The organism is uncultured Gemella sp. (assembly GCF_963537375.1).
Classification (GTDB): Bacteria; Bacillota; Bacilli; order Staphylococcales; family Gemellaceae; genus Gemella.
Genome location: NZ_CAUTDQ010000015.1, coordinates 1 through 42,790 on the forward strand (window position 1 = coordinate 1; position 42,790 = coordinate 42,790).

At 29.2% G+C, this 42,790-nt stretch carries 43 protein-coding genes and 1 tRNA gene; 4 read left to right on the forward strand and 40 right to left on the reverse strand.

The genetic code is table 11. The annotated features are described in order from the left end of the window. Positions 1–206: 206 nt before the first annotated feature. The 11 genes from RYK99_RS04095 to RYK99_RS04145 form a co-directional block, all read right to left on the reverse strand. Complete coding sequence (locus RYK99_RS04095; protein WP_003144982.1) at positions 207–437, reverse strand: acyl carrier protein; 231 nt, start codon at positions 435–437, stop codon at positions 207–209. Positions 438–442: 5 nt separating this feature from the next. Next, a complete protein-coding gene (gene plsX, locus RYK99_RS04100) occupies positions 443–1,429 on the reverse strand; it encodes a phosphate acyltransferase PlsX (RefSeq protein ID WP_314990369.1) in 987 nt (328 codons plus the stop codon). Beyond that, a complete protein-coding gene (locus RYK99_RS04105) occupies positions 1,422–2,057 on the reverse strand; it encodes a class A sortase (RefSeq protein WP_314990371.1) in 636 nt (211 codons plus the stop codon). The genes plsX and RYK99_RS04105 overlap by 8 nt, the downstream gene beginning before the upstream one ends. A gap of 9 nt (positions 2,058–2,066) precedes the next feature. Next, positions 2,067–4,076 (reverse strand): ATP-dependent DNA helicase RecG, encoded by a 2,010-nt coding sequence (gene recG, locus RYK99_RS04110; protein ID WP_314990373.1) that lies wholly within the window; start codon positions 4,074–4,076, stop codon positions 2,067–2,069. Next, positions 4,069–4,941, reverse strand: coding sequence for an L-serine ammonia-lyase, iron-sulfur-dependent, subunit alpha (gene sdaAA / locus RYK99_RS04115; RefSeq protein WP_314990377.1), 873 nt, complete (start codon positions 4,939–4,941; stop codon positions 4,069–4,071). Before sdaAA ends, recG begins: the two co-directional genes overlap by 8 nt. 11 nt (positions 4,942–4,952) lie before the next feature. Continuing rightward, complete coding sequence (gene sdaAB / locus RYK99_RS04120; RefSeq protein WP_314990378.1) at positions 4,953–5,621, reverse strand: L-serine ammonia-lyase, iron-sulfur-dependent subunit beta; 669 nt, start codon at positions 5,619–5,621, stop codon at positions 4,953–4,955. A 2-nt stretch (positions 5,622–5,623) separates the two neighbouring features. After that, positions 5,624–7,294: a ribonuclease J1 gene (rnjA, locus tag RYK99_RS04125; protein ID WP_172497835.1), complete on the reverse strand. Its 1,671-nt coding sequence runs from the start codon at positions 7,292–7,294 to the stop codon at positions 5,624–5,626. Beyond that, positions 7,287–7,505, reverse strand: coding sequence for a DNA-dependent RNA polymerase subunit epsilon (locus tag RYK99_RS04130; protein WP_003144942.1), 219 nt, complete (start codon positions 7,503–7,505; stop codon positions 7,287–7,289). Before RYK99_RS04130 ends, rnjA begins: the two co-directional genes overlap by 8 nt. Next, positions 7,505–9,079 carry an aminotransferase class V-fold PLP-dependent enzyme gene (locus tag RYK99_RS04135; RefSeq protein WP_314990381.1) on the reverse strand — a complete coding sequence of 525 codons (1,575 nt, stop codon included), beginning with the start codon at positions 9,077–9,079 and terminating at the stop codon, positions 7,505–7,507. The genes RYK99_RS04130 and RYK99_RS04135 overlap by 1 nt, the downstream gene beginning before the upstream one ends. 207 nt (positions 9,080–9,286) lie before the next feature. Then, the gene (locus tag RYK99_RS04140; RefSeq protein WP_314990383.1) at positions 9,287–10,477 is read right to left on the reverse strand and encodes an NAD(P)/FAD-dependent oxidoreductase; all 1,191 of its coding nucleotides are present in this window, start codon (positions 10,475–10,477) and stop codon (positions 9,287–9,289) included. Between the two features lie 36 nt (positions 10,478–10,513). After that, positions 10,514–10,876, reverse strand: coding sequence for an iron-sulfur cluster assembly accessory protein (locus tag RYK99_RS04145; protein ID WP_314990385.1), 363 nt, complete (start codon positions 10,874–10,876; stop codon positions 10,514–10,516). A 495-nt stretch (positions 10,877–11,371) separates the two neighbouring features. On the opposite strand from RYK99_RS04145, the gene RYK99_RS04150 reads away from it, so the two are divergent. Further along, entirely contained in the window at positions 11,372–11,626 is a 255-nt protein-coding gene (locus RYK99_RS04150) for a NifU family protein (protein WP_314990387.1), read from the forward strand. A gap of 57 nt (positions 11,627–11,683) precedes the next feature. On the opposite strand, the gene RYK99_RS04155 is transcribed toward RYK99_RS04150, so the two are convergent. From RYK99_RS04155 to RYK99_RS04215, 13 genes are all read right to left on the reverse strand, one after another. Beyond that, positions 11,684–11,757, reverse strand: a tRNA-Arg gene (locus RYK99_RS04155). 522 nt (positions 11,758–12,279) lie between these two features. After that, the gene (locus RYK99_RS04160) at positions 12,280–12,480 is read right to left on the reverse strand and encodes a hypothetical protein (protein WP_314990389.1); all 201 of its coding nucleotides are present in this window, start codon (positions 12,478–12,480) and stop codon (positions 12,280–12,282) included. Positions 12,481–12,545: 65 nt separating this feature from the next. Continuing rightward, positions 12,546–12,746, reverse strand: coding sequence for a hypothetical protein (locus RYK99_RS04165; RefSeq protein ID WP_314990390.1), 201 nt, complete (start codon positions 12,744–12,746; stop codon positions 12,546–12,548). A 616-nt stretch (positions 12,747–13,362) separates the two neighbouring features. Then, the gene (locus RYK99_RS04170) at positions 13,363–14,121 is read right to left on the reverse strand and encodes a hypothetical protein (protein WP_314990391.1); all 759 of its coding nucleotides are present in this window, start codon (positions 14,119–14,121) and stop codon (positions 13,363–13,365) included. Then, positions 14,114–14,530: a type II toxin-antitoxin system antitoxin SocA domain-containing protein gene (locus RYK99_RS04175; protein ID WP_314990392.1), complete on the reverse strand. Its 417-nt coding sequence runs from the start codon at positions 14,528–14,530 to the stop codon at positions 14,114–14,116. Before RYK99_RS04175 ends, RYK99_RS04170 begins: the two co-directional genes overlap by 8 nt. Positions 14,531–14,756: 226 nt before the next feature. Further along, positions 14,757–14,969, reverse strand: a complete 213-nt coding sequence (locus RYK99_RS04180) for an SH3 domain-containing protein (protein ID WP_314990450.1) — start codon at positions 14,967–14,969, stop codon at positions 14,757–14,759. Between the two features lie 1,351 nt (positions 14,970–16,320). Continuing rightward, positions 16,321–17,025, reverse strand: a complete 705-nt coding sequence (locus RYK99_RS04185; RefSeq protein WP_314990393.1) for a hypothetical protein — start codon at positions 17,023–17,025, stop codon at positions 16,321–16,323. Positions 17,026–17,054: 29 nt separating this feature from the next. After that, the gene (locus tag RYK99_RS04190) at positions 17,055–17,525 is read right to left on the reverse strand and encodes a hypothetical protein (RefSeq protein ID WP_314160297.1); all 471 of its coding nucleotides are present in this window, start codon (positions 17,523–17,525) and stop codon (positions 17,055–17,057) included. 635 nt (positions 17,526–18,160) lie between these two features. Continuing rightward, positions 18,161–18,685 carry a hypothetical protein gene (locus RYK99_RS04195; RefSeq protein WP_314990409.1) on the reverse strand — a complete coding sequence of 175 codons (525 nt, stop codon included), beginning with the start codon at positions 18,683–18,685 and terminating at the stop codon, positions 18,161–18,163. Between the two features lie 3 nt (positions 18,686–18,688). Then, entirely contained in the window at positions 18,689–19,372 is a 684-nt protein-coding gene (locus RYK99_RS04200) for an AAA family ATPase (RefSeq protein ID WP_314990411.1), read from the reverse strand. Between the two features lie 48 nt (positions 19,373–19,420). After that, positions 19,421–19,876 (reverse strand): hypothetical protein, encoded by a 456-nt coding sequence (locus tag RYK99_RS04205; protein WP_314990413.1) that lies wholly within the window; start codon positions 19,874–19,876, stop codon positions 19,421–19,423. A gap of 77 nt (positions 19,877–19,953) precedes the next feature. Continuing rightward, positions 19,954–20,199 (reverse strand): helix-turn-helix domain-containing protein, encoded by a 246-nt coding sequence (locus tag RYK99_RS04210; RefSeq protein ID WP_314990415.1) that lies wholly within the window; start codon positions 20,197–20,199, stop codon positions 19,954–19,956. A 254-nt stretch (positions 20,200–20,453) separates the two neighbouring features. Further along, positions 20,454–20,666, reverse strand: coding sequence for a hypothetical protein (locus RYK99_RS04215; protein ID WP_314990417.1), 213 nt, complete (start codon positions 20,664–20,666; stop codon positions 20,454–20,456). Between the two features lie 161 nt (positions 20,667–20,827). On the opposite strand from RYK99_RS04215, the gene RYK99_RS04220 reads away from it, so the two are divergent. The 3 genes from RYK99_RS04220 (at position 20,828) to RYK99_RS04230 (ending at position 24,394) form a co-directional block, all read left to right on the forward strand. After that, on the forward strand, positions 20,828–21,445 hold the full coding sequence (locus RYK99_RS04220) for a helix-turn-helix transcriptional regulator (RefSeq protein WP_314990419.1): 618 nt from the start codon (positions 20,828–20,830) through the stop codon (positions 21,443–21,445). 501 nt (positions 21,446–21,946) lie between these two features. Beyond that, a complete protein-coding gene (locus RYK99_RS04225; protein ID WP_314990421.1) occupies positions 21,947–22,930 on the forward strand; it encodes an Abi family protein in 984 nt (327 codons plus the stop codon). A 327-nt stretch (positions 22,931–23,257) separates the two neighbouring features. Continuing rightward, complete coding sequence (locus RYK99_RS04230) at positions 23,258–24,394, forward strand: tyrosine-type recombinase/integrase (RefSeq protein ID WP_314990423.1); 1,137 nt, start codon at positions 23,258–23,260, stop codon at positions 24,392–24,394. An 85-nt stretch (positions 24,395–24,479) separates the two neighbouring features. Here RYK99_RS04230 and rpsO read toward each other — a convergent pair whose 3' ends face one another. The 16 genes from rpsO to RYK99_RS04310 form a co-directional block, all read right to left on the reverse strand. Beyond that, complete coding sequence (rpsO, locus tag RYK99_RS04235) at positions 24,480–24,752, reverse strand: 30S ribosomal protein S15 (protein ID WP_003146386.1); 273 nt, start codon at positions 24,750–24,752, stop codon at positions 24,480–24,482. A 155-nt stretch (positions 24,753–24,907) separates the two neighbouring features. Beyond that, complete coding sequence (locus tag RYK99_RS04240) at positions 24,908–25,825, reverse strand: bifunctional riboflavin kinase/FAD synthetase (RefSeq protein WP_314990425.1); 918 nt, start codon at positions 25,823–25,825, stop codon at positions 24,908–24,910. A 10-nt stretch (positions 25,826–25,835) separates the two neighbouring features. Next, positions 25,836–26,759, reverse strand: a complete 924-nt coding sequence (truB, locus tag RYK99_RS04245; protein WP_314990427.1) for a tRNA pseudouridine(55) synthase TruB — start codon at positions 26,757–26,759, stop codon at positions 25,836–25,838. Beyond that, entirely contained in the window at positions 26,759–27,208 is a 450-nt protein-coding gene (locus RYK99_RS04250) for a Fur family transcriptional regulator (RefSeq protein ID WP_314990428.1), read from the reverse strand. Before RYK99_RS04250 ends, truB begins: the two co-directional genes overlap by 1 nt. Positions 27,209–27,227: 19 nt before the next feature. Continuing rightward, on the reverse strand, positions 27,228–28,103 hold the full coding sequence (locus RYK99_RS04255) for a deoxyribonuclease IV (protein ID WP_314990430.1): 876 nt from the start codon (positions 28,101–28,103) through the stop codon (positions 27,228–27,230). Continuing rightward, positions 28,103–29,434, reverse strand: a complete 1,332-nt coding sequence (locus RYK99_RS04260; RefSeq protein WP_048803064.1) for a DEAD/DEAH box helicase — start codon at positions 29,432–29,434, stop codon at positions 28,103–28,105. The genes RYK99_RS04255 and RYK99_RS04260 overlap by 1 nt, the downstream gene beginning before the upstream one ends. A gap of 324 nt (positions 29,435–29,758) precedes the next feature. Further along, complete coding sequence (locus RYK99_RS04265; protein WP_314990433.1) at positions 29,759–35,923, reverse strand: ZmpA/ZmpB/ZmpC family metallo-endopeptidase; 6,165 nt, start codon at positions 35,921–35,923, stop codon at positions 29,759–29,761. A 455-nt stretch (positions 35,924–36,378) separates the two neighbouring features. Next, positions 36,379–37,017, reverse strand: a complete 639-nt coding sequence (gene deoC / locus RYK99_RS04270; protein ID WP_314990435.1) for a deoxyribose-phosphate aldolase — start codon at positions 37,015–37,017, stop codon at positions 36,379–36,381. Between the two features lie 9 nt (positions 37,018–37,026). Then, a complete protein-coding gene (locus tag RYK99_RS04275; RefSeq protein ID WP_314990437.1) occupies positions 37,027–38,331 on the reverse strand; it encodes a thymidine phosphorylase in 1,305 nt (434 codons plus the stop codon). A 68-nt stretch (positions 38,332–38,399) separates the two neighbouring features. Next, a complete protein-coding gene (locus RYK99_RS04280; protein WP_314990439.1) occupies positions 38,400–38,948 on the reverse strand; it encodes a hypothetical protein in 549 nt (182 codons plus the stop codon). 17 nt (positions 38,949–38,965) lie between these two features. Continuing rightward, positions 38,966–39,298 (reverse strand): hypothetical protein, encoded by a 333-nt coding sequence (locus tag RYK99_RS04285; RefSeq protein WP_314990440.1) that lies wholly within the window; start codon positions 39,296–39,298, stop codon positions 38,966–38,968. Then, a complete protein-coding gene (locus RYK99_RS04290) occupies positions 39,295–39,774 on the reverse strand; it encodes a crotonobetainyl-CoA--carnitine CoA-transferase (protein ID WP_314990442.1) in 480 nt (159 codons plus the stop codon). The genes RYK99_RS04285 and RYK99_RS04290 overlap by 4 nt, the downstream gene beginning before the upstream one ends. Positions 39,775–39,797: 23 nt before the next feature. Next, positions 39,798–40,787, reverse strand: a complete 990-nt coding sequence (floA, locus tag RYK99_RS04295) for a flotillin-like protein FloA (RefSeq protein ID WP_204644281.1) — start codon at positions 40,785–40,787, stop codon at positions 39,798–39,800. 21 nt (positions 40,788–40,808) lie between these two features. Continuing rightward, positions 40,809–41,432 carry an NfeD family protein gene (locus RYK99_RS04300; protein WP_003146404.1) on the reverse strand — a complete coding sequence of 208 codons (624 nt, stop codon included), beginning with the start codon at positions 41,430–41,432 and terminating at the stop codon, positions 40,809–40,811. A 6-nt stretch (positions 41,433–41,438) separates the two neighbouring features. Beyond that, positions 41,439–42,158, reverse strand: a complete 720-nt coding sequence (locus RYK99_RS04305; RefSeq protein ID WP_314990446.1) for an MBL fold metallo-hydrolase — start codon at positions 42,156–42,158, stop codon at positions 41,439–41,441. Positions 42,159–42,400: 242 nt separating this feature from the next. After that, positions 42,401–42,790: LPXTG cell wall anchor domain-containing protein (locus tag RYK99_RS04310; RefSeq protein WP_314990448.1), on the reverse strand; the 390-nt coding region annotated here is incomplete at its 5' end.

Consider the following 42,790-nt stretch of genomic DNA (forward strand, 5'->3'; position numbering starts at 1 on the left):
TCAGGTATTTATTTTTAACTTTTTTTGTCTCACATCATTTACAAATATACAAAAAGATAAATTCTATATGATATAAATAATATTGAAAATTATCTTATCACATAAAACTTACAATTAGTTTAAATAATATGTTTTATAATTCTAATAAAACAACTTTATAAAAAACTAGAGTCATACTTAAAGTAAAACTCTAGCTATTATTTATATTATTTTCTTTCTTCAATAACTCTTACTAAGTCTTTGATTTCTACAATGTTTTCTGCATCTTCATCTGAAAATTCAAAACCATATTTTTCTTCAATATCCATTACTACATCTGCAACATCAATTGAATCAGCATCTAGATCTTCGTTTAATCTTGATTCTAATGTAATTTTATCTGCATCAACTTTAATATATTTTGTAATAATTTCTTTTACTTCTTCAAAAATTGCCATTGCTTCTATTCTCCTTTTTCCATCATTTTTATCATTATATCATAAAGTTTTGTTTTGTGTATTTGTTTTGCTTGTTGAACTGCATAATATAATGCATTTTCATCAGCTGAACCATGAACTTTTATACTTGGTTTCTTAATTCCTAGTAGGAATGCTCCACCATATTCACTATAATCAAATTTCTTTTTAAATTTCGTAATTCCACTTTTTACAAGTAATGCTGAAATTTTAGTTTTAATGTTTTCCATAAAGATTCCTTTAATCATAGAACCTAATGTACTAGCAACACCTTCTATAGTTTTTAATAACACATTTCCTGCAAAACCATCTGCAATAACAATGTCATATTTATGCTCAAGAATCTCTCTAGCTTCAATATTTCCTTTGAAGTTATTAATATCTTCTTTAAGTAACTTATGCACTTCCTTATAGACTTTGTTTCCTTTTGATTCTTCTACACCTACATTTAGTAATGCTACAGATGGTGTTTCTATATTATAAATATATTTCATATACAATTGACCTAGTTTAGCATAATTTACTAAATCATCTGGCTTAGCTTCTACATTAGCTCCTAAATCTGTAAGTAAAAACTTATGTTCGCTTTTTGTAGGTAATAGTGACGCTAATCCTGGTTTCGAAATTCCCTCTATACGACCTAACATAAATAGTGAACTCGCCATGAAAGCACCTGTACTTCCACCAGAAATTGCTACATCAATAACACCATTATTCAAATCAGATAACATTCTAATCATTGAGGCATCTTTTTTCTTTCTGTGAACACGTGCTGCGTCATCAGACATTAACACTTCTTCAGTACAAACATTCTTAATAATATTTTCTGTTTTAGTTATTTGTTTTAAGTTTTCTTCAAGTCCATAAACATAAAGTTCTACTTCTTCATCTTTATAACTATTTACAAAGTTAACAATTCTACTAGGTTCATCAACACCTAATATATCAATACCTATTTTCATAATATTATGCACTTTCTTCTCCTATTAATTTTGCTTCGACTACAAATCTACTTTCCCATACACCTGTTTGCGGATTGAAATTATCACATGTAAATAATTTTAATATCTTCGGTTCATTTTCATGCTGTTCTAAAATTTCAACTTGTGTTGGCACTACATCATAAAGTTTATTTACTTCATATGTACGTAATTTATCTTTTGAAATAATTTGAATCTTAGCTCCATTTTTTATTTTGTTAAGGTTATTGAATCTTATTCCAACTCCTTGCACACTGTGACCAGCGATAACTACGTTTTGCGCATCTAAAGTTGATGGTTCTTGTGATGTTGCTACTCCATTAATTAAGTTAATTTCAGTAACATCTTGGAAAATTGGTTCTTCTATTTGTACACTATCAATTTTTAAAATTCCTAACATTGAATCTGTTAGTTTAATTTTTGATTCGTTATCCGTAAACATTTTTTGCCACCATGGTATGTCTACTTCGCCCTTACCATTTTTATAAGCTGTTATTATCTTATCGTTAGCATTTCCTGTTAAATATTCTCTAATTTGATTTTTGAATATTAACACTACTGACGTACATAGCAATACTACGATAAGAATATTTAATATTGTATTTTTAAATTTTTTATTCATCTAGTCCTCCTAAATTATTGTTTCCTCTAATCCTACATACTGTAATAGCCGTTGCTTATTATCTGTTACTTCTATAATTTTCACAGCCAATTTTTTGGCTAGATACATTAAGTCTACATCATTTATTAAATCAGCAACTTTAAAACTAGGAACACCACTTTGTTTCGTACCGAAGAAATCACCAGGTCCTCGTTGTTTTAAGTCAAATTCTGCAATTTTAAAACCATCATTTTCTAAACACATAATATCAATACGCTCACTCTTAGAATCAGTTACTAAGATACAGTACGATTGATACTTACTTCTTCCTACACGTCCTCTAAGTTGATGTAATGTAGCAAGTCCAAATCTATGAGCATCCACAATTATCATAAATGTAGCATTAGGTACATTTACACCAACTTCGATAACAGTTGTAGAGATTAATATATGTATTTCTTTAGCTAAAAATTTTTCAACAATTGCATCTTTTTCCTTATTACTCATTTTACCATGAAGTATTGCAATTTTATAATCATCTGGTAGATAATTCTTAATATTTTCATAGGTTTCTTCTACATTTTGAAGATCCATCTTCTCAGATTCTTCAATCAATGGACAGACCACATAACCTTGTCTACCATTATCAAGTTCCATCCGAATATTATCAAGTACTTTATAAAAACTCTTATTATTTGCTTTATAAGTTTGAACTTTTTTTCTACCCGCTGGCAACTCGTCTATTGTTGATACCTTAATATCTGTGATTAAAGTGATTGCTAAACTTCTTGGTATTGGCGTTGCTGTCATCATCAATGAATTAACAGCTTCACCTTTATTACTTAATAATTGTCGCTGTCTTACTCCGAAACGATGTTGTTCGTCTGTAATTACATATTTCAAATTATTAAACTTAACGTCTTCTTGTATTAAAGAATGTGTTCCAATTAATAATTCTATCTCACCTACTTCAAGTAGACTTAAAATTGTATTCCTTTCTTTTTTAGGAGTACTACTTGTCAACAATGCTACAGAAATATTCAAATCTTTAAAAAACTCAAAGAATGTTTCAAAGTGCTGATTTGCTAAAATCTCTGTCGGTGCCATAATAGCTGTTTGATATCCTGCTTTAATAGTTGCATATAAAGTTGCAGCTGCAACCGCAGTTTTACCACTACCAACATCACCTTGGAGAAGTCTATCCATTTTATAAGGTTCATTTAAATCCGCAACTATTTCGTCAATAACTCTACTTTGAGCTCCTGTTAATTTAAAAGGTAAACTATCTTTAAATTCTTTAATATCTTTATTGTTCACTCCTGCAGTATATCTAGTATCTTCAATTCTACTATTAATGTTTTGAAGTTGCAATTTTAACTGATAATTAAACAATTCGTGAAAAGCAAACATCTTTCTTGCCTTATCAAACTCTTCTGAATTTTTTGGGTAATGTAAAGTGTAAAGTATTCTTTCTAACTTCCAAATTCCTTTAAAATTTTCAGGAACCAAATCTAATATTACATTTTCACCATCTATCATTTTAAATGATTCTTCAACAAGTTTTATGAACTTTTTTTGTGTAATTCCTTGTTTCAGATGATAAAAAACTTCGATAGTATCACCTTTAGTTTTTTCTTCAGTTATATTGAAACTTACGCTAGAAGCAGTAATTGTGTTATTAGTAGCATTGTATATTCCTTTAACTACTACATCTCTACCTTCAACAAGATTCTTTTTTAAATAATGTTGATTAAAAAATACTATTTTAATACTTCCCGATGAAGTTGATAATGTAAAAAAAGATCTACTTCTTCTATTTCCATAAAACTGTGTACTTACTCTAGTTTCTACTTTTCCTGTAGTTATTACTTTCTCATTATCTTTTACAGAAGAAGAAAAATCAGTAGAACTAGATACTCTGTAAGGAATATTGTACAGAATATCACGAATTGTATATATTTCTAATTCATTTAAAGTCTGTAAATATTTCTTTCCAACACCTTTTATAGTTTCTACCGATTTTTCTAAAATATTAATCATTACCGAATAATAAACTCCTATATTTTTCTCCAGTTTTTGTGATTGCTAAACCACCTTTAGCAGTTTCTTTTAATGTAGTAGACATTTCAAGTCCTATCTTATACATTGCTTCTAACACTTCATCAGCTGGAATACGACTTTTTATTCCTGCTAGAGCTAAATCAGCTGCCATAAGTGCTGTAGAAGCTCCAGCCGCATTTCTTTTTACACAAGGTACCTCTACTAATCCTGCTACTGGATCACAAACAAGTCCTAACATATTTTTTAAAGCAATGGCAAATGCATGAGCACTCATCTCTGCATCTCCTCCCATGGCTTCTACTATAGCTGCCGCTGCCATTGCACTTGCTGAACCAATTTCAGCTTGGCATCCACCTTCTGCTCCTGAACATGAAGCATTATTAGCTACTACGAATCCGAAAGCTCCAGCTGTAAATAACATTCTTAACTGCGTTTCTTCATCAATATTGAATTTTTCCTTTAACGCATGAATACAACCTGGAAGTACTCCAGCCGATCCAGCAGTCGGAGTTGCACAAATTAATCCTAAAGATGCATTAACTTCATTTGTTGCAATTGCTGCTGCAACTCCGTTTAAAAAATCACTACCAGTAATTGATTTACCACTATTAATATATTCCTGTAGTTTTTTAGCGTCTCCACCTGTGAGTCCTGTTTTTGAACTTACTCCTGCTAATCCTTCTTCAACAGCTTGCATCATGACAGCTAAATTTCTTTTCATCAATTTTTCTACTGCAGCACGAGTTACACCATTCACTTCAATTTCTTGTTCTATCATCAACTCAGAAACAGGTTTTTGTTCTAATTTTGATTTTTCTACGATTTCTTCTAAACTAGTAAACATTTCTGTGCCCTCTACAATTTATCTGCAAATTTTACTTCATTAACAAATTCTAGTTCAGTTATTTTTTGAATGCTTTCTTCATTTAATTTCTCTAGAGACTCAACTACAAGTAAATTAGTTCCTTCTAAAATAGAACTAGAATATTTCTCACTTACTTTTTTATCACCAAACAATTCTTCAATTTTAAGTGATAATTCTTCTTTATTTTTATCATTAAACTTATAAAAAATGAAATAAGTGGGGAAGTCACCTGATAAATTCACATCAAAGCCTAGCAGTTCAAAGATAACCATCTTTCCTCCTCCTATTGATTTCCCAATAAGATCGAGGCTATGTCGACCAGCTTGAACTTCTATTTTTGCTGTATTTGGATGAATATGTTCAATTCCACTCTCTATGAACTCAAACTCCATCCCTGCTGCTTTTGCATCTTCCATACTAGTTCTTATACGCTTATCAGACGTATTATACCCTAATAATCCACCGATAAGAGCAATGTCTGTTCCGTGTCCTTTATAAGTTTCTTTGAACGAACCATATAATGTTATTTTTACATCTTCTGGTTGCATTCCAAAAATATATCTTGTAAATAAACCGATACGAACTGCTCCTGCTGTATGTGAACTTGACGGTCCTACCATTACCGGACCTATAATATCAAATACACTTCTGTATTTCATATTTACACCTCCAATATTGTTGGTAAAATAACAGGCTTTCTTCCTATTTCACTTTCTAAAAATTCCCCTAAAGATTCTAAAATTTGTTGTCTAACTTGATATACTCCGCACTCCTCATTCGATAGTACAGATAAAACAGCATCTTTAACAACTGCTTTAGATTGTCCGAATAATTCTGTTGATTCATTTACATTAACGAATCCACGACTTATTATATCGGGATTATTCATTAATTTTTTATTTTCAAAGTCAATTGCAATTGAAACTACGATAACACCTTCTTCAGATAGTTCTTTTCTATCTTTTATTACAACACTACCAATATCTCCAATTCCAAGTCCATCTACATAGACATCTGATGCATCAAACTTACCAGCAATTCTTGCACTATCGCTAGTTAATGCTAATACTTCTCCATTTTCCATAATAAATGAATTTTCTAATGGAATGTCACATTCTGCTGCTGTTTGAGCATGTATAACCTGCATTCTATATTCACCGTGAATAGGCATGAAATATTTAGGTTTGATTAATCTAAACATTAGTTTTTGTTCTTCTTTCGAACCGTGCCCAGATGTATGAACATTATTAACACTAGAAGTAATAACATTTGCTCCAAGTTTTGATAATAAATCTATGTTTTTATTAATAGACAGAGTGTTCCCTGGAATTGCCGAACTAGCAAAAATTACAGTATCCGTTGGCATTATTGTAATTTTCTTATGTGTTCCATTTGCTATTCTACTTAACGCTGCTAATTCTTCTCCTTGAGTTCCAGTACATAAAATAAGTAGTTTATTAGGATCTACTTGATTTAAGTACTTACTATTTACAAATGTTTCCTTAGGTGCTTTAATATATCCTAATTCTGTACCAATTTTAATAGCTTTCTCCATAGAACGACCGAATACAACAATCTTTCTACCATGTTCAATACAAGCCTCTACAACTTGTTTTACACGATATACGTTTGAAGCGAAAGTTGCAAATATAACTCTATGTTTCTCTTTACGAAGAATATTAGAAATAGTTTTACCTACTTCTTTTTCACTTTGAGTAAATTCTGTTCTTTCTGAGTTTGTTGAATCAGAAAGTAAACATAATACTCCTTTTTCTCCTATTGCTGCCATTTTGTGTAAATTTGATCCTTGACCTACTGGAGTAAAGTCAAATTTAAAATCACCTGTATGAACAATATTCCCTTGTGGAGTATTTACAATAACTCCAAACGAATCTGGAATAGAGTGAGTTGTGTTATGGAATGATACTTTTAAATATTTAAAACTTAACACTGTATCTTCATCTATAACATTAAGCTCAGCTTTAGCCAGTAAGTTGTGTTCTTCTAATTTTGATCTAATCAATCCAATTGCTAATGGTCCACCATATATTGGTAAATTAACTTTTCTAAGTAAGAATGGCAATCCACCAATATGATCTTCGTGACCATGAGTAATAATCAACGCTTTGATTTTATCAATATTTTTTTCAATATATGAGTAATCAGGTATTACATAGTCAATTCCCAGAATATTATCTCCAGGGAACTTAACTCCAGCGTCGATTATTATAATCTCATCGCGGTATTGAATAGCATAGGTGTTTTTACCGATTTCTCCTAAACCACCAATAGCAGCTACTCCTACTTCATTTTTTTTAATGATTTTATCCATTAACTTTCTCCACTTTAAAGTCTTCAGATTGTTTTTCAAACTCTAAATATGCTTCGCTTAATTCTTGAACAAGTTCTACATTATAGTTTCTGTCGTCTAAATACTTTCTTACTGCTGGTACTCCATCAGCTTCTACATATAACACTTGTGTGTTTTCTCTTACTGGAATTTCCTTTGAATTTTCTTGGTAAAATACTTTAAATACTGCCATTAATAATCTCCTATCATTTCTTTTAATATATTTAATGTGTAATCTAATTCATTTTTTGTTGTATTAATATTTATAAATGAAAACTGAATAATATTTCTTTCTTGAAGATATGAACTCTTATAATGAATAAAAATATTATTTATTGCAAGTGAAGCTCCAACGTTAAGTGAACTAATATTTTCAGGTAATTCTACAGTTACAATCACCGGTGAAACTTCTTTTTCTTTTATCTTCATAATTGGAAGACCTAAGTCTTTAAGGCCTGCCTTCATGTACGAATATTTCTCCTGAACCTTTTCATATCTTTCATCTGTTTTAAAGGCATCTAAAGCTGTATTCAGTGCTTCCATTAAAATAGATGGTTGAGTGAATGGTATCGATGTCATTTTATTAGCATAATGTAAATCTAAGTATAACGGTGTGTTTTCTAGTGGAACTAATTCACAATTAGTTCCTACAATTGCTAATCCAGCTACAGAACAAAAGGCTTTACCTGATGAACATGCCACATAATCAACATCTTTATAACTATATTTAATAGCACCTACTGCAGAAACTGCGTCAACCGCAAGTACTAAATTGTTTTGTTTAACGATTTTTGTAATTTCTTCTAAATCATTCAATATTCCAACACTAGTTTCGTTATGAACTAAATAGACAAAATCATAATTTCCTGATTTTAATTTTTCAGCTACAACTTCTAAGTCAAAGCTTTCTCCAAAACCTACAGAATAACAATCGATATTTAAGCCGTGACGTTTTGTTTCACGAACTAATCTATTTCCGAATTCACCATTTGCTAAAACAAGACCATTGTTAAGATTTCTACCTTTCAATTGCGCCATTATAGCTTCATTAGCTAATGTAGCTGATCCATGTAAAATAGTCGCTGTTTCTACATCTAAAATTCTCTCTATTTTTGAAAGTGTATTTTTAGTTAAACTAACGAATTCATTACTTCTATGTGAGTACAATTGCTTAGATAATTTATCAATAACATCTTGAGATAAATCTACTGGTCCCGGTAAAAAGTTAATTCTTTGAGCTTTTGCCATTCTATCAAGAACCTTATTTTCACTCTTAAGTGAAAGATACATCGGCATATATTCAGCATCTTTAGTTCCAACATTTTCATGAAATTTTGTAAAACCTAAATGCTTGTATAGTTTTTCTTGCCTAGTTGTTCCTGATATAAACACAATATCATAGGCATTCTGAATAATATAATTAAATGTTCTTTGCAATAATTCTGTAAAAACTTTAGTTTTTCTATATTTTTCTTTTATCGATAATAATCTTATTTCTACAGGTTTTTTATAACTACCTTTATAATATTTATCTATATCATTAAGTTTTAAGTCTAAAGAAAACGGACGCTGATCTGATAATGCAATCATACCAACTACATCATTTTTCTTTTTGGCTATTATATATATGTTTTTATCATGAAATTTATCTTTTAATTTTTTAGTTTCATTTTTTTCGTGTTGAGGAATTTCTTCGACAAATGTTTCATAGTTCAACTTGAAAATTTGTTCATATTCTTCCGCTGTATTTGCTATTTTATATATCATAATTTTTCCCCATAACTTTATTTGGTTAAATTTTCTCTACACTATATCTTACCATAATTACAATTTTTTTTCAAATTAACATGGCTAAAAATACTATAATTATAAAAAAAATTAATACTAAATTAACATTATCTTTTTAATAAAATTCAAAAATAAAAGGGCCCAAAATTAATTGGGCCTTCATAAATAATTTTTATTAAAATTGTATTAAAAAATACGTTGGTTTTTAAGTGCAGTAACGAAGTCTGTTAATTCATAAATTGCTTTAGCTTCGATAATTTTTTTAAGTTTAGCTGCTTTGAATCCTTTAGCTTTTTTACCACCCATAACATCAGCGATACCATCTTTGTGACCTAATGAACATACAACACCACGGTTGATGTATTTGAAGTCTCCAACTTGTTTACCACTAATTCTAGCACCTACATATGCTCCCATTTGGTTAGCGATTTGAGCTGTTGTTGGGTAAGGTCTTTCTTGACCAGTTTCGATGAATGCAGCACAGTCACCTACGATATAAATCTCGTCGTGTCCAGGTACTGTTAATTGTTGTGTAGTCACAAGACGTCCACGTTTAGCAAGTTCTGGGAATGCTTCGTCCATAAGTTTGTTACCACGAACTCCAGCTGTCCATACTAAAGTAGAAGCGTATAATTCTTTTCTTTCACCATCAATTTCAATAGTGAAACTATCTTTAGTAGCACCTTTAATACCAGCACCTAAGATAATTTCGATTCCGTTATCCTCTAAGTATTTTTTAGCGTAATCACTATATTCTTTAGTGAACATTGGTAATAATGTTGGACATGCATCTAATCCATAAATTTTAACTAATTTTTCATCAATTCCGTATTTAGAGCATAATTCTTTTTTACGGTGAACTAATTCACCTAAGAATTCCATACCTGCTAATCCAGTTCCACCTACGATAACTGAAATATCTTTTACATCTTTTTCTTCGCTTGTAGCATATTTTCTGAAGTTGTCTTCTAATGTAGCAGCAATTTTTTCTGCAGCATTAACGTCAGCGATTGGTAATGCATTTTCAGCCATACCTTCAATTCCAAATGTTTCAGGTTGGAATCCTAAACCAACTACTAATACATCATAATCTAATTCATGTTTTTTAGTTAGAACTAATTTTTTCTCTACATCAATTTTGATTACTTCATCTTGAACAAATTCTACACCTGGTGATACTAAATCTTTAATATCGATACAAATATCTTTTGCTGGGATGTTCCCTGCAGAAACTTCGTGTAAGTTTACTGTATCATAGTGATAAGAATTTTTGTTTACTAAAGTAACCTTAACCTCTCCAGCTTTAGCAGCTTTTTTTAATCCTTTTAAAGTTGTAAGTCCTGCATAACCAGCACCTAAAATAACTACGTTTTTCATAGTATCAATTTCTCCTTTTATCTGTTATTTTGTATTTTAACCGCAGCAGCAGCCGTTTCCACAGCAACCGCCATCTTCATCATCATAGATTTCAATCATATTTGGATTGTGTAGTGTAAACTCACTACCAAATTCATCTTGAACATAATCAATTTCAAGACCTTTTAAAAGAAGCTCATCTTCTTCATTAACAAGAACTTTAAGATCACCAAAGTTAAGCACTTTGTCTCCGTTTTCTAATTCGTCCTTAATATCAATAGCATAGTGCATTTGCGTTCCTTCTAAAGCGATAGAGATTTTTAAATAACTATCACGTTTATCTGCGTCAAATAACATCTCTTGGAATTTTCCAACTGCTACATCTGTTATCAAGATTAGTTGATTATCTGTATTAGCCATAAAATGTTTCCCTCTTTATTTTTTATTTTCTATTTAATATTATAACCGTTTTTCTAACAAAATAACAGTATCTTGCTTATATTTTATAAAATAATTTGTGAATATTTTATGAATTTTTTAAAAGCGTTTAAATTTACATAATATTGTTTTATTAGTATAGTTGCTTATATAATTTTAAAGGCTTCTATTAATATTAATCTCGAAACACTATAATATTAATAAAATTTACATGTGTAAACATTTTTTTGAAAAATTATTTTGATTTAAGCAAATGTTTAAATATTTATTTTTGTCGTTGATTTTCTTTCTAATTTTATTATATATTCTATCTATAAACGATTCTTCTTCATCCTATTCAATAAAACTTTATCTTTATTTAATATTTATATGTAAACTTTTTTAAATTGCCCGTAACAGCAATTATTTATGTCTTCTTGCTTTATTGACTTTTCTTTTACTGAACAGTATAATATTTTATAGAGAGGTGGATTCGTTTTGAATAAAGAGTATTATGAAACTGTTGATAAAATTAAATTTGAATTAGAAAAAATACGACCTAAGCTTATTAATGATGGTGGAAATATAGAATTTATTAATTTTAAAAATGGAATTTTAAAAATTAGATTTTTAGGTGAATGTGCACATTGCGAACTATCACACATTACATTAAAATATGCAATTGAGAAAACTATTGTTGAAAAAATACCAGAAGTGAACAAAGTAATAGAAGTAAAAATGAGCGTTGTTTAGACGTTCTTTTTTTCATTTAAATAAAAAAAAGAGTAGACAAAAATCTACTCTTAGTGACGTCCCAGAAGGGATTCGAACCCCTGACCGACGGCTTAGAAGGCCGTTGCTCTATCCTGCTGAGCTACTGAGACATATTAAATACTTACCTCTCTCTGAAGTACTTTAATAGTATATCAATTTTTTCATATTATGTCAATACTTTTTTAAATTATTTTTTATATTCGCGATTTTCAGAGTATGTTACCTATTATAGTCAAATTAAAAATATATCGGAAACTTAATAGGAATTTCGTTACATTAATAGAAAAAGGAAAGCCGAAGTCTCTCAAACAGCTTTCCTTTAAGCATTTTAAAAATTATCTTCTTAATCCTAGAGAATATCTACCATATTATATAGAAGAAACTGGAATTTACTAAACTTGATTTTATAGTATTTTTACTTGATGTTATTTACTTTTATATCCTATAAATTACTATATATCGTTACCAGTTCGTCACCAAAACAAAAAATATCTAGCACATATCAAAGTAATTAAGTAGGTTTAAAATTTATAGTATAGGTATGTGCATTTTTTGCACTAACCACTTTTAAGGGCGGTTTTCTAACTGTCTTTTTTTTATAAATCAAAACACCTAGTAAAATACTAAGTGCTTTAATCTGCTATTAAATAATCTTTTATTTTAAAATCTAATTTATCCTTTATATTTTCAAATAAAGTTATTATATTACTCGGAGTGCTTTTTTCGAAAAATAAAATTACTCCATTATCCGTTACTTCTTCCGAATAAATCCAATCATCTATTTCATTGAAATAAATTAGTGTTTCTTTACTAGGTAATGCCATTATTTCCATTTCAATACTCCTTTCACAAGGATAAACCTCTTATAAGGCAAATAAACGCTTATATAATACTAATTCTAATCTTCTAGTATATAATCATTAACTTTATATCTTAGCTTATCTTTTATTTTATTAAATAATTCTAATATTTCTTTTGGAGTATTTTTTGAAAAAATATAAGTTATTACTCCGTTCTCTCGCTTTCCATCCACTATCCACGGATATATTTCATTATATAATATCAACGTTTCTTTACTAGGTAACGTCATTATGTCCATCTCAATACTCCTTTCACTTTATTTAAATTAATTATACCATTTTCAAATTATAAAAGCACCTAACAAATATAATTAAATATTTAAAATACATAGTTTAGCATTTTTTTAGGGTCTTAGAAATGTTAGGATACTTTTTTAAGAGGTCAGAAATGTCGGTATGTTCTTTTTATGGTCTCTAAAATCTCCATATTGTTATGATTATTTAAAATATACACGTTATATTTTACGTTTTAAGCGTTCTGATTATACTTTCCTTTGTAATTACACTGCCTAAACTCATACAAGGCTTATATTTGATTTTACAAGGTGTACAGCTAATTTTTCACGCTTCATTACTGCATTGTTATTACCGCTTCTTTTTTGCTGTGCATTTCAAGGTAGTATCTTCTTATCACTAACTATTCAAATAAATTGTACAGTTACTTTCCTATCACTCTATTTTATTCTTATACAGAAGCGGTACAGTAGTTTTTGGTTTTACTTTCCTATACAGCTAATTTCTTCTTATCAAAAACTAAAGAAAAAGTTAAAAAGTACAGGAAAAAAAGCGTACTAACAAAATTTCTCATTTGTTAATACGCTTTTATCCAATTTAATATTTTAGTTTTAGCCGTTATTAATTTCTATTATTTATGAAATCCATATAATATTTTTTAGAAAACTTCATTATACAACATATCATTAAAGCCAATGTTCCATTGCCAAAAACAAATAAACCTATCATTTTACATATGTTCAGATCTTTTATAGTAGCTATCGCTGCTATTATTGAAGCATTAACTCCTAAAACGGTAAATATAGTAAATACAACGCTCATAAGTGCTATTAAGTCAAATTTATGAGAACTTACCGAATTTTTTAAAGTAGTTATTTCCTGTTTACTTGAATCTAAGTCCCCAGTTAAACTAGTAATTTCTTCTTTACTTGAATCTAATTCCTTAGTTAGTTCATCTATTAACTCTTTTTGTTTTGTATATAAATTATTCTTTTGACTTAAAGCTAATTCTGTATGTTCTATTATCTTAGCCATTATTCTAGCTTGCTTTCTTTCTACATCATATACTCCATTACTATTCTTTAATTTTTCAATTTTTCTAGTTAAACATTCTTTTAGCTCAGTTGTAAAATTGCTTAAATCAATATCTTCTCCAACCACAAAAATAAATCTAGTAAATGTAGAGTAAGGTAAATTATATTGTTTATATGTATTAGTAAAAGAAAAAAGTTCATCAAAATCTACTTCATCTATCATAGTTGTCTCAATATATTTACTCAATACGTCTTTATATTTAGTTTCAAACTGAGTTTGTTCATTTTTAATCTCTTTTAATAATTCTAATATATCATTATCACTCAAAGGGGGTTTTTTAGCCATTTATTACATCCTCTAAAGAATATTTTACATCACTAGTTCCATGATATATTTTATTAGCATTAGATTTCCAAAAGATATGTCTATGACTCTCTTCCACTAAAGAGAATGGATCTTTCTCTAAAAGAATTAATATGCTATTATTAAAGATATTTAAATCATTATCCTTTTTTCCACTATCTATAATAGCTCTTGAACCATATCCTCTATATTTTCTATATATTGAAGGAACTACCGGTCCATAACGCCAAACATAAAACGGTTCGTCATACATTTGAGATAATAACTCATGATTATCTTTCTGCTCTCTCATTGCGAAGTACATTACTTTTTGCAATTGAAGATTGCTTACTGATAAATTATTTTCATAAGCTACTGCCAATATATGATTTGCAAAATTTAACATACTCATGATAAATCTCCTCCTTTATAGATGTATCACTTTTTCATTGTGTTACATCCTCTATTTATATTGTACAATATTATAAACACTCTATCAACTTTTTTTATTGACAGTTTTAATAACCGGGAAATAGAGAGTAAACTAGCATTGTTATATCAATAATTCTTTAAATAAAAAAATTTCAAACAAAAAAGTCTATCCTAAATTTTTCTAAGATAGGATAAAATAAAGGAGACTATTCAAAACTTCCAAATGTACAGTTATTTACTCCATCAATAAACTCACCAGTTGCTACATAGTTTCTAATACCACTAGCCCCAATGTAGCTAATCCATACATACCCTTCAGCTATGCAGTAACTATAATAGTTTATCACTTCATCGTTACCATAAACTGCAACTACTTCTCCACTTAAACTTGGACTTCTTCTAACATTTAAAGCATCTATACCTACTGTAAAATGCCAATCTTGTTCTGTTAAATTGAACTAACTAAAATTCATATCTGAATTTACAGAATTAGAATTATTATCGTATGGAAATCTGAACCAGTCAATTACTCCAATAAAATCTCTACTTATATACCTCTCTGGACCACCTACATATAATGCATCCAAATTACCATCAATATTTTGTTCTATAGTTTCCGTAGTTCACTTTATTCCTATAACGTTTTCTATCATTTACCTATATATAAATTAATCTGAGGTTTTCTGAGGTTTTTAATGCTCTATATAGGTTCTCAATGTAGTATTTTGTAGTAATTATATATATAGATTTCCACACTCACATTTTCCAACATTTTTACCTATATAGGATTTTATTCCAACATTTTCCAACAATTTAACTTTCGCACGAAAAAATATGTACAGTGACGGCGTGAAGGACGAACAACATAGTAGAGAGGTACTATCCCCCCTTTTAAAACTTCTTTTTGATCTATATAGGATTTTATATAAGGTTTTTTAAGGTTTTTGAAAACTCCTTTAAGACTGCCGAAACTGCCGATTTTAAAGCTATATAGATTTTTATGCCTACATTTGCCAACATTTATAGGTTTTATTTGTCAAGTTTTGACAAGTTTTTTTATCTATATATGCTTTTATACCAACATTTACCAACATTTTATAAAACATGAATTACACTCATATTTCTTAAATTTTATCTATATATAGAGTTTTATTCCCGTATTTTCCAGTATTTTACACTATACCTTATAGGATTTTATGCCACTAAAAGCCACTATCTTAACATTTACTATATAGGTTTTTACACTCTCATTTTCCAACATTTTATGTAAAATAACGTTATTTTCACCTCTAAAAATGGTGGTTTTTGTTAGTAAAAAGTAGTTTTTCCTTACTGCTGTTTAAAAGCTGTTTAACGTGTTTCAACTCAATTTAGTGTAATTATATCTATTTCCACACAGAAGCGGTCTAATAACTGCATATTACCTCTTCTAAGGGAAAAGAAATAGTCACTGTTCATTATTATTGTTTTTTCTCTATATACATTTCAAACCTTAGCATTTCTTAGCATTCTACCTTAGTAATTTATACCTTTTACCGCTTCTAAAAATAGTGTATTTTATGAATTTTTTCACGCTTCGTTCACGCTTCAATATAATTTCATCTAAAAAAAGACACCTAATAAATAGATGTCTTAATTGTGTATACCATACATTTTTTCTTTTTTTTGGTCGCTTGCTTTTATTTAGTTCTTTTCAAATTTATTGCAGTAAACTGAAAAGATATATTGTTTATACCATACATTTTTACTTTTTTTATCGGTGTTTTAGATTTAAATATCTAGTTCTTCTAAGTACTCATTATGTAACTTCATACAGTAACGTTCACTTTTTAAACCTACCATTCTTGCTACCTTTTTCCATTCTTCAACCATTAAATACCGCCACCAGTATATATGTCTAACTCTTAAATCAGATATATTTCTAATAACACTTGATAGATACTCTTTTTCTTTCAGTGTTATTATTTTTAATTCTTCAATATATTTTTCTGTATCTTCTATTTCAGATAATAAACTGACTGCTTTAAAATCATATTCCTGTTTACTGTATTTGATTTTTTCTTTTGAATAGTCAGTAGCTTGTATATTTGATAGATATTTTTGTTTTTCGTTCAGTTCGTCTAATGTATTATATAATTGGTATAATTGTTCTCTTAAATCTCTATACCTATTTAATTTTTGCTTTTTATCATTGTTCAATCTTTGTTCAACTCTTGGCGGGGTCTTAACTTTTATATATCCTTTATCAGATAGTAGACTGAATAACTTCACTTTATGTTCATCAATAATCTTGTTTTCTTCATCAGTTGCCTTACGTGAAAGATTAAAGTATACAGCTATCAATAATTCACGTTCTAAGCTGTCTATTTTGTTTAGGTAGGTTTCTATTACCTCCGCTTCTTTAGAGGTCGTATCGTCCGTATAACGTTCTATTATAAGGTCTAGTTTAGATAGTTCTTCTCTTGATAACTGCATTATTTAAATTCCTTTCTTTCGTTTTATATTTACCATAAATCGCCTACAATGTATCCATTATCTTTTTTTAGATATCCACAATATAAAGCTTGTAACACTAAATACTCCAGTATCTTGTATTTCTCTAGTAAATACCATGAAATTTCATTATCTTCTATTCTATATTCTTCAGTATCTTTTTTCTTCTTAAGTGGCTTCATAATATCTATTTCTTCATCAAAACAGATATTCAATAATTCAATAGTTATATTATGTTTATTGTTTCTTGGTACTAGTCTTATATCGCTACCATAATTTAAGCCTTTGTAAATTTTATCTTCTTTACTGTATACAAGAAGTCCAACTTTTGTTAGTCTACCTTGAATATATTCTAAAGGTTGCATATTCTGCTTTAACCAATTTCTAACCTCTAATATATCTTTACATGGGTGCATAACTCTAAATTTTTGAAAATTTTTATCTGTTATCTTCTTGAATTTTCTTCTTGATCTCTTTTTCATTGTTTCACCTCCTACTTTTAGAAAATCAATTCTTAAATAAAAAAAATAGAAATACCATAAATTTTTAAAGCGACAAGTTTTTATTTTTTTTCTTTTTTTCGCTTTCCCTATCCGTGGGGTAAGGACGGTACAAGGGGGCTAGCTTTAAAGCCCCTTGTCCGTATTACCCACATAGGGGGTTATTGCCACCTACCAGACTATATACATCGTAGATAGTATATAGTGGGGTGTCTGACAAAAATACTTGTCGTTTCATGTCGTTTAGCAATTCTTAAATGCTATTAATCGTTGATTTGATAACTTTTATATGCGACAAGTATTTTAATTTGTCATATTTGTCGTAAAAAAACGACAAGTATATATTAAAAAACGCTTTTTGTCGCATTGTCTCATAGCGTCATTTGTCGTTTTTGTCGTTTTTGTCGTGGATAAAATAAATATATTTATTTTTTTAATCATGGTTTTCACAAGTGAAATATCAAATATAAATATTTTACTTTATATATTTTGTGGTTATATGTCGTTTATTTATTTTGGCATGTATTTTAAAACTAATAAATAAACTTTTCCGTTAATACGACAACTATTTATAACTTTAAAATGTCTGTGTCGTTTTATTAAATATTATTTTATTTTTAATACAAATCATCAATTAAAGTATAAGTATTATCTATTTTTATAATTTCACCATCGCAGTCTTTAATTTTTCGTTGTAACGTCCTTTTACTTATACCTAAATATTCCTGTAAATCTTTTGAGGTTGGATATTCTCCTTCTAGTTGTCTAAACTTCTGAATACTTTCAATAATCTGTTTTTTATTAGAAGCTTTATTAATATCTTTTGTTTTACGCTTATCTTTTTTAGGTAGAGTATCAACAGCCTTTTTTCCTACTTCTAGATTTTCAATATATTCTGATGTTACATTGTATAAATATGGAAAATTAAAATAATAGAAATAATCTTCTGATCCATTTTCTTTGGACACTATCTTCAGTTTATAAAATTTCCTTTGATTAACCATTTTTATGAGTTCATCAATTACTGTAACAATCTTTTCTTTTTCATAGTCTTCTAAGAAATTAAGGGTATTTATTCTTTCTTTTAGTTCAATTATCTCATTTTCTAAACCTTGGCTAATATCAAATTTAAAAGTAGTCAAGATTTATGGAATGGTATTTTTTAAATATCCTATTACTTCATCACATTTAATAGTATCTAAATAATAATCAGAAGGATATAATTCTAAAAATTCAATATATACATCACAAAATAAATGTAATTTAGTATATTTAATTTGATTATCTGTTTCTATATTCCCAATTCGTGGGGTAAAATTATCATGTGTAAATACAATAGCAGTATTTAAATTGAAAGCTAATCTAGATAATGTGGTTTTAACTGGAATACTATTATAATTTTGATTTTCTAATTGTGTACATGTATCAATAGTATCAATTATAATTAAATCATATTTTTCAAAACTAGCATTATTTATAAAATTACACAATTCATCAATTTTATTAAAACTTTCGTTTCTAACATCTAAAATTTCTAAATTTTCATTAACCGCTTCATTTCTTCCTAATTTCTCTATTGTTTCCACAACATAACTAAATTTACTACTTGTATTAACAAATAAAACTTTCTTACCACTTACTTTAAATCTATCTAACCAATAACCATTGTTAATTATACTAATAGCTAAACTTATTACAACACTTGTTTTACAACTATTAGGACTACCAACTAAAGCCATTACTTCATGTTTATTTAATAAACTAGTTACTATTTCATCATTATTATTAAATTTTACTTCTTTTAATTTAAATGGTTTTACATCTACCATATTTTCACCCTTTCTATGTATATAGTATTCATAATCACATCACCTCTTTTACATTTCAATTTTTAAAGTATCTTCATCTTTACTGTAGGTATCTTTTAGCTTTTCTAGTACTTTAATCCTTATTTCTAAAGTACTTTTAATTTGTATTTTTAAAATTTGTAAGTCAGTAGGTTTTCCAGTAATTTTCCCAACGTCCAACATTTCGATATATCCTGTTAACACTTTTACTTCTCTATCAATGATTTTATTTCTAAAGGTTTCACTATCTTTTATTTTCTGATATTCTGAAACCATATCTTTAAAGGTTGGTGCCACTGCTAAGTATGTTCCAACAAACGTTAGCAGTAACTCATTATCTTGCTGTAAAGTTTCTAAGGTTACTGCATTATCCTTCTGATTTAATAGTTTTGTTGCAAACTTCTCTAATAACTCTAAACCGTTATAAACCATTTCTTCTGTTGTCCCGTCTTTTATTACCTTTATTTCCATTTTTATTATCTCCATTCTATTTTAATTTTAAGAAGCGGTAGTATTACCACCTTTATTAATCTCTTTGATATGTGCTAGATATTTTATTTTTTTTAAATTGTGTTTTCTCTTAAAAACTTGTTTACTTCACTTTCAAGATAAATGTACTGTCTACCGACTTTAGTTGGTCTTAAACCGCGTCTATTTAGGTCTGATAAGGTATCAACTCCAATTCCTAAGGTTTCACACAGTTCTTTTTGGTTATACCTTTTATCTTGCTTTATTTCATCTTGTAAAATGTCTTTAACTATCTCACGTACTGCCTTAATCACTTCTTGTTCAAATGCTTCACTAAACATATAATCACGCTCCTTTAATAAATGCTATCCATTAGTCTGGCCACTAAAAATATAAATGCTATTATGAATGGTATAAATACCACTGCACAGCAAAAACTATTAATGTATAATTCTTTGTTTTCCATACTTTTAACTCCTTTCTTGTGTTATAATGAAAGAAAGTATTTTTGTTAAATACTTGTCTTTAACCTTTTAAGTAGTTGAGTTGGTAGCTTGGTACTTGAAAGGTTTTTGTACTTTTCTGTACTATTATTTTAAAAAAATAAACTATCAATTGTTTCATCGGGAAAGTATTCCTTGAAAAAGTTCAATAGTGTTACTTTTTCTTTGTCAGTAAATGCCACTAACATTCTTTCTTTACGTCCATATACAACATGGTGGATATTAAGTAATTCACTCATTTCTTTTTGTGTTTTACCTAATGCATATCTATAAGAGCGTACTTTACTTATTTTGATAGGTTGCATTTTAAAAACTCCTTTCTAATATTTAAGTATTTTTCTGTACTTACAATATTAGTTTAGCATTATACTTCTTACCAGTCAAGTACTTTTTTGTACTTTTCTATTTATTTTTATACTTAATTAGTGTATAATGAGGATATAACTTAATTAAAGAGGAATTATATATGAAAATAACTGTAAATAAGAAAGCTGTTGGTTCGAGGATAAAACAAATTAGAATGAATAAAGGTTACACTTTAGAGGCTTTTGGAAAATTGTTTAATGCTAGTAAAGGTAATGTTCAACAATGGGAAAATGGCGTTTCTTTACCTAATAAAGAAAGATTAGCCAGTATTTCAAAAATAGCCGATACGACTGTAAATGAATTATTATATGGTTCTATTGATGAATTTTTGGATAATAATTTAGTTTCTATACTTGAATATCAAACTGGAAACAAAGTATCATCTAATGAAGAATATTCTATTGCTAGACTTCAGTTTAAAAAATGGTTAGAAGATAGATATATTACATTAGAAAATATTAATTACATCTATGATTATATCGATCAAAATAACGCTACATGGAATCCTTGGAATATTGATATTGAGTATTTGAAAACTATGGAAAATATAAGGGTTAATATGCAAAAAGAAACGTATAAACTTGTTGAATTAATCGAAATGTTAACAGAAAAAGATAGAAAACAACTTACCAAAAAAATTATATCAAAACTTAAGACTTATCAATTATCAGATAGTGATAAGAAATATATTCAAAGTTTAGAAAATAACAATAATTAATATTTTCAACCATCAGTTAACAGTTCAAAATGGAAAAATAAGCCATTATGATTACTGATCATCAACTAACAGTTACCTACCACTCAAGAAGCGGTATACTGCATTATTTTTATACACCGTTAGTACAAATATTTAATTTTTCTCACTGTTCGTTCACTGTTCAATTGAAAATTTAGATATTTAAAAACAGAAAGTTTTTCGTAAGAAGCGGTATTTATATATCAATTATATTTTAAATACCTTGAAAAGTTAATCTAATGTATTTTAAATATGCTCTATTATATTTAAAATATCTTCTGTTATATTTGAAATGTACCTAAATAGTTTAAAAATGTAATGAAATATGTTGCAAAAAAGTAAATAAAAGTAAATAAAAGTTGACAAAAGTACAAGAGTAATTTATAATTAAATTAATCAAAGAAATGGACGAGGTTCGTCCCACCTAAAAGCTCTTGTTAATTCAAGGGCTTTTTTGTATTTATTTAGAAAGTTGGCGAAAGAATGAAAGAATTTAAAAATATAAACGAACAAATAGATTTATTAAAATCAAGAAATTTAACTATCATAAATGAAACTACCGCTAAAGAAAACCTAATGTTATATGGTTATTACGAAATAGTAAACGGCTATAAAGATGCTTTACTAGAAGAGAAAGAACAGTATAAAGAGGGAGAAACATTTGAACATCTTTTTTCTTTGTATGTCTTAGATACTAATTTTAAAAATGTTATTTTAAACTCTACTTTAGAATTTGAAACAATATTTAAAACTGCACTAGCTTACACTATTGCTGAAAAGTATGGTGTTCTAGAAAATGAATACTTACAAAGACACAACTATAGAGGTCGTGATTATTTTAGAAAGAATGGAAGTGTGGTTTATCATTTAGATGTATTACTAGAAAAATTTAATAGTATTATAAACGATAATACTCAACCTTTTAAACATTATCGTGAGAAACATAATCACATACCACCGTGGATATTATTCAAAGGGGCTACATTTGGGAATATGTATTACTTTTATAGAGAACAAAAAACAGAAATAAAAAATAAGGTAATAAGTATAATCCTTGGTGTTCCTACTGAAACAGTGAATAAAAGTAATGATTTAAAACAATTATTTTCTGATGGATTATCTTTAATTTATCGTTTCAGAAATAGAACTGCACATAGTGGTAGAATTTACAATTACAAGTCAGAAAAGAGTAAAATACGCTTTAATAATATTTTTCATAACTATTTAGGTATTAGTCCTAAAAGTTATAGATTAGGCTATTGTATAAATGATTTGTACACATTTACAAGACTTTATAATTTTTTAAAATCTGATAATTTAAGCATAAACCTTAACGTTAGAATATCTTTCTATTTGAAAAATCATTTATTAAAATATCCTGATGATAAAGAATATCTGCTAAATGAACTAGGTGTCCCTCAACATTTATTAGATAGTGATATAGATAATATTTTTAGCATTCAATAATTTTCTTAATAAAAAAAGCACCAGTAAACTTACAAGTGCTTTTAGGATCTAATAAAAATGAAAATTATATAAAATGATTTAATACATAGTTTCTTTATTAAAGAATATATACCTATTATACCATATAAATGCTATTATATCAAAGTTTTGTACACTTACTTAAAATTACAAGCCGTTTAAACCGTTTCTAAGCATTCTAATTATCAAAAGGTGTAATTACATTACCTACCCTTTAAAAATCTCACCACGTTCATTATATGATGTGATTTTCACCTAATCATTTATTAATTTCTTTGATATGTGCTAGATAGAAAGGAAATGATAAAAATGATTAAACAATATGAGAAAAACGGAAAGAAATTTTATAAGTTTAGAAATATTTATATAGGTATTGATCCTACTACTGGAAAAGAAATTAGAAAATCAAAGTCGGGATTTACATCAAAAAGGGAAACTGAAATATATATATCAAACTTACGTACAGAATTTGATAATAAAAATTACATCAACAGCAATGATATTAGTTTTCAAGAATTATATGAACTATGGTTTCAAGGATATAAAGATACAGTCAAACCTAGTTCACTTTATGTTACTCAAAACGTGTTAAAGCAAATACTTAATTATTTTGGTAAGATGAAAGTAAAAAAGATAACTACTATTAGTTGTCAGAAGTATTTAAACACTAATAAAGATTTTTCCTATAGTCACATTAAAAAATTGAAAAGTTACACTAGCTTAATTTTAAAGTATGGTGTTAAAATGCAAGTGATCAATTTTAACCCTATGGATAATGCAACTATACCTAAGAGAAAAGAAAATACAAAAAATGAAGATACTTTATACTATACCAAAAGTGAATTAAAACAATTTCTTGATATAGTAGATAGTTACAATAATACTGAATGGAAAACACTATTCAGATTACTAGCTTTTACTGGAGCTAGAAAAGGTGAAATACTAGCTTTAACATGGGAAGATATCGATTTTAACAACAATACTATTGATATAAATAAAACTCTAGCAAGTACAGAAACTGCTGTAGTGGTTCAAACCCCAAAAAGTAAAAGTAGTGTTAGAATTATTTCAATAGATACAGAAACTGCACGTATTTTAAGATTATGGAAATTTAGACAACGTGAAGAATTTTTAAAGGTTGGTATAATCCCAAAAGCAAAACAACTTGTATTTGCTAATAGTGAGAATAATTTTAAATGGATCTTTTTCCCTAATTATACATTAAAGAAAATTTGTGAAGAACATGATTTTAAATTAATTAAAATACATGGTTTTCGCCATACTCATGCTTCTTTACTCTTTGAAAGTGGGAATATGAGTATTAAAGCTGTACAGCACCGTTTAGGCCACTCTGATATACAAACTACTATGAATATATATACTCACGTTACTCAATTACAAAAGGATAATATAGGTAATGATTTTGCTAAATATATGGAAATGTAAAAATGGTCGTTACCGTTTCGTTACATTTATAAAAAAAAGGAAAGCCGAAGTGTCTCAAACGGCTTTCCTATAAGTATTTTAAAAATTATCTTCTTAATCCTAGAGCTTTAATTAATTCACGGTATCTTTGGATATCTTTTTTAATTAAGTAGTCTAGTAAGTGACGACGACGGAAAACTTTTTTAAGTAATCCACGACGACCTGCGTGATCTTTTTTGTGAGTGTTTAAGTGCTCAGTTAAAGCATCGATTTCTGCAGTTAATACTGCGATTTGTACTTCTGGAGAACCAGTATCTGATTCGTGAGTACGGAATTTAGCGATAATTTCTTGTTTTCTTTCTTGACTAATTGCTGCCATTGCAATTTCCTCCATATAATTATATTTTTGCGACCTTAATCCTAGTGTAGAACCTGGAGGGTTTCTATACCACGAATAAGGAACATAAGTAATTGTACACTATTTTTTATAATAATTCAAGAGATAACCCCTAAAATCAGTATATAAATATGATTTTAATAATCTTTTTCTTCAGAAGTTTTTTTATCTAATTTAAGTTGTTCTTTTAGGTGATCAAAACTCTCAAATTTTTGTTCTTTTCTTAAAAATTCATAAAAGAAAATTTCTATTTTTTCACCATAAATATCTTCATCAAAATCTAAAATATGCGTTTCTATAAATTTCTTATTTTTTTCAGTTGAAACAGTTGGATTAAAACCTATATTAGTAATTGACTTATATATTTCACCATGAACTTTTAATTTCGTAATATAAACCCCATTAGTTTCTGGTAAAAGATATTTTTCTGATAATTGAAGATTAGCAGTTGGAAAATTAATAGTTCGTCCTAGCTGTCTTCCCTTTACTACAAGACCAGAAATTGAATAATATCTTCCTGAATATTCTCTATACTTTTGGAATTCTCCATCTCGAACAAATTTCTTCAGAACTGTCGTAGATATTTTTTCTCCATCTATAGTTTGTTCATTTTGAACACTAATTTCTATTCCATTTTCTTCAATTAATTTTGGAGTTCCTAAACCTTTATTTCCAAATCTATAATCGAATCCACAAAATACTTTTTCTATATTTAGTTTTTTCAAAATATTATCTATAAAATCATCAGCAGATAAATTTTGTAATTTTTCATTAAATTCTAAATAATAGACTTCATCTACAGATAGACTTTCTAATAGTTCATTTTTTTTATTTATCGGTGTTAATAACTCTTCACTAGTTTTACCAAAGTACTCTTTCGGGCTTTTATCAAGTGTTATTACAATAGACTTAAAGCCCTTAGTAGCTGCACTTACTGTATCACCTATTATTTTTTGATGCGCATTGTGAATACCATCGAAAAAACCTAATGCAGCCACTCTTTTAGTATTATCTTTTTTTATTTCACTAATATCTGAAATATTAAATATTTCCATCTTCATCTACCTACTCTATTATTTTTGGAAATGTAGTTTTTACAGATAACAATTCATCATCTTCATCTTTCAAATGATATATTGCTATCGCTTCATTTTCATAAGTAAAAACTATTCCATCTGTAAAATCATGATCCGGAAATTGATTTCTTCTAAATCTCAAACCGTTCATTACTTGTTTTGCTCTGAATTTTGGTATTTCTACAAATTTGTATTCTTCTAGAGCATATTCTTTTCTTAGAAGTTTTCCTTCTAATGTTTCATCTTTTAGATGTTGTTCTACCTCAGAGAGCGTTAAACAATTATCTAATGTTATTTCACCACTTCTAGTTCTCGTTAATTTACTCATCGTACTAGGTAAATTTAATTTTTCTCCAATACTTGTAGCTATAGTTCGAACATATGTTCCTTTCCCACAATTTATATCTATAGAAAAATAAAATTTATCATCTTTATAATATTCACTATTTTCAATAAATGTAATATCATAAATATTTACTTTTCTAGTCGGAATTTCCACATCAAATTGGCCACGTCTAGCATACTCATACAATTTTCTACCATTAACTTTAATAGCCGAATATATAGGTGGCTTTTGTTCTATTTCACCAATCATAGACTGTAAAATATTTTTAATTTCTTCTACATTAATATTACTTACTTTACATTCCTCTACAATCTCTCCAGTAAGATCCTCAGTTGTTGTTTTCATACCCAGGCATACTTCAGCTCTATAACTTTTTCCTAAATCCATAGCATAATCACTAACTTTAGTAGCACCACCAAGTAGTAACAACAATACTCCATCCACCTCTGGATCTAATGTCCCTGAATGTCCTATTTTTTTCATTTGAAGAATTTTCCTAGATTTGAACACAACATCATGGCTTGTTACTCCACGTTCTTTATAAATTGGTAAAATACCCTCAAACATTATTTATTATCCTCTTTTTTTAAGCAATCCGGACATAAACCATAGACTTCAAATTTATGTCCATCAATTCTATAACCTTTCAACTCATCAATCTCTAGATTATCACAAACATGTACATGGATAATCTTAGCCTTACCACATCCTAAACAAATATGGTGATGATGGTGATGATCAGGCTCTAAACAACCTATTTTAAAATATTTTTCACCTTTAATTTCTGTTGTTTCTAATATTCCTAATTCTTCATATGTACTTAGATTTCTATATATTGTATCAAAACTCAATCCAGGATACATCTTACCAACTGTTTCAGATACATACTTTGCATTGATATATCTATCTTCTTTTACTAATAGTTCAACCATAGCTTTTCGTTTATCTGTATATTTATATCCTTTTTCTTTCAAAAGTTTCATTATTTTATCAACTTTTTCTTCTGATGTAATCATAAGTAACCTCCTGTACTTTCTATTTTTTAAAGTCCACAAATGCCTTATTTCTTAACATTGCTATTTCATCTTTATAAGGTGCAATATCTTTCTTTTCACCATACCAAGGCGTCTCTAAAATTTTAGGGATATTAGCAAATTCCTCTAGGTGTATAATTCTATTTATTGCATCAAATCCAATTCCACCATATCCAATATTTTCATGGCGATCTTTATGTGCACCTAATGTATTTTTACTATCATTAATATGTAAAACTTGAATTCTATCAAGACCTACTATTTTATCAAATTCTGTAAGTACTCCATCTAAATCATTAACGATATCATATCCACCTTCAAATACATGACAAGTATCAAAAGTTACTGTCAGTTTTTCATTTAGAGTAACTCCATCAATAATTTGAGCAATTTCATCAAATGTTCTACCACATTCACTACCTTTTCCTGCCATAACTTCCAGAGCAATATTAGGTTTCATATCTTTTGTTAAAACTTCGTTTAATCCTTTAATAATACTTGCTATACCTACATCAGCTCCCGCTTTAACGTGTGATCCAGGGTGTAAAACAATATTCTTAGCACCAATTTTTTCTGTTCTTTCTATTTCTAATCTTAAGAAATCAACAGCAAGTTGATAGATTTCTGGTTTTATAGTATTTGCTAAGTTAATAATATAAGGTGCATGTACTACAATATCACTTATATTTTTTTCTTTCATTAATTCATGAGCTTCTTCTATACGTAATTCCTCAATAGGTTTTCTTTTTGTATTTTGAGGAGCTCCAGTATAAATCATAAAAGTATCACTATCATAACTAGCCGCTTCTTTTACAGAACCAAGCATCATCTCTTTTCCTGACATTGATACATGCGATCCAATTTTCAAGTTCTTCATTACTTACCTCTGTTTGCCTTGTTACTACGTTTAGCAAATTTTCTTCTTTCTTTTTGTTTAAGTTTATCCATTTTATATTTATATTTTTTCTTATATCCTGGTTTAACTTTTTTAGAAACTTTTACTTTTGATTTTAGTTTCTCAGTTAGATTATGATCAGCTACAACTTTCTTTCTACTTTGACGTTTGTTTCTGTCTTTAGCTTCAACGAACTCACCATTTCTAATATCTTGGTGATTAAATTCAATACCACGCTTTTCTAAATCTTGTAATTTTTCTTCATCTTTATTGTTATAAATTGTAATACAGTCACCGCTTAATCCAGCACGTCCTGTACGTCCTGCTCTGTGAATAAAGAAATCTAAATCATTAGGAATATTATAGTTAATTACATGACTTACGCCTTCAATATCAATCCCACGACTCATTAAATCACTAGCTACAACATACGTGAAATCTAAATTATTAATTCTTCTTTGCATTTGCTTACGTTCACGTGGTGTTAAATCTCCGTGAAGTACACCTACATTTAATCCTTTAGAAATAAGGTAACTACTTACTTCCTCTACTTCAGTTTTCTTATTAGCAAAGATAAGTGCTAAATAAGGATTAATAACTGTAGTGATTTCGTGTAATTTTTCTAAACGAGATGAACTTTTCTCTGGAATTAAAATATATTCAATTTTACCGAATTTCGCATTATCAACTTCGATATACTGTGCATTTTTCAGATATTTTTTTAAGAAGTGATTCATTTGCGTTGGTATTGTTGCCGAGAATACTAAGAATTGACAATTTTCAGCTGCTCTTTTAGAAATTTTATCAACATCTTCCATGAATCCTAAATCTATCATCATATCGCATTCATCGATTACAAGACTTTCTACTTCTTTAATAGCTAAAGCACTTGCTCTATCCAACTCTAATACACGTGTTGGTGTACCGATAATAATATGTGGAGCATTAGATACTCTTTCAATATCTCTATTTAAATCTTGCCCACCAATACAAAGCGTAATTTTAATATCTTCTTCACTGAAGCTAGCTATATGTAACGCCATATCATATAATTGTCTAGATAGTTCCCTAGTTGGAGCTAAAATAATACTTTGTGTTTTTTTCTTAGCTACATCTAATTTGCTAAAAATTGGTAATAAGAAAGAATGACTTTTCCCACTTCCTGTTTGTGATTTTGCTACAATATTTTTCCCTTTTAATACTGGCGAGAATACTCTCTCTTGAATTTTTGTCGGATTATCGAATCCTAAATCTATTACTGCCTTATTTACAAATTCATTAAATTTATATTGTTCAAATGACTTTGGTAACATTTAAAATCTCCTTCATGATTTTTCTATCTAAATATATGGGAGTTTTTCCCATCTGCAATTTCACACGTGAAATGATTAAAAATAACTTTTTATATTTCACGTCACAATAAACCATCCTTTATTATACTATAAATACATAGAATTAGCTATAAAAAACACCGTATTATTGCCTATTATTCGTTTTCTATAGCTATATTTATATAAATATCATAAAAAAGAAGCACCAAAAATCTAGACTTCTTAGAATCCTATTTTTAAGTTGCTTCTTCTATAATTATCCTAAAAATTTTTTAAAGTTATAAAATATTTAAGGTATAAATTTAATTATTTAAACAGATTCCCTGAAAAACCATCTGTGACTTTAAGAAGTTGTTTAAACACCTTAGTTTTAAGTGAGACTGTATTTCCATAATATTCTTTACCAGTTTTAGTCATTTGGTCTAAATCTTTTTGAACAGCTTCATTAAACATTTGTTGCAGTTGTTCATAAGATGTTATATGAACATTATCAATATCTATCTCAGCAAATCCATGTTTAGCTTTCTCTAAAACTTCACCATACCAGTGTTTTTTCCATGCTTCAAGAGTTTCAAATGCTCCTTTAGATACTTTTTTAATAATGTACTTATCACTTAAAGTTGGTAGTTTTTCTTTATTAGCTGCATCTTTATATTTATTAGATACATATCCAATAAATCCATCCTCATAACCATAATATCCCCACATACGGAATGCATTATGTTTAAACGATAATGAACCCGGTGCACCATCACTTGTATTACCTCCAAACACCCCCATCATCATATTTACATTTACATATGATGAGTTCGGAGTAAAGTCTTCTGGTCTATAAAGTCCATTACCCGGATTTCCATGTTTTGTAATAAAGTTATTTTCTACTAAATCATTGATCCCTTGTATTTCTTTACTTCTTTCTTCAGAATTCAAATCACGAACTCTATCCCATTGGTTAGGTGCTTTTAATTTATTTAAACCATCGCTAGTTGGTGTTCTCATTTCTTTATCGACTTTCTTAAACCACTTACTATTATCTTTAAGTTTTTTACTGATTACAGCATCAGCTTCTAAGTGATCTAACATCATCATAGCCTCATTATAATTTTTCATATAATGATCTATTTGAGCACGTGTTTGAAGTTTAGTTGGATCATAATCATACAATTGATCCCCATCATTTTGACGAACATACGCCATATTCAATCCTAATGCTCCATATTCACCATTTGTCGTTGATTTATCAGGCGTTTGTAGCATCCCTTGTGCAAATGCCTCAAGGAATGTACCTTCACGATGCCAATGCCCACCATAGTAAAGCATACGGTCATTTACGTGAGTAGTTTCATGGGTAAACGCTGAAATACCAAATGGACTAATCATGTCTGTTACCATAAAGAATACCGCATCGTCTTCATATGGTCTTCCATATATTCTTGCCATAGCTCCCATTCTACCATCCGTATTATGGTATCTCCATGTTGGTCCATACAACTCACGTACAGGAGCTACTACATCAATACCATTATTAGCATATCCATAGCGATTAGTTCCACCTCTATAACTTTGGTTATCCCAAACTGAGGTTGGCACCATATTATCACTCTTCAATAATCTGTTACGCACATCTGGTAATGCTAGACGAGACCAAAAGTCTAAGTATCTTTGCTGTGCATTTGCTACTTCATCAATTTTAGCTTTAAATTGATTTCGTTCTTCTTCAGTATATTTTCCATATTTTTCGAAAGAACTATATGCTAAAGTATTATATGTTGAGATTAAGAATATATGAGCATTTTTCAAATTCAGTAATGGTAATATCATACGACCATGTATATTATTATTTAATCCGTCATAAGCTCTATGTTTTTTATTTACAAAATCTTGTGTAGTAGTTGTCGGTTCAGAAATATAAACATTTTTTTCTGTCGTGTGTTTAAACCAGTCATTTAAATTCGTATCTTCTGTAAATAAGCGCATATTATAGTTTAAGAATTCATGTAAATTCCCCTTACCTGTACCACTTGCAATAACTTCTCTATAAGCATCATGCGTACGATCACCTTTTATGTAACTTTCCTTAGAACCAATTTTGATAAGTCTATCAATCACATCAACATTTTTCCCATAGAAATCTGGTTTGAAAGTCATCATGTCTTTTATATTCATACCGTTATATTTAATTCCGTAATATCTATTTAGATATGTTAATCCAAGCATAATATTAGTTTTATTTAATTCTATTTTTTTAATCAATGCGAGTTTAGCAGACGCATCATCATTTAATTGATGGTCTTCATTTTCTAAAAGTTTCTTAACAAACTTATCAATATTATCTCTAACTTCTTTGAAGCTTTCTTCTAAGAATAAATCACGAATATATCCATTTTGACGTGCTTCACTATTTGCTGTAGGATCTTTTTTAGTATCTCTCTTATCAAGAATATTGCGAACAGCTTGAGATTGTAACTCTACAGATAATAATGATTCTTTAACTTTAGCTTCTATATCATCTCTATTTTTGATAACAATATTCGGTGTATATACTATATCTCTTAAATTTTCAATACTATATTCCTTAACTTGCGCCACTGGAGAATCTTTAACTGAAATATTGAACAATTCTTTTGTACCATCAGCATAATGAATCATAATTTTGTTCATATCTGAAGAGTCTGTAACAAAATCTGTATCCTTCATAGCAGTGACAGATAATACTTTTTTAGTTAATAGGTTTGAACCTGTTGGAATCTTATTACCTTGATTAACAATCCAGTCTTTGTTATAGAATGGTTGTAGTTTTTCTATATTACGATATACTAATTCTCTAGTTTTATCATAATCTTGAATTGAGCTATACTCATTATCAGTTGAAACTTTATTATTAAGCTTATCAACTAGTAACTGTGGCGCTTCATAATCAGCTGCTGTAATTTGATAGCTCGCTACTCTTCTAACTGCTTCTTCTTCAGTTATCTCTTTAAGTTTATTTGAATTCCTATAAGAAGTATTTCCCGTGCTTATACCTTTAACACTTACTACATTTTTCACATAAGGATAAGCAAAATCATCATCGTCAATATCTCCTGAACCATATAATTTTTCACCATTTTCTACTTTAACATAACTTACAACATCTTCCACTAATCCATAAGGCCAGTTTTTTGATATTACCCCACCTGTTTGAACATTATTATTTAGATTTATTGTTCCTTTTGCTACAGCTTTTTTAATGTATCCTTTTTTGTTAACGTCGAATCTATTATCACCTCTTGCTAGTGTTGATACTAAAGCGGAACCTCTTGCTTTACCACCAGTTATCTCGACATTTACATAAACTCTTTCAACATTTGCTTTTCTTTGATTATTAATTAAACCAGATGCACTCCACCCTTTTGTTCCTGTGGCTTTTATTTTTCCAATAACAGCAACATTTGTCATAGTACTACCGTCATCTAAATCATTTACTATTCCAGCAGCGTCATTTCCTGCAATAATACTTCCTGTTACTTTAATATTTTCTATCACAGTATTTTTAGCCGATTTTGCTATTGTCGCTACTTGATCTACATTTGGTTTATTTATGTTTACATTAGAAAAAATTAAATTTTTTATTGTTCCATTCTCTATTTCATTAAATAATGGATGCTCTAAATTATGAATTGCATATTTAATATTTTCATCTGCACTAATTAATGTTCCTGTAAATTTTTTAGTTACATATGATTTACCATTTGGGGTAACATTAGTAGCGTTTAGATTTTGACCTATTTTGAATATACCTGTTGGATTTTCTTGCATATCCCGTATTAATTCATTGAAATTGTAATATACATTTTCAATTTTTGATTTAGGTTTCGCTATATAATAAGAATAAATATCATTAATTTTATCCTCACTTGTTCTCTGTACTAAATCTCGTGCTTTAGCACTAACTTTGTAAAATATGTCTTCCCCTATTCTTACTTCTTCAATTTTATCAACAGCAAGTTTTGTAGTTTTATTATCATTAGAAGTAACTTTCAAGTAGTATTCTTTTATCTTATCAGGAATAGAATTCAGTAAACTACTATCAATTTCTTCTCCTTGTTCGTTAACGTGTATCAGACTCGTTTCTTTAATATCTTTTACTTCTACTTTTTTAAGATCTAACCTCAACGGTTTCTCTTCTAAGGTAGTTTCTTCATCACCTTTTCCTCGATTATATACCATTTTAGTTGTAATTGTATAATCTTTGTAAAATTTTAATTTATCAGCAATTTCTGTTAATTTGTCTTTTGTTAAATCAAAATGTTTAATTACTTCATTACCATCCTTAATTTCTGCTACAATTGATTTTATTTCAACTTCATCATTATTTTCCAAACTGTAAGTAAGGTCAGCAGAACGATCCATAACATGCTTTTCAACATTAACTAATTTAAGAATTGGTGCTGTTTTTTCTATTGGTTTAGCTGGCTCGTTTGTTTCTGGATTATTATTAGGAGCTGTTACAGGTGAGTCATTCGAAGTTACTGGTGGAAGACTTGGTTTTTCTGAATTTCCAGATGTCGGTTCATTAGAAATCCTTGGAGGAATAATTGGTGTTACTTCACTTGGAGTTTCAATTGCTGGTGTACTTGGTGTTACTTCACCCGATGTCGCTGGTTTAGTAGGTGCTGGCTCGTTTATCGTTTGTGTTCCAGATACTGGTGTACTTGGTGTTACTTCACCCGATGTCGCTGGTTTAGTAGGCACTGGTTCGTTTGTCGTTTGTATTCCAGATACTGGTGCACTTGATGTTACTTCACCTGGTGTTACTGGTTTAGCTGGGGTTGGTTGACTCGGTGTTGCCGCTTCGGCTAGCTTTGGCTCATCTTGTGTTGACGGTATTCCAACTTCTTGTTGATTCGATATAGCAGGTCTCGTATTTTTATTTTCTGAATTTATTTTACCTTCCGGATTCTCCGGTTGTATTAACGCTTCACCTTTCTCGCTTACCACCCCTTCCGGATTCTCCGACTGTACTAACGCTTCGCCTTTCTCACTCACCACACCTTCTGGGTTCTCCGGCTGTACTAATGCTTCACCTTTCTCACTCACCACTCCTTCTGGTTTCTCTGGCTGTACTAATGCTTCGCCTTTCTCACTTACCACTCCTTTCGGATTCTCCGGCTGTACTAATGATTCACCTTTCTCACTTACCACCCCTTCTGGGTTTTCTGGTTGAACTAACGCTTCACCTTTCTCACTTACCACCCCTTCTGGGTTCTCGGGCTGCACTAACGCTTCGCCTTTCTCACTTACTACCCCTACTGATTTTTCTGGTTGGACTAATGATTTACCTTTTTCTGCTTCTACAGTACCTACAGCAATAACTTTATTAACAACATTCTTAGTAATAGAGGTTTTAATGATTCTACTAGTCTCTTTGCCATCAACCATAATTACTTCGCTAAATACCACTTTTTCTCCATTAACACCATCATTAAGAACTTTAGTAACCCCTTTAGGTAATGTATTATCATATCTTATAATCGTTTCAAAAGGGATAACTTCCGTGACTGTTCGAAGTTCTGGTTTATTTATAGATAAATTAAATACACCATCCTCTGGCATCGTTTTATATTCAATATTGGGTTTCACAACTACATTTTGTTTTAAAGATTCTTTTTTAATTTCTTCTTCTTTTTTTGATTGTGCTGAACTCGTATTTTTTTCTATTTCTATTCTTTGTTGTTTTGAAATCTCACTATTTTCTACTTCAGTTTTCAATTGTGATGAATTCTCTTTTTTTTCTACTTTAGTTAACGACTTTTCTTGTTTAGTAGAGACAACCTCTTCAACTGGAGTTTTCATTTTTTGAGGAAGAATATTTTTAAAATCGTGAGAAAACTCTTTTAAATCACTCTGTGTGAAAAATCCCATATATTTGTAGCCATCTATATGAATTATACCTTTAGCAAGTTCAGCAGAATTAGTTATTGTTGTTTTTATGTTGTATTGAACTAAATCTTTATTCTCTAAAGCAAATGAATGATACGGTACTATAACACTCTGTCCCAAAGTCCCAATCAAAACTACACTAAGTACTTTATTTCTATATTTTTTTGATATCAAAAAAACTACTAAAACAGCTGAGCCTAGACCTAAACCAGCGAGTGGAAGTGAGCTTTCTCCTGTATTAGGTAATGATTTCACCTCTGGTGTAACATTATTAGAAAGTCGATCTATTTTTCTATAAACCATATAGTACGTTTCGTTGTTTTTCAAATCACTCGGTATTCTATCTTTAATTAAACTTTTTTCCGATTCTGTAAGTTCATTTTCAGTTAGATAAGTATAATTAACATTTATACCATTGTCACTTGCATAAGCTTTAGTCGGCATATAATTTCCAAATATTAAAGCCCCAATAACAATAGGTGCAGCCCCAAATGATAATTTTCTAATTGAAAACTTTAAAATTTTATTATTTTTATTTTGTGTTCTCATAAAAATCTGCTCCTAAATACATATTATTACAATTTTATTCTATCAAAAAAATATATCTATTACAATTTAGCCTTTATCTAAATACACAACTACAATTAATAACTTTTTTATTTACAGATAGTAAAAATGATGCTCTATTTCCCCTGTTAATACATAAATACAATACAATTACTTTTAGAAAACACAAAGATATACATATACTAAATAATTAATTCCAAATGAAAAAGGAACGTCCACCAATATGATGATTAAAAAAATCATTACTGGTAAATCGCTCCTTATAACCTTTATTAGATATAATACTCTAAGACTGATTAAAATTATTTCTTTATGTTAATCTGAGTTTTTTTATCTTCTTAACAGTTTAAATTAATTCTTTTTATCTTATCTCTAGAGTTCTCTTAATTACAATAATTAAAATAAAATTTTAGCATTTAGCCCTTTACTTAATTATATTATTTTACTATCTCAATTCCTGAGCTTGTTCCTAATCTTTCAGCTCCTAAGTCAACATATTTTTGAGCAGTTTCTTTATCTCTAACTCCACCACTCGCCTTAACTTTAGCATTATCTCCGACTACAGATTTCATTAATTTTACATCTTCATAGGTTGCACCACCAGTTCCAAATCCTGTTGATGTTTTAACAAAATCAGCTTTGGCAACTAGTGATAATTCACAAGCTTTTACTTTTTCTTCGTCAGTTAAATAACATGTTTCGATAATAACTTTCAAGATATTATCACCAATCGCTTCTTTAATTAGGCGAATTTCATTCTCTACATAATCGAACTCACCATCTTTTAATTTTGCAACATTAATAACCATGTCTATTTCACTTGCACCATTTTCGATTGCTTCTTTTGCTTCAAAAACTTTTGATGCTGTTGTCATTGCTCCTAATGGAAATCCAACAACTGCCGCTACTTTAACATCAGTACCTTGTAAAAGATGCTTAGCATCTACAACGTAACAACCATTAACACAAACACTATAAAATTCATGTTCAATAGCTTCTTCACATAATTTTTGGAGATCGGCATTACTTGCCGTAGCTTTTAAGATTGTATGATCAATATATTTATTTAATCCCATTTTTTACCTCTATTCTATTATTTCTAATATATTTTTAATATTTTCTATTTTTTCATTTCCAATAACATAAGCATCTAATAGCATATTTTTACTAGATTCTACATTCTTATCATCATTGTAATAAATTTCAGCGATAAGATCTCCTTTTTCTACCTTATCTCCTACTTTTTTCTTAAGCTCTATTCCTACAGCATGATCTACTTCATCTTCTTTTGTTGCACGACCTGCTCCTATTACCATAGCTGCTTTACCTACTTCTTCAGCTTTAATCTTAGTAACATATCCATCCTCTTGCGCAAATACTTCTAATACTGATTTTGGTGTTGGTAATAACTCATAATTATTTACGACTTCACCGTCTCCACCACTCAGTTCTATAAACTGTTTTAATAATTCTAAAGCACGACCATTATTAATAACTTCATCTATTTTTTCACTAGCTTCTTCGAATGTCTCTACTTCACCTTTATGTTTTAACGCTAGATAAACAATTTCATATACAACTTCCTTAAGATCACTTGACCAATTTCCTTTTAAAGCCTCGATACCTTCAATTATTTCATTAGCATTACCGATATTATATCCTAAAGGTTCTTCCATATTAGTCAAAACAGCTATTGTTTTTCTACCGACGCTATTACCGATTTCTACCATTCGACGTGAGAGTTCTCTTGCATCTTCAATAGTCTTCATGAAAGCACCATCTCCAACTTTAACGTCAAGAATAATTAAATCTGATTGAATAGCTAATTTTTTACTCATAATACTACTAGCGATTAATGGAATGCTGTCAACTGTTGCAGTAACATCACGTAAGGCATAGATTTTTTTATCTAATGGAACAATATTATCACTATAACCCATTAATCCAACTCCAGTTTTACTTGCAACTTCTACTAGTTCTTCTTTTGTAGTACTAAATTTAAAGTTTCTAATAGACTCAAACTTATCTATTGTACCTCCTGTATGACCTAGACCTTTTCCTGAAAGTTTAGTTGTAGCCATTCCTACAGCTGATAAAATTGGCCCTAAAACAACTGTTACTTTATCTCCAACACCACCAGTAGAGTGCTTATCTACTAAATAATGATCTAAATTATCAAAGAAAATAGTATCCCCTGAATCTCTCATTGTTAATGTGAAGTTTGTAAGTTCATCTTTAGTCATATTATTAAAATATACCGACATTAAAAATGAACTCATCTGATAATCTGGAACTTTACCTGAAAGATATCCTTCCAGTAAAAACTCTATTTCGGCTTTCGTTAGCTCATTATTTTTTTTCTTTTTATCTATGATATCAACAACTCTCATAGCTAATCTCCTTACTTATTGATTTAATTAAAATAGAAAAATAAACTTTACATTATTAGTTAATTCATCTAGAAATCATTGCAGTAAAAATTTGTCATTCTATACTTCTCATTTTCTATATATATGTTATTAGAGATCTCTAGTATCTGCAAACTTTTCTTATCTTTCAATATTTTATATAATTCTTTTTGATCTTTTTTACTATATACTATTTTATCACGAATCATGTACATTTTGTAGCCTAATAATATTAATGTATAATTTTTGTGCTTAAATAACATACAAAATAATAAATAAAAGATAAATACAAGTATAGCTATTTTAAAAATAAATTGAACTTTTTGATTTATAATTAAAAATGTAATAATTATCATCAAAACTAAATAATAGTAATCTATTCCTTTTTGTTTAGAGAGTTCTTTCTTGCTACAAAAGAATATATTTGTAGGTTTACTACCATTTTGAATAATTAAAGAAAAAATAGAAATTATTATTAATATTGTAGTCAATAACATATCGTCCAAATCTTGTTTTACAAAGGTATAAATAAGTAAAACAAAATAAAGAGGCATAAATGAATAGATACAATAACTAATATAGTTAAATGATTTTTTCATCTTATACCTCCTATTTATTATCTTTTACTCTTTGGTTTAGACAGAATCTCTGAAAAAATTATATCATTAACAACTTTTTCTTTATCAAAAGTTAAAGAATTTGAAAATATTTCTTTTTCTCTATCTACTATAACTCTTTGTTTTTTCTCAAAAGATTTACGAGTTAGAGTTTGCTGATTTGTTACGGGATTTTCTTTTTGCTGTTGAGCTTTAGACGCAATATTTTTTACCTTTGTCTTACTCTTCTTAACTTTCTTAATAGGCTCCTTTTTAGTTTTATTATTTTCTCTTACTTTATCAATAATAAATGAAACTAATAGAAAGATTAACGGGATGTATAAACTACTCATCTTCCCCTCCTAGAGTTCCTATTAAGATACTCGTTAGCAATTAATCCACGAACTATATTTTCTTGTGTAAACTCTAATTTTTTTGAATTCTCTTGAACAACACTAGTATTATCGAAATTTCTCTGCATTGAAAATTTATTTTTACCTCTATTATAATTTTCATTATAATATTGTTGATATTTATTTATAGATGTACTATCAACTTGTTGTTCATAAATATCTTCTTCGTATACTTGCTGATTACTTAATGAACTTTGTCTATTTCTAAGAGCATTAGAGTCTTTATCGTTAGCTTCTTTAATTCTTTTCATCTCTTCAACAGCCTTTAAAGCCTGTGCTCGAGCATTGTCTAATTCCATTTGTTTTGAATTATCTAAATTTTTTCTGTATCTTTTACTGTCAGAAGCAAAAACAATTACGAAAATAGCAAAAATTATGATAAATGTTATTGGTGCTGCGAAAATTAAAAATGACATTTCACATCCTCCTTTTTATCTAATTATTTACCTGCTCCTGTGTCAGGTTGTGACATTCGTTTAATTGAATCTCTCATACCTGTATCAGCTTCTAAATTTTTATAATTCATATAATCCATTATACCTAGATTACCTTGTTGGAAAGCTTTAGCCATAGCAAGTGGTAGTTCTGCTTCTGCTTCTACTACTTTTGCTCGCATCTCTTGGATTCTTGCTTTCATTTCTTGCTCAGCTGCAACTGCCATTGCACGACGTTGTTCTGCTTTAGCTTGAGCAATATTCTTATCAGCAATAGCTTGCTCAGTTTGTAAGTTTGCTCCGATATTTTGACCGATGTCAACATCCAAAATATCAATCGATAAGATTTCAAATGCAGTACCTGCATCTAAACCTTTATCTAAGATTGTTTTAGAAATACGATCAGGATTTTCTAAAACTACTGTATGTGACTCCGAAGAACCGATTGTTGAAACGATACCTTCACCTACACGGGCGATAACTGTTTCTTCTCCAGCTCCCCCTACTAAACGTTCAATGTTTGCACGAACAGTAATTCTTGCTTTCGCTTTTACTTCGATACCGTTAATTGCAACACCAGCGATATATGGAGTTTCAATAACTTTCGGGTTAACACTCATTTGAACGGCTTGAAGAACATCACGTCCTGCTAAGTCAATAGCTGCACAACGTTCAAATGTTAAACTTACTATATTAGCTCTGTGGGCTGCGATAAGAGCGTTAATTACTCTATCTACATTCCCCCCTGCTAAATAGTGACTTTCCAATTGATTAATAGTAACTGCCAATCCTGCTTTGTGAGCTTTAATCATCGGATTAATTACTCTACTTGGAATAACACGTCTTAATCTCATACCAACAAGTGTGAAGATACTTACCTTAACACCTGCGGCAATCGCACTAATCCAAAGACCAAGTGGAAAGAAAGTAAAGAATATCGATAGCACAATCAGCACTACTACCACAATAATACCTGTAAATACTAATTCCGGCATAATACTACCTCCTTATTTTATTTATATTTTCTTAACAACTATACGCATTCCTTCAACACGTATAATTTCAATTTCATTACCTTTTTCTATAAAGTCTCCATCAGTAACTACATCCAATTTTTCATCGCCAAATACAGCGACTCCTGCAGGACGTAAATCTGTATATGCTTGAAGTTTCTTACCTACAAGTTCTAATCTACTTTCACTTGCTACGTAGCCACCTTCTGTTGAGATAGCATCAGTTAATACAAGTCTATCTAGAAAAACCAACTTTTTATGGAAAACACTTCTATTTACATAATACAGTATAACTGCAAGTATTAGAGAAACTATTAAGATAAATGCAATATAATATGTTGATTTATTTACATAAATTATTGCATATACTACGGTAATGATACCTACAGTACCCACAATTCCTCCTGGGACAAACATTTCAAGTCCTATTAAACAAAGTCCACCAATGAACAGCAATAGAACAAAAATACTAAGTCCTGTAGAATAAGAATGCAAGGCAATATATGTCGCTAAACTTACTATTGACAATATTCCAAATAAATTAAATTTTCTTGAAAATAGTTGTTGACAGAAAGTTAATGACATAGTAATTAAAAGAATCCAATCGAGAGACATCATTAAATTCATATGTAATCACCTCATTTTTGTATATTCTTTTTCTAGATATTCTAGCAATTCCTCCCTTGTAAATATGTTTCCATGACCAGGAAGTGCATATTCAAAATCAAGAATTGATATTCTATCTATATAATCACGGAGCTTCTGCTTATTATATGCCATCGGTTTAGTATAGTAGTTTTTAGCATGACTATCTCCTAAAAACAATAGTTTTTCCTCTGGAATATAAATTAAAAATGCATCATTAGAATGTGAGTTATCATTATATATACAATTTATTTTAACTCCACCAAGATTCAAATTGAAATCAGCCATTTTTGGCATATCTGGTATTCTAATTTTTATTTCATTATTTTCATAAACTCTTTTTATTACATCCGCACTATATTTTATTTCAGTTCCATCTTTTACCCTTTGATACAGACTCTCATCATCCCACTTAAGTTGTGATAACTCAATTAAAGAGTCTCTAGCTCTATCTGTAGAGATTACTGGAATATCTAGATAGGCCGCTCCAAAGCTATGATCCCAGTGATGATGGGTTAATATTACATAACTTGGCATCGGTAAATCATTTTCTTTTAATTCATTTAGAAAATTCTCCACTTGGGTAGGTCCATTTCCTGAATCTAACATTACAGAAAAATATTCACCTTTTAAATAACCAAGTGTCGGTTCTAAATACATATATCTTTGTTTTGTATAATAAAATCTATCTGAAAATTTAATTAGCATCCTTTTTACTTCCTTTTGATTATAGGTATATTATAACATACCTAATAATTATTTACAAACCAACTAAATTAAATAAATAGCTGTAACAAGAGGCTTTACAGTCTATTTCAGGTTACACTTCAAGTTTAGAAAATATAAAATCAACTCCATAATCGACAAAATACACCAAAAATTCTAGGTAATATATAGATACTACCTAGAATTTTTTCTTTTTTATATAAAAGTATACTTACTTCAGTTTTCTACTTGTTTTTACGACGTTTACTCGCTGCCAGTAATCCACCAAACAACGCTAAACCTAAACCTGCTAATCCAGTGTTAGTTTCAGTTGTTCCTGTGTTAGCTAAACGTTTAGCTTGTGCTTTAGGAGTAGCTACAGTAACTTTTCTGAAGATATGACGGATGTTTCCATTTTCGTCAACTACAGTTCTTACGAATTCATATCCTGGAATATTTTCTTTTGGTTGTTTTCCTTTCTTAGTTGAACGGATTTCTTTACCATTTTCATCTACATATGAAGTTTCTTTTTCCGTCACTTCAGGAGTTGGTTTATTTGGTTCACCTGGTTTGTTTGGTTCACCTGGTTTGTTTGGTTCACCTGGTTTGTTTGGTTCACCTGGTTTGTTTGGTTC

Bases quoted from the DNA above. Each gene is read 5' to 3' on its own strand.
- RYK99_RS04095 (WP_003144982.1), bottom strand. From the start codon at position 437: ATGGCAATTTTTGAAGAAGTAAAAGAAATTATTACAAAATATATTAAA.
- RYK99_RS04105 (WP_314990371.1), bottom strand. From the start codon at position 2,057: ATGAATAAAAAATTTAAAAATACAATATTAAATATTCTTATCGTAGTA.
- recG (WP_314990373.1), bottom strand. From the start codon at position 4,076: ATGATTAATATTTTAGAAAAATCGGTAGAAACTATAAAAGGTGTTGGA.
- sdaAA (WP_314990377.1), bottom strand. From the start codon at position 4,941: ATGTTTACTAGTTTAGAAGAAATCGTAGAAAAATCAAAATTAGAACAA.
- sdaAB (WP_314990378.1), bottom strand. From the start codon at position 5,621: ATGAAATACAGAAGTGTATTTGATATTATAGGTCCGGTAATGGTAGGA.
- rnjA (WP_172497835.1), bottom strand. From the start codon at position 7,294: ATGGATAAAATCATTAAAAAAAATGAAGTAGGAGTAGCTGCTATTGGT.
- RYK99_RS04130 (WP_003144942.1), bottom strand. From the start codon at position 7,505: ATGGCAGTATTTAAAGTATTTTACCAAGAAAATTCAAAGGAAATTCCA.
- RYK99_RS04135 (WP_314990381.1), bottom strand. From the start codon at position 9,079: ATGATATATAAAATAGCAAATACAGCGGAAGAATATGAACAAATTTTC.
- RYK99_RS04140 (WP_314990383.1), bottom strand. From the start codon at position 10,477: ATGAAAAACGTAGTTATTTTAGGTGCTGGTTATGCAGGACTTACAACT.
- RYK99_RS04145 (WP_314990385.1), bottom strand. From the start codon at position 10,876: ATGGCTAATACAGATAATCAACTAATCTTGATAACAGATGTAGCAGTT.
- RYK99_RS04160 (WP_314990389.1), bottom strand. From the start codon at position 12,480: ATGGAAATAATGGCATTACCTAGTAAAGAAACACTAATTTATTTCAAT.
- RYK99_RS04165 (WP_314990390.1), bottom strand. From the start codon at position 12,746: ATGGACATAATGACGTTACCTAGTAAAGAAACGTTGATATTATATAAT.
- RYK99_RS04170 (WP_314990391.1), bottom strand. From the start codon at position 14,121: ATGGCTAAAAAACCCCCTTTGAGTGATAATGATATATTAGAATTATTA.
- RYK99_RS04175 (WP_314990392.1), bottom strand. From the start codon at position 14,530: ATGAGTATGTTAAATTTTGCAAATCATATATTGGCAGTAGCTTATGAA.
- RYK99_RS04185 (WP_314990393.1), bottom strand. From the start codon at position 17,025: ATGCAGTTATCAAGAGAAGAACTATCTAAACTAGACCTTATAATAGAA.
- RYK99_RS04190 (WP_314160297.1), bottom strand. From the start codon at position 17,525: ATGAAAAAGAGATCAAGAAGAAAATTCAAGAAGATAACAGATAAAAAT.
- RYK99_RS04200 (WP_314990411.1), bottom strand. From the start codon at position 19,372: ATGGTAGATGTAAAACCATTTAAATTAAAAGAAGTAAAATTTAATAAT.
- RYK99_RS04205 (WP_314990413.1), bottom strand. From the start codon at position 19,876: ATGGAGATAATAAAAATGGAAATAAAGGTAATAAAAGACGGGACAACA.
- RYK99_RS04210 (WP_314990415.1), bottom strand. From the start codon at position 20,199: ATGTTTAGTGAAGCATTTGAACAAGAAGTGATTAAGGCAGTACGTGAG.
- RYK99_RS04215 (WP_314990417.1), bottom strand. From the start codon at position 20,666: ATGCAACCTATCAAAATAAGTAAAGTACGCTCTTATAGATATGCATTA.
- RYK99_RS04220 (WP_314990419.1), top strand. From the start codon at position 20,828: ATGAAAATAACTGTAAATAAGAAAGCTGTTGGTTCGAGGATAAAACAA.
- RYK99_RS04225 (WP_314990421.1), top strand. From the start codon at position 21,947: ATGAAAGAATTTAAAAATATAAACGAACAAATAGATTTATTAAAATCA.
- RYK99_RS04230 (WP_314990423.1), top strand. From the start codon at position 23,258: ATGATTAAACAATATGAGAAAAACGGAAAGAAATTTTATAAGTTTAGA.
- rpsO (WP_003146386.1), bottom strand. From the start codon at position 24,752: ATGGCAGCAATTAGTCAAGAAAGAAAACAAGAAATTATCGCTAAATTC.
- RYK99_RS04240 (WP_314990425.1), bottom strand. From the start codon at position 25,825: ATGGAAATATTTAATATTTCAGATATTAGTGAAATAAAAAAAGATAAT.
- truB (WP_314990427.1), bottom strand. From the start codon at position 26,759: ATGTTTGAGGGTATTTTACCAATTTATAAAGAACGTGGAGTAACAAGC.
- RYK99_RS04250 (WP_314990428.1), bottom strand. From the start codon at position 27,208: ATGATTACATCAGAAGAAAAAGTTGATAAAATAATGAAACTTTTGAAA.
- RYK99_RS04255 (WP_314990430.1), bottom strand. From the start codon at position 28,103: ATGAAGAACTTGAAAATTGGATCGCATGTATCAATGTCAGGAAAAGAG.
- RYK99_RS04260 (WP_048803064.1), bottom strand. From the start codon at position 29,434: ATGTTACCAAAGTCATTTGAACAATATAAATTTAATGAATTTGTAAAT.
- RYK99_RS04265 (WP_314990433.1), bottom strand. From the start codon at position 35,923: ATGAGAACACAAAATAAAAATAATAAAATTTTAAAGTTTTCAATTAGA.
- deoC (WP_314990435.1), bottom strand. From the start codon at position 37,017: ATGGGATTAAATAAATATATTGATCATACAATCTTAAAAGCTACGGCA.
- RYK99_RS04275 (WP_314990437.1), bottom strand. From the start codon at position 38,331: ATGAGAGTTGTTGATATCATAGATAAAAAGAAAAAAAATAATGAGCTA.
- RYK99_RS04280 (WP_314990439.1), bottom strand. From the start codon at position 38,948: ATGAAAAAATCATTTAACTATATTAGTTATTGTATCTATTCATTTATG.
- RYK99_RS04285 (WP_314990440.1), bottom strand. From the start codon at position 39,298: ATGAGTAGTTTATACATCCCGTTAATCTTTCTATTAGTTTCATTTATT.
- RYK99_RS04290 (WP_314990442.1), bottom strand. From the start codon at position 39,774: ATGTCATTTTTAATTTTCGCAGCACCAATAACATTTATCATAATTTTT.
- floA (WP_204644281.1), bottom strand. From the start codon at position 40,787: ATGCCGGAATTAGTATTTACAGGTATTATTGTGGTAGTAGTGCTGATT.
- RYK99_RS04300 (WP_003146404.1), bottom strand. From the start codon at position 41,432: ATGAATTTAATGATGTCTCTCGATTGGATTCTTTTAATTACTATGTCA.
- RYK99_RS04305 (WP_314990446.1), bottom strand. From the start codon at position 42,158: ATGCTAATTAAATTTTCAGATAGATTTTATTATACAAAACAAAGATAT.